Origin of the sequence: Micromonospora echinospora, assembly GCF_014203425.1 — a bacterium.
In the GTDB taxonomy this organism is placed as follows: Bacteria; Actinomycetota; Actinomycetes; order Mycobacteriales; family Micromonosporaceae; genus Micromonospora; species Micromonospora echinospora_A.
The window spans coordinates 6167093-6215000 of the sequence record NZ_JACHJC010000001.1; the positions used below are offsets into that span (position 1 = coordinate 6167093).

The 47908-nt window shown below is 72.3% G+C and carries 39 protein-coding genes and 2 rRNA genes (1 of these 41 only partly in view); 9 read left to right on the plus strand and 32 right to left on the minus strand.

All coding sequences use genetic code 11. The features are described 5' to 3' along the window. The 8 genes from FHU28_RS27690 to pepN all read right to left on the minus strand — a co-directional run. On the minus strand, nucleotides 1-1291 hold the 5' portion of the coding sequence (locus FHU28_RS27690; protein ID WP_184687513.1) for a ComEC/Rec2 family competence protein. The gene continues 1124 nt to the left of window position 1, outside the view; only the first 1291 of its 2415 coding nucleotides appear in the window; the start codon lies at nucleotides 1289-1291; its stop codon lies beyond the left edge, outside the window. Continuing rightward, nucleotides 1288-2082: a ComEA family DNA-binding protein gene (locus tag FHU28_RS27695; protein ID WP_184689980.1), complete on the minus strand. Its 795-nt coding sequence runs from the start codon at nucleotides 2080-2082 to the stop codon at nucleotides 1288-1290. Before FHU28_RS27695 ends, FHU28_RS27690 begins: the two co-directional genes overlap by 4 nt. Before the next feature lie 375 nt (nucleotides 2083-2457). Next, on the minus strand, nucleotides 2458-3234 hold the full coding sequence (locus tag FHU28_RS27700; RefSeq protein WP_184687515.1) for an SDR family NAD(P)-dependent oxidoreductase: 777 nt from the start codon (nucleotides 3232-3234) through the stop codon (nucleotides 2458-2460). 9 nt (nucleotides 3235-3243) lie between these two features. Beyond that, on the minus strand, nucleotides 3244-4098 hold the full coding sequence (locus FHU28_RS27705; protein ID WP_184687518.1) for a DegV family protein: 855 nt from the start codon (nucleotides 4096-4098) through the stop codon (nucleotides 3244-3246). A 48-nt stretch (nucleotides 4099-4146) separates the two neighbouring features. Beyond that, entirely contained in the window at nucleotides 4147-4776 is a 630-nt protein-coding gene (locus FHU28_RS27710) for a histidine phosphatase family protein (RefSeq protein ID WP_184687521.1), read from the minus strand. Further along, complete coding sequence (gene rsfS, locus FHU28_RS27715; protein ID WP_184687533.1) at nucleotides 4773-5177, minus strand: ribosome silencing factor; 405 nt, start codon at nucleotides 5175-5177, stop codon at nucleotides 4773-4775. Before rsfS ends, FHU28_RS27710 begins: the two co-directional genes overlap by 4 nt. A 110-nt stretch (nucleotides 5178-5287) precedes the next feature. Then, complete coding sequence (gene nadD / locus FHU28_RS27720) at nucleotides 5288-5884, minus strand: nicotinate-nucleotide adenylyltransferase (RefSeq protein ID WP_030503098.1); 597 nt, start codon at nucleotides 5882-5884, stop codon at nucleotides 5288-5290. An 89-nt stretch (nucleotides 5885-5973) separates the two neighbouring features. Next, nucleotides 5974-8490, minus strand: a complete 2517-nt coding sequence (pepN, locus tag FHU28_RS27725; protein WP_184687535.1) for an aminopeptidase N — start codon at nucleotides 8488-8490, stop codon at nucleotides 5974-5976. Between the two features lie 67 nt (nucleotides 8491-8557). Here pepN and FHU28_RS27730 point away from each other — a divergent pair, with 67 nt between their 5' ends. Further along, nucleotides 8558-8776, plus strand: coding sequence for a DUF397 domain-containing protein (locus tag FHU28_RS27730; protein WP_184687537.1), 219 nt, complete (start codon nucleotides 8558-8560; stop codon nucleotides 8774-8776). Nucleotides 8777-8783: 7 nt separating this feature from the next. Here the strand turns inward: FHU28_RS27730 and FHU28_RS27735 are convergent, their stop codons facing one another. Continuing rightward, nucleotides 8784-9170, minus strand: a complete 387-nt coding sequence (locus FHU28_RS27735) for a hypothetical protein (protein ID WP_116507990.1) — start codon at nucleotides 9168-9170, stop codon at nucleotides 8784-8786. A gap of 240 nt (nucleotides 9171-9410) precedes the next feature. Here FHU28_RS27735 and FHU28_RS27740 point away from each other — a divergent pair, with 240 nt between their 5' ends. Further along, a complete protein-coding gene (locus tag FHU28_RS27740) occupies nucleotides 9411-10694 on the plus strand; it encodes a cytochrome P450 (RefSeq protein ID WP_184687539.1) in 1284 nt (427 codons plus the stop codon). A 20-nt stretch (nucleotides 10695-10714) separates the two neighbouring features. Here FHU28_RS27740 and FHU28_RS27745 read toward each other — a convergent pair whose 3' ends face one another. Both FHU28_RS27745 and FHU28_RS27750 read right to left on the minus strand, forming a co-directional pair. Further along, a complete protein-coding gene (locus FHU28_RS27745) occupies nucleotides 10715-11893 on the minus strand; it encodes a zinc-dependent alcohol dehydrogenase (RefSeq protein WP_184687541.1) in 1179 nt (392 codons plus the stop codon). After that, complete coding sequence (locus FHU28_RS27750) at nucleotides 11890-12528, minus strand: SRPBCC family protein (protein WP_184687543.1); 639 nt, start codon at nucleotides 12526-12528, stop codon at nucleotides 11890-11892. Before FHU28_RS27750 ends, FHU28_RS27745 begins: the two co-directional genes overlap by 4 nt. Nucleotides 12529-12657: 129 nt before the next feature. Between FHU28_RS27750 and FHU28_RS27755 the strand changes: the two genes are divergently transcribed. Continuing rightward, nucleotides 12658-13779 carry a glycosyltransferase family 2 protein gene (locus FHU28_RS27755; RefSeq protein ID WP_260413150.1) on the plus strand — a complete coding sequence of 374 codons (1122 nt, stop codon included), beginning with the start codon at nucleotides 12658-12660 and terminating at the stop codon, nucleotides 13777-13779. Nucleotides 13780-13795: 16 nt separating this feature from the next. Here the strand turns inward: FHU28_RS27755 and FHU28_RS27760 are convergent, their stop codons facing one another. Genes FHU28_RS27760 through FHU28_RS27770 form a run of 3 tightly spaced genes read right to left on the minus strand, consistent with a single transcriptional unit; the run spans nucleotide 13796 to nucleotide 15700 of the window. Continuing rightward, nucleotides 13796-14434: a DUF3618 domain-containing protein gene (locus tag FHU28_RS27760; RefSeq protein WP_073831866.1), complete on the minus strand. Its 639-nt coding sequence runs from the start codon at nucleotides 14432-14434 to the stop codon at nucleotides 13796-13798. Continuing rightward, the gene (locus FHU28_RS27765) at nucleotides 14431-14883 is read right to left on the minus strand and encodes a phage holin family protein (RefSeq protein ID WP_073831867.1); all 453 of its coding nucleotides are present in this window, start codon (nucleotides 14881-14883) and stop codon (nucleotides 14431-14433) included. The genes FHU28_RS27760 and FHU28_RS27765 overlap by 4 nt, the downstream gene beginning before the upstream one ends. Nucleotides 14884-14914: 31 nt before the next feature. Then, on the minus strand, nucleotides 14915-15700 hold the full coding sequence (locus FHU28_RS27770; RefSeq protein WP_184687545.1) for a hypothetical protein: 786 nt from the start codon (nucleotides 15698-15700) through the stop codon (nucleotides 14915-14917). Nucleotides 15701-15908: 208 nt separating this feature from the next. Between FHU28_RS27770 and FHU28_RS27775 the strand changes: the two genes are divergently transcribed. Then, nucleotides 15909-16373 (plus strand): DUF4383 domain-containing protein, encoded by a 465-nt coding sequence (locus FHU28_RS27775; RefSeq protein WP_311773710.1) that lies wholly within the window; start codon nucleotides 15909-15911, stop codon nucleotides 16371-16373. 26 nt (nucleotides 16374-16399) lie between these two features. Further along, nucleotides 16400-16615 carry a DUF6766 family protein gene (locus FHU28_RS27780; protein ID WP_260413155.1) on the plus strand — a complete coding sequence of 72 codons (216 nt, stop codon included), beginning with the start codon at nucleotides 16400-16402 and terminating at the stop codon, nucleotides 16613-16615. A 3-nt stretch (nucleotides 16616-16618) separates the two neighbouring features. Here FHU28_RS27780 and FHU28_RS27785 read toward each other — a convergent pair whose 3' ends face one another. The 10 genes from FHU28_RS27785 to FHU28_RS27830 all read right to left on the minus strand — a co-directional run bounded on the left by FHU28_RS27785 (nucleotide 16619) and on the right by FHU28_RS27830 (nucleotide 29267). Beyond that, the gene (locus FHU28_RS27785; RefSeq protein WP_363926704.1) at nucleotides 16619-16822 is read right to left on the minus strand and encodes a GNAT family N-acetyltransferase; all 204 of its coding nucleotides are present in this window, start codon (nucleotides 16820-16822) and stop codon (nucleotides 16619-16621) included. 59 nt (nucleotides 16823-16881) lie between these two features. Continuing rightward, the gene (gene obgE, locus FHU28_RS27790; protein ID WP_184687549.1) at nucleotides 16882-18336 is read right to left on the minus strand and encodes a GTPase ObgE; all 1455 of its coding nucleotides are present in this window, start codon (nucleotides 18334-18336) and stop codon (nucleotides 16882-16884) included. Nucleotides 18337-18426: 90 nt separating this feature from the next. After that, nucleotides 18427-18681, minus strand: a complete 255-nt coding sequence (gene rpmA / locus FHU28_RS27795) for a 50S ribosomal protein L27 (protein ID WP_013288010.1) — start codon at nucleotides 18679-18681, stop codon at nucleotides 18427-18429. An 11-nt stretch (nucleotides 18682-18692) separates the two neighbouring features. Further along, nucleotides 18693-19007 (minus strand): 50S ribosomal protein L21, encoded by a 315-nt coding sequence (gene rplU, locus FHU28_RS27800; protein ID WP_018787289.1) that lies wholly within the window; start codon nucleotides 19005-19007, stop codon nucleotides 18693-18695. 293 nt (nucleotides 19008-19300) lie between these two features. Beyond that, nucleotides 19301-22594: a ribonuclease E/G gene (locus FHU28_RS27805; RefSeq protein ID WP_184687552.1), complete on the minus strand. Its 3294-nt coding sequence runs from the start codon at nucleotides 22592-22594 to the stop codon at nucleotides 19301-19303. A 130-nt stretch (nucleotides 22595-22724) separates the two neighbouring features. After that, nucleotides 22725-23444 carry a TIGR03936 family radical SAM-associated protein gene (locus tag FHU28_RS27810; protein ID WP_116511619.1) on the minus strand — a complete coding sequence of 240 codons (720 nt, stop codon included), beginning with the start codon at nucleotides 23442-23444 and terminating at the stop codon, nucleotides 22725-22727. 294 nt (nucleotides 23445-23738) lie between these two features. Next, on the minus strand, nucleotides 23739-25166 hold the full coding sequence (mycP, locus tag FHU28_RS27815) for a type VII secretion-associated serine protease mycosin (protein WP_184687554.1): 1428 nt from the start codon (nucleotides 25164-25166) through the stop codon (nucleotides 23739-23741). Nucleotides 25167-25176: 10 nt separating this feature from the next. Then, nucleotides 25177-26664 carry a hypothetical protein gene (locus tag FHU28_RS27820; RefSeq protein ID WP_184687556.1) on the minus strand — a complete coding sequence of 496 codons (1488 nt, stop codon included), beginning with the start codon at nucleotides 26662-26664 and terminating at the stop codon, nucleotides 25177-25179. A 13-nt stretch (nucleotides 26665-26677) separates the two neighbouring features. Beyond that, nucleotides 26678-27115, minus strand: coding sequence for a hypothetical protein (locus tag FHU28_RS27825; protein ID WP_184687558.1), 438 nt, complete (start codon nucleotides 27113-27115; stop codon nucleotides 26678-26680). Between the two features lie 166 nt (nucleotides 27116-27281). Next, nucleotides 27282-29267 carry a TIGR03960 family B12-binding radical SAM protein gene (locus tag FHU28_RS27830; RefSeq protein ID WP_184687560.1) on the minus strand — a complete coding sequence of 662 codons (1986 nt, stop codon included), beginning with the start codon at nucleotides 29265-29267 and terminating at the stop codon, nucleotides 27282-27284. Between the two features lie 205 nt (nucleotides 29268-29472). Between FHU28_RS27830 and FHU28_RS32325 the strand changes: the two genes are divergently transcribed. Further along, nucleotides 29473-31569: a hypothetical protein gene (locus tag FHU28_RS32325; protein ID WP_221453308.1), complete on the plus strand. Its 2097-nt coding sequence runs from the start codon at nucleotides 29473-29475 to the stop codon at nucleotides 31567-31569. A 4-nt stretch (nucleotides 31570-31573) separates the two neighbouring features. Here FHU28_RS32325 and FHU28_RS27840 read toward each other — a convergent pair whose 3' ends face one another. Continuing rightward, complete coding sequence (locus tag FHU28_RS27840) at nucleotides 31574-32266, minus strand: lysophospholipid acyltransferase family protein (RefSeq protein ID WP_073831944.1); 693 nt, start codon at nucleotides 32264-32266, stop codon at nucleotides 31574-31576. A gap of 143 nt (nucleotides 32267-32409) precedes the next feature. Beyond that, the gene (ileS, locus tag FHU28_RS27845; RefSeq protein ID WP_184687569.1) at nucleotides 32410-35556 is read right to left on the minus strand and encodes an isoleucine--tRNA ligase; all 3147 of its coding nucleotides are present in this window, start codon (nucleotides 35554-35556) and stop codon (nucleotides 32410-32412) included. Nucleotides 35557-35950: 394 nt separating this feature from the next. Between ileS and FHU28_RS27850 the strand changes: the two genes are divergently transcribed. Continuing rightward, complete coding sequence (locus FHU28_RS27850) at nucleotides 35951-36391, plus strand: carboxymuconolactone decarboxylase family protein (protein WP_184687572.1); 441 nt, start codon at nucleotides 35951-35953, stop codon at nucleotides 36389-36391. Between the two features lie 60 nt (nucleotides 36392-36451). Here FHU28_RS27850 and ndk read toward each other — a convergent pair whose 3' ends face one another. Beyond that, a complete protein-coding gene (ndk, locus tag FHU28_RS27855) occupies nucleotides 36452-36877 on the minus strand; it encodes a nucleoside-diphosphate kinase (protein ID WP_073831941.1) in 426 nt (141 codons plus the stop codon). A gap of 144 nt (nucleotides 36878-37021) precedes the next feature. Between ndk and FHU28_RS27860 the strand changes: the two genes are divergently transcribed. Next, nucleotides 37022-38350 (plus strand): VOC family protein, encoded by a 1329-nt coding sequence (locus tag FHU28_RS27860; protein ID WP_184687582.1) that lies wholly within the window; start codon nucleotides 37022-37024, stop codon nucleotides 38348-38350. 84 nt (nucleotides 38351-38434) lie between these two features. On the opposite strand, the gene FHU28_RS27865 is transcribed toward FHU28_RS27860, so the two are convergent. From FHU28_RS27865 to FHU28_RS27875, 3 genes are read right to left on the minus strand one after another with little or no spacing between them, the layout of a single operon-like run. Further along, nucleotides 38435-38839 (minus strand): DUF4233 domain-containing protein, encoded by a 405-nt coding sequence (locus FHU28_RS27865; RefSeq protein ID WP_184687585.1) that lies wholly within the window; start codon nucleotides 38837-38839, stop codon nucleotides 38435-38437. Then, complete coding sequence (locus tag FHU28_RS27870) at nucleotides 38836-40179, minus strand: bifunctional folylpolyglutamate synthase/dihydrofolate synthase (RefSeq protein ID WP_184687587.1); 1344 nt, start codon at nucleotides 40177-40179, stop codon at nucleotides 38836-38838. Before FHU28_RS27870 ends, FHU28_RS27865 begins: the two co-directional genes overlap by 4 nt. 58 nt (nucleotides 40180-40237) lie before the next feature. Continuing rightward, complete coding sequence (locus tag FHU28_RS27875; protein ID WP_184687597.1) at nucleotides 40238-42856, minus strand: valine--tRNA ligase; 2619 nt, start codon at nucleotides 42854-42856, stop codon at nucleotides 40238-40240. A 69-nt stretch (nucleotides 42857-42925) separates the two neighbouring features. Between FHU28_RS27875 and FHU28_RS27880 the strand changes: the two genes are divergently transcribed. Then, nucleotides 42926-43603, plus strand: coding sequence for a hypothetical protein (locus FHU28_RS27880; protein WP_184687599.1), 678 nt, complete (start codon nucleotides 42926-42928; stop codon nucleotides 43601-43603). Between the two features lie 812 nt (nucleotides 43604-44415). On the opposite strand, the gene rrf is transcribed toward FHU28_RS27880, so the two are convergent. After that, nucleotides 44416-44532: ribosomal RNA gene (gene rrf, locus FHU28_RS27885) — 5S ribosomal RNA — on the minus strand. 77 nt (nucleotides 44533-44609) lie between these two features. Next, nucleotides 44610-47719, minus strand: a 23S ribosomal RNA gene (locus FHU28_RS27890). Between the last annotated feature and the right edge of the window lie 189 nt (nucleotides 47720-47908).

The following is a 47908-nucleotide window of genomic DNA, read 5'->3' on the forward strand; positions in this document are numbered from 1 at the left end:
TCGCCGGCACCGCCACCAGGCTCACCGTCGCGGACAGTCCGGCGATCACCGGGCCGCAGGCGAGCTGCGCGGCGGCCGGCACGGCGAGCGCCTCGGCCAGCCCGGCCGGGACGCCCCGGCGGCGCAGCGCGTCCCGCCATCCCGGCGCGAGTAGCAGCAGTCCCCCGGTGGCACAGACCGACAACGCGAACCCCGGGTCGCCCGCGAGGTCCGGGTCGTACAGGATCAGCCCGGTGACCGCCGCGGCGAGCGCGGGCAGCGCCGACCGGGACCGCCCGGCGGCCAGCGCGGCGAGCCCGATCGCACCCATCGCGGCGGCGCGCACCACGCTCGGCGAGGGCCGTACCAGGATGACGAACCCGACCAGGGCGAGCACGCACAGCGTGGCGGCGGTACGCGGGCCGGCACGAGCCCAGCGGGCCAGCAGCAGCACGGCCCCGACGACGATCGCCACGTTGGAGCCGGACACCGCGTTGAGGTGCGTCATCCCGGTGGCCCGGAAGTCGTCCTCCACCTCGGGCAGCAGCCGGCTGATGTCCCCCACCACGAGTCCGGGCAGCAGCCCGCCCGGCGCGTCCGGCAGCGGCTCACAGGCGCGTTGGAGCCCTGATCGCAGCGCACCGGCTGCCCGCTGGGGCCAGGACGCGCTGCCGCGCAACGTGGGCGGGTCGGCCGCGGAGAGCACGGCGGCGGTCAGGTCACCGCCGCGCGGGGCGGACAGCCGCCCCTGGGTGGTGACCCGCTGACCCGGCAGCAGCGGCCGCCAGGCCGGGTCGGTGGCCAGCACCAGTGCGCGTACCGGGCCGGTGACCCGCGCGCCGTCGCCTCCGGTGAGGCGGACCAGGTCGACTCGGACCAGCAGCATCGGTGGCCGGCCGGGGGCGCCGCGTACCGGACGCGGATCGTCGCGCAACACCAGATCGGCGGTGACCACTGCACCTTCGGTCACAAGCGCGCGTACCGCTGTGGCGTCGCGGATCGCGAGCCGGGCGCCGGTGGCGGCCGCCCCGCAGACGACGCCGAGCAGCACGGCGACCGCGATCCAGCCGTAACGGCGGGCCGGTTCCCCCGGCCGACCGAGCACGCCGCAGCGGCGCAGGCCCGCCAGAAGGGCGAGCGCGGCGGCGACGGCGGCCATCCACACGGTCGCCCGGACGGTGAGGTGCAGCCCGGCCAGCGCGGCGAGCCACGCGGCCACCGCGGACCCGGCCAGCCGCAGATCGGGCGCGTCGCGGACGTGCGCAGGGCCACCGTCGAGGACGGGCGAGGCAGTGGCACTCCGGCCGCTCACACCGTCACCAGTTCCTTGAGCTGCTCGTACCTGGCGTCGCCGATGCCGTCGACCTGGCGCAGGTCGGACACGGACCGGAAGCCGCCGTGCTGGTCCCGGTGGTCGAGGATCCGCTGGGCGAGCACCGGGCCGACGCCCGGCAGCGCGTCGAGCTGGGCGAGCGTCGCGGTGTTCAGGTTGACCGGCCCGGCCGGCGCCGGCGGACCACCCGGCGCACCGCCGGCACCCGCCGCGGCGGGCCCGGCCGCCGGTCCCGGTGGGGCGGTCACGCCGACCAGGATCAGCTCGCCATCAGTGACCTTGCGGGCGGGGTTGAGCAGCGCCACGTCGACGCCGGGCAGCGCCCCGCCGGCCGCCTCGACGGCGTCGGCCAGCCGGGCCCCGGCCGGTAGCCGGACCAGGCCGGGGCGGCGGACCTTCCCGGCCACCGCGACGACCACCTGACCGGGTGAGCCGGCTGACGCGGGCACCCCGGTGGCCGCCTCGCTCGCGGCCCTCACCGGCGCCTCGGAGGACGCCGTCACCGGCTGGACGGGTTCGGTGCTCGGACGCGAGCGCCAGGCCCAGACGGCGGCCACCACGACCACCACTGCCGCCACCGCCGCGAGCGCACGCACACCCCGGCGGCCGGGGTCGAACGCCCCGGGCCCGGGCAGCCGGGACGCCAGGCCGCGCGCGACCACCGGGGCATCGTGGGGCGGGCCGTCGTCGGCGTCCGGCTCGGCGGACCAGTGGTTCGCGCCGAACGGATGCTCCCGCCCGCCGTCGCGCTCCGGGGAACCGGGACCCAGCCCGAGACCCGGCTCGGCCTCACCCGGCCCAGGCTCGAAAGCCGAACCGAGCCGGCCCGGCAAGACCGGCCTGGGCTCGTGGTCCGGCCCGGACAGGGAGCGCCCGGGCCGCCGCGAGGATCCCGCCGCCCGGTCGGGCTCGCCCGCGCGGTCGGCGGGGATCGGCGGGACGGCAGCGGCGTCCGCGGACCCGAACAGCCGCGCGAGCCGCCGCCGTACCGTCGTCTCCTCGTCGTCTGGCACGGCTCGGGACGCTACGGCGGCAGCTCGTCCCGCATCGGCCGGTTGGCGCTCACCTGTGGACAACAGGGGGACTGTGGGCAGACACCCGATCAAGTCGTGGCTGTGCTAGGTGGCCGAGAACGACCAGGCGGGTCAGCGCGCCTCCGGGTCCAGGCCGAGCGCGGCCCGTCCCCCGTCGACCGGCACCGTCGCGCCGTTGACGAACGAGGCGCGGTCGGAGAGCAGGAACGCGACCACCTCGGCCACCTCGTCGGTACGCCCGATCCGGCCGAGCGGGTGCAGCCGGGCCATCTCCGCGTCGACGTGCGCGACCTCAGCCGGGTCGAGTCCGGCCAGGTAGGCGGCGTGCCGTTCGGTGTGGACGGAGCCGAGCGCGACCGCGTTGGCACGGATCCCGTGCGGGCCGTAGTCGACGGCGAGCGCCCGGGTCAGCCCTTCCACCGCGGCCTTGGCGGTGGCGTACGGCAGCGCGCCCGGCACCGCCCGGCGGGCCTGGTGGGACGAGACGTTGACGATCGCCCCGCCGGTCCGGGCGGCCAGGAACCGGCGTACGGCGGTGCCGGACCCGGCCACGGCGGGCCGCAGGTTGAGCGCGATCAGGTCGACCACCTCGCTCGCGGGCACGCGGTGCAGGTCGGCGTCGCGGAAGACGGCGGCGTTGTTGACCCAGCCGGCCAGCGGCGCGTACGCCTCGGCGCGGTCGGCGGCCAGGCCGGTGACCGCCTCGTCGCCGGCATCCCCGGTCACGGCGTGCAGCCGGTCGGTGAGCGGATGCCCGGCCAGCCAGTCCAGCGCGCCCGGGTCCCGTTCGACCACGACCACCACGCCGCCGTCGGCGGCCAGCCGCTCGACGATCGCCCGTCCGACGCCCCGTCCCCCGCCGGTGACGACATACGACCGAACGCTCATCCGGCCACCCTAGGAGGTGCGGCGGTGGACCACCACGCATGCCAGCCCGGGTCCGGCGTGCGCGGCGACCACCGCTCCGGCCTCGGTGACGTACGTGTCGTGCAGGCGGTCGCCCAGCCGCTCGGTCAGCGCCGTCAGCAACTGCTCGGCCCGCTGCGGCGCGGCGAGGTGGTGCACCGCCACGTCCACCTGGGCATCCCCGGCTGTCTCGACGGCGAGGTCGACCAGACGTGCGACTCCCCGGCTGGCGGTACGGACCTTGTCCTTCACCACGATCGCGCCGTCCGGCATGTGCATGATGGGCTTCACCGAGAGGGCGGTGCCGAGCAGCGCCTCGGCCGCGTTGATCCGGCCGCCCCGGCGCAGGAACTCGAGCGTGTCGACGTAGAAGTAGATGGTGGTCCGGGCGACCGCGTCCAGCGCCGCGTCGCGTACCCCGGTCAGGTCGGCGCCCTGCGCGGCGGCCGCGGCGGCGGCGAGCGCCGGGAAGCCGAGGCCCATGCCGGTGGATCGGCTGTCCACGACGGTGACGCGGTCGTCGCCGACCTCGGCGGCGGCCAGCCGGGCGGCCTCGACAGTGCCGGACAGTTCGGCGGACAGGTGCACCGACACCACGCCGTCGGCGCCCTCGGCGAGCAGCGTGCGGTAGACCTGCGCGAACTGTTCCGGCGCGGGCCGGGACGTGCTCACCGAGACCCGCCGAGCGCTCAGCGCGCGGGTGGCGTCGGCGGGTGAGGTCTCGACGCCCTCCAGCCCTTCGGCGCCGTTGAGGACGACGGTCAGCGGGACGACTGTGAGCCCGCGTGCGCGGACCAGGTCGGAGGGCAGATAGGCGGTGGAGTCGGTGACGACCGCGACGGGCATGACCGGCACGCTAGCCGATGACGCGGTGACACGCCGGGGCCGGAGGTGTCAGACCGCGTCGGTGAGCGCCGCCTGGGTGACCAGACCGACGTTGTGCGCTCGCAGATGCCAGCCCCGGACGTCGTTGCGGCGCAGCTCGGTCCAGTGGCAGTTCGCCAGCGAGCCGAGGCTGCGCAGCACTGTGTGGTCCCAGCCGAGCAGGTGCCCGACGCCCTGCCGGGCGCCGCCGCCGTGCGTGGTCACCACGACAGTGCCGCCGGCGGCCAGGCCGGCGGCGTCCCGGAAGGCTGCGCCGAGCCGTTCGCCCAGGTCGTGCAGGCTCTCGATGTCGGCGCCGGGGTCGGGGGCGCCGGCCCGCCAGCGGGCGTACTCGTCGGGGAACCGCTCGGCCGCCTCGGTCAGGGTGAGGCCCTGCCACTGGCCGAAGTGCCGTTCCCGCAGCCGGGCGTCGGTGCGGACCGGCAGCCCGGTCAGCGCGGCGAGCGCGGCGGCGGTGTCGGCGGCCCGGCGCAGGTCGCTGGCGACGATCGCGTCCGGGCGCAGCGCGGCGAGCACCGGAGCTGCGGCGTGGGCCTGCTCCCGGCCGAGGTCGTTGAGTGGCACGTCGGTCTGGCCCTGGACGCGGCTCGCGGCGTTCCAGTCGGTGTTGCCGTGCCGCCAGATGATCAGGCGGGTCATTCGGCGGCGGCGGTGCCGGCGGCCGAGTCGGCCAGGTCGCGATCCACGAACGGGATCTGCGGGCAGTCCTTCCAGAGCCGGTCGAGCGCGTAGAACTCGCGCTCCTCGGTGTGCTGGACGTGGATCACGATGTCGACGTAGTCGAGCAGCACCCAGCGGCCACCCCGCTCGCCCTCGCGGCGCACCGGCTTGGCCTTCTCCGGCAGCTCCAGCAGGCGCTCCTCGATGGCGTCGACGATGGCGAGCACCTGACGCTCGTTCGGAGCGGCGGCCAGCAGGAACGCGTCGGTGATCGCGAGCTGGTCACCCACGTCGATGATGACGATGTCCTGTGCCTTCTTGTCGGCCGCGGCCTGGGCGGCGGCCACCGCCAGCTCGTGCGCGCGCTCGGAAACTGTCACCGTTCTCCTTCGATCAACCGTGCGACCCTCCAAGCCTCTCACACCCGGCGGGGCGGCGACTTGTCAGTTCTGGTCGATTTCAGGCATGAACGGGAACATAAAGGGCGGAATCACCGCTGATAGAGCCGCCGTTTCGCGATGTACTGCACCACACCGTCGGGCACCAGGTACCACACCGGTTCGCCCCGGGCGACCCGGGCGCGGCAGTCGGTCGAGGAGATCGCCATCGCGGGCACCTGCACCAGGCTGACCGAGTCGGCCGGCAGGTGCTTGTCGGTGAGTTCGAAGCCGGGCCGGGTCACGCCGATGAAGTGGGCCAGTTCGAGCGCCTCGTCCAGGTCCTTCCAGGAGAGGATGCGCTCCAGCGCGTCCGCGCCGGTGATGAAGAACAGCTGCGCCTTCGCGCCGTACTCGGCGTGCAGGTCGCGCAGCGTGTCGACGGTGTAGGTGGGGCCGCCGCGGTCGATGTCGACCCGGCTCACCTGGAAGCGCGGGTTGGAGGCGGTGGCGATCACCGTCATCAGATAACGGTCCTCGGCCGGGGTGACCGCTTCCTCCGCCTTCTGCCACGGCTGTCCGGTCGGCACGAAGACCACCTCGTCCAGACCGAACCGGTCGGCCACCTCGCTCGCCGCCACCAGGTGCCCGTGGTGGATCGGGTCGAACGTGCCGCCCATGATGCCGACCCGCCGGATGTCTTCCTCCACCCAGCGATCGTAGGCCGCCCGCCCGACAGCCCTGGGCGGGGTCCGCGGTCGAGCGCGCCGGGCGGGCCCTCACCCGGCGCGCTCCCTGCTCAGGCCGACGCGGCGGCCACCGCTGTCCGGGCCACCAGCGCCCGGCGCATGTCGTCGTCCAGGTCGGTCACCCACCGCCGCAGGCCGGGCGTCAGGTCGTCGCGGGCCAGCAGCGCCGCGGCCAGTTCCCGGGTGGGCTGCGCCACGGCGTAGCGGGGATACGCGGCCACCGTGACCGCGTCGGCCACCCACGGGGTACGCAGCCGCGCCGCCGCCGGTATGTCGGTGAAGTAGCGCTGCACGTACCCGGCGGTCAGCTCGGCCTGCTCGGGCTGCCAGAAGCCCTCGGCGGCCGCCTCGACCAGGCGGTTGGACAGCTCGGTGCTGCGGGTGACGATCTCCCAGGCGGCCCGCTTCGCGTCAGGGTCGGGCAGCGCGGCCCGGCACGCGGTTGCCTGCTCGGCGCCGGTGGCGCTGCGGTCGGCGTCGGCCTCGGCGTCGATCTGCGGTGTACCGGCCGCGCCGAGCACCACCAGCCGGCGCAGCACCGCCCAGCGCAGGTCGGTGTCCACGGCCAGCCCCGACGGCACCTCCTTGCCGGCCAGCCAGCCGGTGAGCATCGCGGTGTCGGTGGTGGCGGCGATCAGACCCCGCGCCGCGGCGAGCTGCAGCGAGCCGCCCGCGGGAGCCGAGTCGAGCAGCGCCGCGCAGGCGGTCGCCACCCGCAGCAGCGCCGCGTCCCGGGCGAGCGGGTCGAGATAGCGGTCGATCAGCCGGCGGCTGAGCAGCAGCACGTCCTCGACGATCGTCACCTCGGTCTCGGCGGGCAGCGCCGCCGCGATCAGCGCGGCCAGCGCGCCGGCCGGGCGTTCCCCGTCGGTGACCGCGTCCAGCGCCTCGCCCCAGAGCAGCGCCCGGGCCAGCGGGTCGGCGAGGCCGGGCAGCAGCGTCGGCACCGCGTCCGCCGAGGCCGGATCGAGCCGGATCTTGGCGAACGTCAGGTCACCGGCGTTCGGCAGCAGCAGCCCGGTGGCGGGCTGCCCGACCAGCTCGGGCAGCGGCGTACGGCCGCCGTCGGCGTCCGGGTCGAGGTCGACGGCGTACCGGCGGGCCGGGCCGTCGGCGGTGTGGTGGGCCACGCCGATGCGGTGCGGCCGCAGGACCGGGTGGCTGGCCGGGGCGGTCTGCACGATCGCCACGTCGGTCCACCGCCCGCCGGTGTCCACAGCGGTGTCGATCCGCAACGTGTTCACCTGCGCGCGGCGCAGCCAGCGCTCGGCCCAGCCGTCCAGGTCGCGGCCGCTCGCGGCGCCCAGGCTGGACAGCAGGTCAGCGAGCGTGGCGTTGCCGAACCGGTGCGCGGCGAAGTGCGCGTTCAGCCCGGCCAGGAACGCGTCGTCGCCGAGCCAGGCGACGAGCTGGCGCAGCACGCTGGCGCCCTTGGCGTACGAGATGCCGTCGAAGTTGAGCAGCGCCTGGGCGGTGTCGGCCACCTCCTCCGGCGCGACCGGGTGGGTGGAGGGGCGCTGGTCGGCGGTGTAGCCCCAGGCCTTGCGGCGGCTCGCGAACGTGGTCCACGCCCGGTCGAACCGGGTCGCCTCGGCGGTGACCCGGGTGCCGAGGTACTCCGCGAACGACTCGTTGAGCCAGAGGTCGTCCCACCAGCGCATGGTGACCAGGTCGCCGAACCACATGTGCGCCATCTCGTGGGCGATCGTGGTGGCGCGCAGCTCCCGCTGCGTGTCGGTGACCGCCGAGCGGAAGACGTAGTCGTCGCGGATCGTGACCAGGCCCGGGTTCTCCATCGCGCCGGCGTTGAACTCGGGAACGAACGCCTGGTCGTACTTGCCGAACGGGTAGCGCTCGGCGAACAACTGGTGGAAGCGGTCGAGGCACTGCCGGGTGACTGTGAAGATCTCGTCGGCGTCGGCGTCCAGGTGGGCGGCGAGCGAGCGCCGGCAGTAGAGGCCGAGCGGGATGCCGTCGTGCTCGGCGCGCAGTACGTGCCAGGGCCCGGCGATCAGCGTGACGAAGTAGGTGGCGAGCGGCTCGGTGGGGGCGAACTCCCAGCGCCCGGGCGCCGGCCGGTCGACGAGCGGCCCGTTGGCGGCAACAGTCCACTCCGCCGGTGCGGTGACGGTCAGCGTCACCGGCGCCTTCAGGTCGGGCTGGTCGAACGCGGCGAAGATGCGCGGCCCGTCGTCCAGGAAGGACATCGCATAGAGGTAGGTCTCGCCGTCGGCCGGGTCGACGAAGCGGTGCAGCCCTTCGCCGGTGTTGGAGTAGGCCATCTCGGCCTCGACGGCGAGCGTGTTGGTCGCGGCCAGGCTGGTCAGCGGCAGCCGATCGCCGGCGAGCAGGGCCGGATCGAGGTCGCGGTCGTTGAGGCGGGCGGTGAGGAGTCGGCGGGGCTTGACGTCGACGAAGGTCTCGGCGCCGGGGGTGGCCCGGAACCGGATGGTGACGGCGGAGCGGAACCGCTCGGCGTCGCCGGTCAGGTCGAGGTCCACGTGATAGGACTCGACATCGATCGACGCGCGGCGCGCGGTCGCCTCTGCACGGGTGAGGCTCGGCATCCGCTTATCCTGCCCGATGAGGTCCGCTCGGGACCTTCTCGTTACGCAAGGCGACGAAGGAGCAGCGATGGGTCAGCACCCCAAGGGTGATTTCGACAGTTCCCGGGCGGTCTGGCAGCGGGCGGAGGGGGACAACTCCGAGGGCGCGGTCGAGGTGGCCTTCGTGGACGACCTGATCGGCATGCGCAACTCCGCCGAGCCGAACGGGCCGGTGCTGGTCTTCACCCAGGCCGAGTGGGACGCCTTCGTGGCGGGCGCCCAGGACGGCGAGTTCGACCTGGACTGAGCGCGGCTCAGTCACCGTCGCCCCAGCCGAGCCCGCCCGGACCGGGCGCGTGGTGGAAGCCCGGATGGCCGGCCACGTCGGCGCAGCGCTCGCCGTCGGGCCCGACGGCGTCGCAGAACAGCCGCTCGGCCCGGTGCCAGGCGTCCGCCGGGGACAGGGCCGCCGCGCCGAGCGCCAGCTCCGGGCGGAGCAGGCCGAGCGCTTCCGCGTACGCCACCGCCTGCTCCCGCGCGACGGCGGGATCGGTGGCGGCGAAGCCCAGGTGCACCGTGAAGTACCGCGGTGGGCGGGCCCCGGCGCGCCGGGGCCCGCCGATGAGCGTGCCGTCGCGGCCGTCGCCGCGCAGCCCGGCCAACGCCTCGCGGTGCCGCCGCACCGCCCTGTCGTCACGCATCCGTGTCCTCCCCCGTCGCCGGTGACCACCGCCGGACACCACGCCGGCGGGGCGCCGGACCGGTCGCCGCCGGTCCGCGTACCCCGAGGGAACCAGCTTTTCCGCCCCCGGGGAGGGGCCAGCGTCCGCCCGCCCGGCTGGCCCCTCCCCCGTACGGCCTGAGCTGCTGAGATAGAGGGTTCGGCAGCGCCGCCCGGGGTAGGTAGGCAGCGCCGCCGAACCGCGTCAGGAGCAGTCGACATGAGCACCATGCCCAGCGACCGGAGCCCGGACAGCACACTCGCCTTCATCCGGGAGGGCTACCGCTTCGTCGGCTCCCGCTACGACCGCCTCGGCACCGACATCTTCCAGACCCGGCTGCTGCTGAGACCGACGATCTGCCTGCGCGGCCGGGACGCCGCCGAGCTGTTCTACGACGAGGAGCGGTTCGTACGGCACGGCGCCATGCCGATGCGCGGGCAGCGCACGCTCACCGGTGTCGGCGGCGTGCAGGGACTCGACGGCCAGGCGCACCGGGTCCGCAAGGCGATGTTCATGTCGATCATGACGCGGGCCGCGATCCGCCGCCTCGGGGAGATCTTCGACGAGCAGTGGCGGGCCCGGATCCCGGCCTGGTCCCGCACCGGACCGGTGGTGCTCTACGACGAGGTGGGCGAGATCCTGACCCGTACGGTCTGGGCCTGGGCCGGGGTGCCGCTTGCCGAGGACGACGTGCCGCGCCGCGCCGCCGAGATGCACGCGATGATCGAGGCCCCGGCCGCGCTGGGCCCCCGGCACTGGCGCGGACGGCTCGGCCGCCACCGCGCGCAACGCTGGGCCGGCAACCTGATCGAAGGTGTACGCGCGGGCACGGTGCCCGCCCCGGAGGGCAGCGCGCTGGCGGTCGTCGCCGAGCACCGGGACGAGCGGGGACGGCCGCTGCCCCGCCGGATCGCCGCTGTGGAACTGCTCAACGTGCTGCGCCCCACCGTCGCGGTGGACCGGTACGTGGTCTTCGCCGCGCTGGCGCTGCACGACCACCCGCACTGGCGGGACCGGCTGCCCGGCGACGACGCCGCGACCGAGCGGTTCGTGCAGGAGGTACGCCGCTACTACCCGTTCTTCCCGGTCACCGCGGCCCGGGTACGCCGCTCGTTCCAGTGGCGGGGACACACGTTCCCGCAGGGCCGGCGGGTGCTGCTCGACCTGTACGGCACCAACCACCACCCCGACCTCTGGCCGGAGCCGGAGCGGTTCCGGCCGGAGCGTTTCACCGGCTGGCGCGACGACCCGTTCGGCCTGATCCCGCAGGGCGGCGGCGACCACTTCACCGGCCACCGCTGCGCCGGCGAGTGGATCACCATCGAGCTGATGAAGCGGGCCGTGACGAACCTGACCGGCGCGATGGACTACCGGGTACCGCCGCAGGACCTGGCACTCGACCTCGGCGCCATGCCGGCGCTGCCGCCCAGCGGGCTGGTGCTCGACGGCGTACGCCCGGTCGACGGAGCACATCGGGCCGACGGGGTGCGCCCGCTGCGCTGAACGGGCGCACCCTTCGTCGGTCAGGCGGCCTGCGGGTGCAGCACGGTACGCAGGCAGCCGTCCTCCTTCTTCTCGAAGATCTCGTAACCCCGGGCGCCCTGCTCCAGGGACATCGGGTGGGTGGCCAGGTAGCCGGGGTCGATCTCGCCGGCCGCGACCCGGTCCAGCAGCATCGGGATGTAGCGCTGGGCGTGCATCTGCCCCATCCGCAGCACCAGGGCCTTGTTCATGGCCGCGCCGAGCGGGAACTTGTCCACCAGGCCGCCGTACACGCCGACGATGCTCACCGTGCCGCCCTTGCGGCACGCCATGATCGCCTGTCGGACCGAGGTGGGCCGGTCGGTCTGCGCCCGTACCGTCTGCTTGGCCTTGTCGTACGCGTACGCCGGGCCGACGTCGTGCGACTCCATGCCGACGGCCTCGATGCAGGCGTCCGGGCCGCGCCCGGCGGTCATCTCCCGCAGCGCCTCGAGCACGTCGGTCTCGGCGTAGTTGATCGTCTCCACGCCGAGCCGCTGCGCCGCGGTGGCGAGCCGTTCCGGCAGCCGGTCGATGACCACGACCCGCTCGGCGCCGAGGATCTGCGCGGACCGGGCCGCCATCTGGCCGACCCCACCGGCGCCCCAGACCGCCACCACCTCGCCGCCCTTGAGGTTGCAGAAGTCGGCCGCCATCCAGCCGGTCGGCATCGCGTCGGAGGCGAACACCACCGAGTCGTCCGGCACCCCGTCCGGCACGGTGAACGCGCCGACGTCGCCGAACGGCACCCGGATGTACTCGGCGTGGCTGCCCGAGTAGCCGCCGGCCGCGTGCGAGTAGCCGAGGATGCCCGCGGGCGAGTGACCCCACAGCTTCTCGGTGAAGACCGGCTGCGGGTTCGAGTTGTCGCAGAGCGAGAACTGCTCGGTACGGCAGTACCAGCACGAGCCGCAGGCCACCACCGACCCGACCACCACCCGGTCGCCGACGGAGATGCGCCGCACGTCCGGGCCGGTCTCGACCACCTCGCCCATGAACTCGTGGCCGAGGACGTCCCCCTCGCGCATCGCCGGCAGGTAGCCGTTGATCAGGTGCAGGTCGCTGCCGCACACGCTGCTCGCACGCACCTTGACGATGATGTCGCCGGCCGACCTGATGGCCGGCTCCGGCACGTCCCGCACGGCCAGCTTGCCGACGCCCTCCCAGCACAACGCCCTCACGGTCGTCCTCCCACCATCAGCTTCTCGCGTACCTTGTCCGTCGCCCGCTCCTGGCGCGGGCTGCGCCCGGACGGGTCGTGCCGGGTGTCCAGCACCTGCCCCGTCTCGATCAGCGACTTGATCCGGCGCAGCGTGGTGCGCAGCCCCAGGTCCGGGTCGGTTCCACCGACCAGCCCGACCGCGCGCCGGATCGGCCCGGAACGCCAGCGCAGCTCGGCCCGGATCTCGGTGCCCCGGTCCTGCGGCGCGGTCACCAGCTCGACCCGGCCGCGCTGGGCCACCGGTCCGTCGGTGACCCGCCAGCTCAACCGTCCCGGGCCGTCGACTGTGATCTCGGCCCGCCACTCGGCGCCGCCGCCGGCCGGGTCGGCCGCCACGCAGCGCCACCGGTTCGCGTCGAGCTGCTCCAGCGTCGCCCACTCGGCCAGGCCGCGGTCGAGCCGTTCCCGGTCGGTCCAGAACCCGATCACCGCGTCGACCGGCCGGTCCACTGTGATGCCGCGGCGCACCACGTACCAGCCGTCCTCACGGTCGGGTTGGTGCCGGTGCCGCCACCGGGCCACCGTGCGGGTGATCCCGAGCGCGGTCACCGTGGCGGCGCCGGCCAGCGCCCACCTGGTCGCGTTCCTGCTCATCACGTCTCCTCCGCCTCGAACGACTCGGACCGTCCGTATCCGGCTGCGCTACCCGACGCGGGACGTCCGAAACGGTTTCAGCAGCCGCATTCCGGGCAAGTCGCGTGACCCGACACGAGGGGAGGCGACGTGACCAGACCGACCGCTGCGCACGTGCGTGACGAGGCCGCCGCGTCCACGCCGGTCCGGCTCCCGATGGCGTACGTGCTGCCGCTGCGCGCCCACGACGACGACGGCCTGGACGAGCTGACCCGGTACCTGCGCGAGCTGAGCCGCTGGGTCGACGTGGTGGTGGTCGACGCCTCGCCGCCGGAACTGTTCGCCCGGCACGCCGACGCCTGGCGCGGGCTGGCCCGGCACGTGCCGCCGGACCCGGCGCTGCGCGGACGCAACGGCAAGGTGCTCGGGGTGCTCACCGGCGTCGCGCTGGCGCGGCACGAGCACGTGGTGATCGCCGACGACGACGTCCGGTACGACCTGCCGGCCCTGTGCGCGGTGCACCAGATGCTGGACGGGGTCGACCTGGTCCGGCCGCAGAACCACTTCGACCCGCTGCCCTGGCACGCCTGGTGGGACACCGGCCGGACGCTGCTCGCCCGCGCGCTCGGCGGGGACTGGCCGGGCACCCTCGGGGTGCGGCGGAGCACGTTCCTGGCGATGGGCGGCTACGACCCGGACGTGCTCTTCGAGAACCTGGAACTGGTCCGGACCGTGCGCGCGTACGGCGGCAGCACGGCCACCCCGGCGTGGCTGTACGTGCGGCGACTCCCGCCCACCGCCGCGCACTTCCTCGGGCAGCGCGTCCGCCAGGCGTACGACGAGACGGCCCGGCCGGCGTGGCTGCTGGCCGCGCTGGCGGTGCTGCCGGCGACGGCTGTCGCGCTCGCCACCCGTCGGCCCGGGCTGCTCCTGCGGGCCGGGCTGGCGACTGTGGCGGTGGCGGAGCTGGGCCGGCGACGGGCCGGCGGCGCGACGGTGTTCCCGGCGCACACCAGCCTGGCCGCGCCCGTGTGGGCGCTGGAGCGCGGGATGTGCGCGTGGCTGGCGGTGGGGCGGCGGCTGCGCGGCGGGGTGCCCTACGCGGGCGCCCGGCTGCGGGTGGCGGCCAATTCCACACGTGTGCTGCGCCGGCGGATGACCCGGCGCCGCCCCGACGATCTGGTGCTCTGGGTGGAGACCGGGGCGGCGCCCGCTGAGGTGGAAGGAAGGGCCCCTTCTTATCGCGAGGCGATAAGAAGGGGCCCTTCCTGACCGAGAGCGCGGACGCTCAGGACCGCACCTGCTCGGCGCTGTGCCGCACGTCCTGCGCGGCGGCGCGGCCGTCGTCCTTGACCGCGTGCGCGGCGTCCTGCGCGGTCGCCTTCACCGACTCGGCGGCGTGCTGCGCGGGCTCGCGCAGCTCCTCCTTCAGCTCACCGGCGACCTCGCCCAGCTTCTCCTTGACCACGCCACCGTGCTCGGCCGCCTTCTCCTTGACCTGCGCGGCGACCTGCTGCTCGCGGCGGGTGGCCGGGATCAGCGAGGAGACCAGCATGCCGACGCCGAAGGCGATCACGCCGGCGGCGATCGGGTTGCCCTCGGACTTGCGCCGCAGCACCTGCGGCGCGCGCTGGGCGGCGTCACCGACCGTCGAGGCGGCCGAGTGCGCCTTGTCGCCCACCGTCGAGGCCATCGAGGAGGCGTGGTCGCCCACCGAGTGGGCGGCGTGGCCGGTGCTGTGGCCGAGATCCGATGCGGTTCCCATCACCTTGTCCTTCACGTTGGTCAGCGCACTGCGTACGCGCTGCTTGCGGTCGTCGACGATGCGGCTCGGGCTGACCTTGTACGCCAGGGCGTCCACGTCCGAGCTGAGGTTGTTACGGGTGGCTTCGATCTCGCGGCGGATCTGCTCGGGGTCGGTGCTCATCGGGTGACTCCCTCCGGGTGCGGCTTGAGCGCGTCGGGGATGCGCTGCACGCTGTCGTTCGTCTGCTTCAGGCCGCGGATCCGCTCGGCGTTCTTCTTGCCCATCGAGTACAGGACCGCCGCGACCGCGGCCCAGATCACGGCCACGATCAGCGCGGCCAGCCCGGAGTCCATGACGTTGTCGAGGAACTGCCAGATCGCGATGGAGACGAAGAGCGCCACCATGTAGCCGCCGAAGCCGGCGCCACCGAACAGGCCGGCGGCCTTGCCCGCCTTCTTGCCCTCCTGGCGGATCTCGGCCTTGGCCAGCTCCACCTCCTGCCGCATCAGCGTGGACAGGTCGGTGGTCACCTGACGCATCAGGTCACCGAGCGAGCTGCCGCGCACCTCGTCGGCGTGGTGCGGCGCGCCGGCCGCCTGGTAGCCGGGGTCCTGCGTGGGTACGGTCATGCCGTCGCCTCCCTTCTGCCGGTGCGGCGGGTCACGGGCGGGGAGCGCCGGTGGACGGGACGCCCGGCAGCGGGTCGGTGCGCTCCGGCGGCGGCAGCGGCTGACCGGTGCCACCAGCCGGGTCGGCCCAGGTGTTCGTGGCGCCGCCACCCGGGTAGGTCGCGCCCGGCGCGGAGTAGCCCGGGTCCGGCTCGGCGTAGCTGCCCGGCGTCGGGTCGAGGTAACCGCCCGGCGGCACCTGGCCCGGCACCTCGCGCGCGGTCGGGATGACGGCGGTGCGGTCCGGGTCGTACGCCGGCCGCGCGCCGCTGTTGTCGTCGCCGAGCGCGGTGATGTTGCGGGTGAGCCGCCCGGCGACCACGCCGAGCAGCGCGGCGCCGACGAGGAACGTGCCGGGGTTGCGGCGGGCGTAGTTCTTCACCTCGTTGAGCAGGTCGCCCGGCTCACGCTGCTCCAGCCAGCCGGCCACGCCGTGCACCCGCTCGGCCGCCTGGTGGGCCAGCTCGGTGACCGGCCCGGAGCCGCCACCCTGCTGCGCCATGGTGCGCATCTCGTCGGCCAGCGACCGCAGGCCACTGGCGGCGCGCTGCTGCTGCTGACCGGCCTGGGCGGTGACCTGGCCACGGGTCTCGCTGTAGAGGTCGCGGGCCTGTCGCTTGGCCTCGCTCACCACCTCCTGGCCCTGTTCCTTGGCGGTCTGGGCGACCGCGCCACCGGCGCTCGCGGCGTCGGAGCCAACCTGGCGGGCCTGGTCACGCACGCCGCCGCCGTTCGTCGACTGGTAAGTGGCAGAAGCCGGGGAAAGATCCTGAGTCATGATGTCCCTTCCGCTCGTGTGTTTCCAGCGGGTGTTCTCGGGGGGTCACGCGGATTGTTTCCACGTGACAATCGCCCTACCCCCAGTCGGCCGGTCCATGCCTGATTCGTGATTTCTCTGCGGGAGCGGCCCGCTCCGGTCAGAGAATGGAATGCCTGCCCGCCCGGGCGGCGGCGAGTCCACGGGGGTGACAGGGATGGCACGTGACGTGCGCGAACACGCGCCCGCGCGGCCTACGGTGCAGAAGGTTGCCCTCGCGGCGGCAGCCGTCTTCGCGCTGATCGGCGTGCTCGGCTTCGTGCCCGGTATCACCACGCACTACGGCGAGATGACGTTCGCCGGGCACCACTCCGAGGCGAAGCTGCTCGGGGTGTTCCAGGTGTCGGTGCTGCACAACCTGGTGCACCTGCTGTTCGGCCTGGTCGGCCTGGTGCTGGCCCGGCGGCTGGCCGGGGCGCGGGTGTTCCTGGCCGGCGGCGGCGCGCTCTACCTGGTGCTGTGGCTGTACGGCTTCGCCATCGACCGGGACACCGCTGTCAACTTCGTGCCGGTGAACGACGCCGACAACTGGCTGCACCTGTTCCTCGGTTTCGGCATGCTCGCCGCCGGACTGCTGCTGAACAACAACCTGGGCACGGGCAGCCCGGTGGAGGCCCCGTTCGACCGCCCCTGACCAGGCGCTACACGCCGGACCGGCGTTTGTCCCGGGCCGTCACCGGGCAGGAGAGCGGCGCGGCCCCGATCAGCGCCTGGCAGTTCCTCGGCGCCAGTGACTTCTGGTTCCAGTCCATGCAGAACTGGCAGAGCGAGTTCCTCGCCGTCGGGGTGCTGATCCTGCTCAGCATCGTGCTGCGCCAGCACGCCAGCCCCGAGTCCAAGCCGGTCACCGCGCCGCACGCCCAGACCAGCGCCTGAGCGTCAAACCGCCACCGGCAGCCGCTTGGCGAAACAGACGCTGTACGGGTTGTCCACGTACTCGCCGTAGACCGGGATCGGCTCGTAACCGCTGGACCGGTAGAGCGAGATCGCGGCCGGCAGGTACGTGCCCGTCTCCAGGCACACCGTCCGGTGGCCCGCCCGGAACGCCAGTTCCTCCAGCGCCACGAGCAGCTGCCGGGCGATGCCCGTACGCTAGATCCGCCGGATTTCGCGCAGGTTTCCCGCCACCGTCCCGGAAACGGCTACTCGGCGTCCGCCTCCGCCGCCGCCGGCGCGGCCTCGACCTCGTCCTCCGGCCGGACCCGGCGGGCCTTGCGGGCCGCGAGCCGGTCGGACGCCGACGGGCGGTTCGACTTGTCCTCCAGCCGCACGTCGGTGCCCCGGTTGCCGGGCACGAAGTCGACACCGGCGTAGAGCGTCGGCTGCCAGTCGAACTCCCGGTCGCCGATGCGCACCAGGTCACCGGCCTGAGCGCCGGCCTTGGCGAGCTTCTCCTCGACGCCGAGGCGGGCCAGCCGGTCGGCCAGGTAGCCGATTGCCTCGTCGTTGTCGAAGTTGGTCTGCTTCACCCACCGCTCCGGCCGGCTGCCGCGCACCGTGTACGAGCCGTCCGGCTCGGCCTCGATGGTGAAGCCGGCGTCGTCGACCGCCTTCGGGCGGATCACGATCCGGGTCGGCTCGGCCGGCGGGGCCGCCCGGCGGCCCTGGTCGACCAACTCCGCCATCGCGTACGTCAGCTCGCGCAGGCCCTCGCGGGTGGCGGTCGAGACGTCGAAGACACGCAGGCCGCGGGCCTCCAGGTCGGGGCGGACGATGTCGGCGAGGTCCTTGCCGTCGGGCACGTCGACCTTGTTGAGCGCGACCAGCCGGGGCCGGTCGGTGAGCCCGCCGTACTGGGACAGCTCCGACTCGATGGCGTCGATGTCGGCGAGCGGGTCGCGGCCGGGCTCCAGCGTAGCGGTGTCGATCACGTGCACCAGCACGGCGCAGCGCTCGACGTGGCGGAGGAACTCCAGGCCCAGGCCCTTGCCGCTGGCCGCGCCCGGGATCAGGCCCGGCACGTCGGCGACGGTGAAGGTGTGGTTGTCCACGCGGACCACGCCCAGGTTGGGCACCAGCGTGGTGAACGGGTAGTCGGCGATCTTCGGCTTGGCCGCGGAGATCACCGAGATCAGCGAGGACTTGCCCGCCGACGGGAAGCCGACCAGGCCCACGTCGGCGACGCTCTTGAGCTCCAGCACCACGTCCAGCCGGTCGCCGGGCTCACCCAGCTCGGCGAAGCCGGGCGCCTTGCGACGGGCGTTCGCCAGCGAGGCGTTGCCGCGCCCGCCCCGGCCGCCCCGGGCCGCCTCGAACGTGGTGCCCTCGCCGACCAGGTCGGCCAGGACCTCGCCGTCGAGGCTCTGCACCACTGTGCCGTTCGGCACCTTGATGACCAGGTCGCGGCCGTTGGCGCCGTCCCGGTTCGAGCCGGCCCCGCCCTTGCCGTTGTCGGCCTTCAGGTGGGGCCTGAAGTGGAAGTCGAGCAGCGTGGTGACCTGCGCGTCGACCACCAGGGACACGCTGCCGCCGTGCCCGCCGTTGCCGCCGTCCGGCCCGCCGAACGGCTTGAACTTCTCCCGGTGGATCGAGACACAGCCGTGCCCGCCGTCGCCGGCCTGCATGTGCAGGACGACCCGGTCAACGAACGTCGTCACGACGCCAATCCTTCCAGCGGGGTTCGCCCCGCGCGTGAAAAGGCGAAGCGGGCCGGGACTCAGAGGTCCGCGGCCCGCTTCGCCAGAAAACTACTGCTGAGGCACGATGCTGACGGTCTTGCGACCGCGCTTGGTGCCGAACTGCACCGAGCCGGCGGCCAGCGCGAACAGCGTGTCGTCGCCGCCACGGCCGACCAGGTCACCGGGGTGGAACTTGGTGCCACGCTGACGGATGAGGATCTCACCCGCGCTGACGACCTGACCACCGAAGCGCTTCACGCCGAGTCGCTGGGCCGCGGAGTCACGGCCGTTACGCGAGCTGGACGCACCCTTTTTGTGAGCCATTGGAGGACGACCTACTTCCCGCTGGAGATGCCGGTCACCTTGACCTGGGTCAGCGGCTGGCGGTGACCCTGGCGCTTGTGGTAGCCGGTCTTGTTCTTGAACTTGTGGATCCGGATCTTCGGGCCCTTGGTGTGCGCGGCGATCTCGCCGGACACCGCGACCTTGGCGAGCTTCGCCGCGTCGGTCACCAGGTCGTCACCGTCGACGAGGAGCACCGCGGTGAGCTTCACCGCGTCGCCGGGGGCACCGGCGAGCTTCTCGACCTCGATCACGTCGCCCTCGGCGACCTTGTACTGCTTGCCGCCGGTCTTGACGATCGCGTACATCGGAGGCGGACTCCCTGTCGTTGAGGCTGCTGGCGTCTATTCCACCGCTGCCGGTTGTCACACCGGCGGCGGTCGTTCCCACGGCGTCTCGCCGGGAGCCGTGACACCGGCGGAGCGGGCACGCGGGAACTCAGCACACCAAAGTGCGCCGCAGGCAAGCGTACGCCATACCCGGCCCGCCCCCCAAACCGGGCTACCGGTAGGCGTCCTCCCGCGCTGCCCGGCAGGCACGACAGGGCCCCGGTTCCACACGCCAGGCGTGGAACGGGGCCCTGTTCGCGCAGTTCAGCGTCTTACGGCCGGGTACGCCGCCGGGCGCCGCCACGGCGCGCCCGCCGGCGCGGGGCACCGCCGTCCTCGTCGCTGTCGCCCTCACCGATCGCGTCCGGGTCGTCGGCTGCGGCCAGCCGGGCCGAGTCGCCTTCCTGGCTGTCCGCGACCGCCGGGGCAGCCGGCGTGTCCGTCTCGAACCGGGACAGGTCGTAGCCCTGGGTGTCGTAGTAGTCGTCGTCGGCCTCGACCACCTCGGCGACGGTCCGCTCCGGCGGCGCGACGGCCGCGGGCGGCTCGATGCCGGCAGGCGGCTGCGCGGCCGGCTGCTCCAGCGCGACCTCCGCGGCCAGCTTCTCGGCGGCGGCCTTACGGCCCCGGCGACGGCCCTTCTCCTCGGCCGGCGCGGCGACCGCCGAGGCGACCGCCTTGACCTTCTCCCCCGCGCCGCCGCTGCGCGGCTTCTCCGGCACCGGCTCGGTGTGAATGATCACACCCCGGCCCTTGCAGCACTCGCAGGTCTCGCTGAACGCCTCCAGCAGGCCCGCGCCGATGCGCTTACGGGTCATCTGCACCAGGCCGAGCGAGGTGATCTCGGTGACCTGGTGCTTGGTGCGGTCCCGGCCGAGACACTCGGTGAGCCGGCGCAGCACCAGGTCCCGGTTCGACTCCAGCACCATGTCGATGAAGTCGATCACCACGATGCCGCCGATGTCGCGCAGCCGCAGCTGGCGCACGATCTCCTCGGCCGCCTCCAGGTTGTTGCGGGTGACCGTCTCCTCCAGGTTGCCGCCGGAGCCGGTGTACTTGCCGGTGTTGACGTCGACGACCGTCATCGCCTCGGTGCGGTCGATCACCAGCGAGCCGCCGGAGGGGAGGAAGACCTTCCGGTCCAGCCCCTTGAGGATCTGCTCGTCGATCCGGTACTCGGCGAACACGTCCACCACCCCGGCGTGCCGGCGCAGCCGCTCCACCAGGTCCGGGGAGACGTGCGACAGGTACGACTCGACCATGCCGTACGCGGACTCGCCCTCGATGACCAGCTCGCGGAAGTCCTCGTTGAAGAGGTCCCGGACCACGCGGATGACCAGGTCCGGCTCCTCGTAGAGCAGCACCGGGGCGCCGCCCTCGGTCGCCTTGGCCTGGATGTCCTCCCACTGCGCCTGCAGCCGCTTCACGTCGCGCGCCAGTTCGTCCTCGCTGGCGCCCTCGGCCGCGGTCCGGACGATCACCCCGGCACCGTCCGGCACCAGCTTCTTCAGCGCGTCCCGCAGACGCTTGCGCTCGGTGTCAGGCAGCTTGCGGCTGATCCCGGAGGCGTTGCCGTTGGGCACGTAGACCAGGTGCCGGCCGGAGAGCGCGATGTGACTGGTCAGCCGCGCGCCCTTGTGCCCGATCGGATCCTTGGTCACCTGCACCAGCACCGAGTCACCGGAGCGCAGCGCCTGCTCGATCGAGCGTGCCCGGCCCTCCAGGCCGGTGGCGTCCCAGTTGACCTCGCCGGCGTACAGCACCGCGTTGCGCCCGCGCCCGATGTCGACGAAGGCGGCCTCCATGCTCGGCAGCACGTTCTGGACCTTGCCCAGGTAGACGTTGCCGGCCATGGTGGCGGACGAGTTGCGGGTCACGTAGTGCTCGACCAGCACGCCGTCCTCGAGCACCGCGATCTGGGTGCGGTCGCCGCGCTGGCGGACCACCATCACCCGGTCGACCGCCTCCCGGCGGGCCAGGAACTCCGACTCGCTCAGGATCGGCGGGCGTGTACGCCGCTGCTCACGGCCGTCCCGGCGGCGCTGCCGCTTGGCCTCCAGCCGGGTCGAGCCGGAGACACCCTGCACCTCGTCGACAGGCTTGCGCGGCTCACGGATCTTGACGACTGTGGGCACGCCGTCCTCGGCGGCGGTGTCCGCCTCCCCGGCGCCCCGGCGGCGACGACGGCGACGGCGGCGGGTCATCCCCTCGCCGTCGGACTCTTCGTCTTCGGCGGACTCCTCGTCCTCGGCGGACTCCTCGGCGGCCTCGGCAGTGCCGGACTCCTCGGCCTCCTCGTCGTCGGCCTCGTCGGCGCCACCCTTGCCCCGGCCCCGGCCCCGGCGACCCCGGCGACGACGACGCCGGGCGGCGGCCGTCTCGTCGTCCTCGTCGATCTCGGCGGACTCCTCGGCCTCGGCGGCCGGCTCCTCCTCGACGACCTCCGGCTCGACCTCGGCCTCGACCGGCTCGACCTCCCGGCGACCGCGACGGCGCCGCCGGACGGTCTCCACCGCTTCCTCGATCGGCTCCTCCGCGGCCGGGTACGTGACCTGGACGGCGGGCGCCTCGTCGGGCTGCGGGGCCATGAACAGGACGGTCGGCGCGGAGAGCGCGGCACGACGCCGGCGGGTGGTGGCGGGCGGCGTCTCGGCCGGCTCCTCGGCGACGCGCGGCACGGCGGCGCCCGTCGACACCACGCCCGTCGTGTCCGCCGGGCCGCCGCTGCGGGCCAGGTCGACCTCGTGGGTACGCGCACCCGCGGCGCTCGCGTCCTCGACGGTCCCGCCCTCGGCGTCCTCGTCCTCGACGTCCTCGCCGGTGGTCTGACCGATGCCGGCCGCGTCGCCGGTGCTCGCCTGGCCGCCGGTGGCGGCCCTGCCCCGACTGGTGGTGGCCTTGTCGCCGGTGGCGGCGCGGGCGGCGCGCCGGCCGGCGCGGGCCGGCGCGGCGGTCTCCGCGGTGACGGCCCCGCCCGGTGCGGTGGCCTCACCGCCGTCGATGTCGGCGCGTCCCTCGGCGATCAGGTCGCCCCCGGGCGCGGAGACCGGCCCGTCGATCACGGCGCTCTCGGACGCCTGCGCCGCGGCGGCGGTCTCGTCCGGCGCCACGGTCTCGGCGGCGGGCGGGGTGGCCTTGCGGCGACGGGTCCGGGTCACCTTCACCGGCGGCACGACCTCGTCCGAGGCGGCCTCCACCCCGGCCGCGACCACCGGCTCCTCGGCCGCCTTCGCCGGGGTCGCCTTACGGCGGCGCCGGGTGGTCTTGGGCGCGGCGTCCAACTCGCCCGCGATCGGGGCGAACACCTCGGCCTGCGGCGACTCGCCGCTGCCGGTCACGGTCGCGGACGCCTCCACCGGCGCGTCGGTCTGCTCCGGCTGGTTCAGCGGGGCGGCCTTGCGGCGGCTGGCCCGCTTACGGGCCGGCGGCTTGGTCTCGGCGACGCCCTCCGTGCTGCCGGAGGTGGCGACGTCGGCGCTGCCGGAGGCGATGGCGGCACTGTCGGCGGTCGTCCCGGCCGGCTCTGCGCCGGTCCGTTCGCCGCCCTCGGGCTCGTTCTCGAGCATGGACGTTCTCCAGTTCTGGCTGCCCCGGGCGCGGGTGAGCGCTGCCACGCAGGGTTGCCGCAAAGGTGTTTCCGCCGGGCACGCAAACGCGCGACCGCCGAAGTCTGCCTGCCAGAACGCTGACCGACGGTCAGCGTTCTCCGATGGTTGCCCCGTCGCGATCCGCGTCCAACGGATCGACGATCTCGCCCTGCGCGGTCAACGTGCCCTGCGCCAGCCGAATCACCTTGGGGGTGACCGGCGGCTCCAGGGCGGCCACCGCGCGGAGGCCGGACAGGACGTCATCGGGCCGAACGGACGGGGTGACCTGCCGCACGACCAGTTCGAGTATCGCACACGGTACGGCCGCCGCCTCGGAAGGCGTCTCAGACGGAGACATCACATCGATGGACACCACTGCCGCGCGAGCGTCGAACGTCCGCCGCCCCTGCTTGGTCATCCGCTCGACCTGGATCTCGTCGGCGGCGGTGAAGGCCGCCACGGCCTCCGCCAGCACCTTCGGATCCACCTCGGGCAGCTCGATCCGCCAGTACGACGCCTCGATCCGGTCGGCGAGGCTGCCGCCGGTGGCCTCCACCGCGTCGAGCACGTCGAGCCCGGGCGAGAGCGCGGCGTCGAGAGCCTCGCGCAGCCGCGCCGGGTCGACCGGCTCACGCAGCCCGATCTCCAGGTACTCCGCCTCGCTGGCCACACCGGTCGGCGCCGCCGAGGCGTACGAGATCTTGGGGTGGGGGGTGAAGCCCTGGGAGAACGCGATAGGTACGCCGGCCCGGCGCAGCGCGCGCTCGAAGGCCCGGGCGAAGTCGCGGTGCGAGGTGAAGCGCAGCGGCCCCCGCTTGGCGTACCGGATGCGGACCCGCTGGACGACGGGCGCCTGGCCGCCCTCGGGTTGAGGCTTTCTGGCGATCGTGAGCTCCTCGGCTGTGCCTGCGTATCCGCCCCATCCTGGCGCAGTGCCCGCCGCACCCCACACCCGGGGCTACCCCACCCACCCCAAAGTCACCCAAACCCCCGCCCGCTCCCCCACCCGGACACCCCGTCCCGCCGTGATCAAGGAGTTCACGTCCAGATCCCACCCACCCGAGGCCCCAACCCCTTGATCACCACACAGAGCCGACCCGGTCGGGCCAGCCGGGGCGGGTGATCAGGTGCGGTTGTCGTGGGGTGGGGTGGGCTGAGCGGAGGGCGGGTAGGCGCCCGGCTGGGGGTAGGCGCCCTGTGTGGGGTGTCCGCCCGGCTGGGAGGGGGCGCCAGGGTGCGGTGACGTGCTCGGTCGGGCGTAGGCGCCGGGTGGCGGCGGGCCACCGGGCGGGCCGTAGCCGGGAGGCGGGCCGGCGGGATGGCCGGCCGGGACCGGCGGGCCCTGGCCGTTCATCCGGTCCAGCGCCTCGTCCGGGATGTCGGCGGCCCGGGCCAGCTCGCGCCGGTGCCGGCGGCGGCTCCAGATCAGGAACACCACGAGCGCCAGCAGCACCACCAGCGCCACGGCGATGCCGATGCCGATCACCATGACCTGCTGGTCGGTGGGGCCGCCCCGGTCGCCGTAATCGGTCACGTCGAAGTCTTCGTCCTCGGCCGCGGCCGGCGGCGCGGACGCGCTGGCCGGAGCGGCGCCGAGCAGCGGGTTCGCCGACACCGACGGCACGTCGGCGGTGAGCGCCGCCACCGGATCGATCCGGCCGAAGCCGAACTGCGGGTCGCGGCCGGGCGGGCCGGCGTCCCGGGCGGTACGGATGATCCGGTTGATCACGTCGGGTGCGGAGAGCCGGGGGAACTTCGACCGGACCAGCGCCGCCACCCCGGCCACGATGGCTGTGGAGTCGGACGTGCCGTCGCCCCAGCCGTACCCCCGGTCGGGCCCGATGTTGTAGACCTCGTCCCCCGGCGCGGCGACCACCGCCTCCGGGCCCTGCGCAGAGCCGGGCCAGAAGCCGCCGCCCCGGGTCGTGCCGGTCACCGCGATCACGCCGGGGATCTTCGCGGGTGAGGCGATGTCCGGGCCGAGCTTGCGGACGTTTCCGGCGGCGGCCACCACGACCACGTCGCGTTCCAGCGCGTACCGGATCGCCGCCTCTTCGCCCTCGTCGACCGCGCCGGCGTGCCCGTAGGACAGGTTGAGCACCTTCGCGCCGCCGTCCACCGCCATCCGGATGCCGGTCGCGGAGTTGCCCGCGTCGGCGCCCTTGTCGCCCGACGGCGTGCGGATCGGCAGGATCCGGGCGTCCGGCGCGACGCCGACCACTCCGGTCCCGTTCGCCGCGATGATCCCGGCCATGTGGGTGCCGTGGCCGTCCGGGTCGCGCCGGCCGTCGCCGGAGTCGAACGTGCTGCGGCCGGCGAGGAGCCGGCCGCGCAGGTCCGGGTGGTTGGCGTCGGCGCCGCTGTCGACCACTCCGACCACGACGCCCCGCCCGGTGGAGATCTGGTGCGCCCGGTCGATCCGCAGCTCGTCGAGGTACCACTGCTCGGCCCGGCGGGGAGCGCCGACCGCGGGCTGTGCGGCCCCCAGCACCATCAGCCCGGCCAGCAGCGCGGCCGCCACCGGCCGGAGCGCGCCGACGTGCACCCTCATCCGTCCGTCCTCATCGCAGGATGCCCGGGGACGCACCGTCACCGGTGCCCCACGGATCGTCGTCCTCAGTCAACCACGACGAGTGGTCGCCACCGCCGCCGCCATGCCCGGCGCCGCCGTGGCCGCCCATCATCCCGCCACCCATCATTCCGCCGCCCGCCATGCCCGCGCCGGCCAGACCGCCACGCGCGCCGGCGCCGCCCGGCCCCGCGCCCGCCGCCGCACGGAGCGCGCCGGCCGCGCTGGTCAGCGGGGGCACCTTGCCGTTGCCGCCGCCGACCATGCCGGGCAGCGCGCCCATGCCCATGCCGCCGGCCGCGCCGAGGCCACCGCCGCCGATGCCGCCCGCCGAACCCAGCCCGGCGCCACCGCCACCGCCGCCGAATCCGGCGCCGCCGGTGCTCAGTCCGGCGCCGCCACTGCCGAAGGTGCTGCCCGGGCCGCCCGGGGTGATCGTGCCCGGCCCGCCCGCGCCGGCCAGGCCGGTGCCGTATTCGGGGCTGCCGGAACCCGGGGCGCCGGCGCCGGGCACGCCGATGCCGGGCGGGGTGTACGAGCCGCCGCCGGGACCGCCGCCCGTCCCGGGCACGCCGGTGGTCGGCGGGGGCGTGAACGAGCCGCCGCCGGGCACTCCGGCACCGCCGCCGCCGATGCCGGTGCTGCCCAGCGAGGGCATCCCGCCACCACCGCCGGCACCGCCACCACCGCCGCCGGGCAGCCCGCCACCGGGCACTCCGGACGGGGGTACGCGGGGATCCGCGCGGTAGCCGTCGTCGAGCCGGCCGTCGGGCTGGGGTACGACCAGCTTGGGGCGCTCGGCCTCGACCGCGGCGGGCAGCGGCGACATCGCCCGGTTGGCCGCCTGCTGGTTGTCGCGGTACCAGTTGTCCAGGTGGGACTTGGTGTCCCACCAGCCGCCGCGCTTCTGGTCGTTGGCGTTGCCGTCGACCTTCATGGTGGCTTCGAGGTCGTCGGCCTTGTCGCGGAACGCGCCGTCGGCGTAGAGCGCCTGGTTGGACTGGTAGTCGCTGCGCAGGGCGGCGAGGAAGCCGGACTGGCTCTCGCCGTCGCGGGCGTCGTCCAGTTCGGTGCCGCCGGGCAGGCTCCACTCGTTCCAGCCGAAGTTGTCCATCAGCGGGATCGGGATGCTCGCCACCGCCGTACGGATGTCGCCCTCGATCCGCGACAGCGCGCCACTGACGTTGCTGGCGTGCGTGATGAGCTCCTCGATCTCCTTGCCGATCTCGCCCAGGTGCTCGCGGTACGCGTCGCCGCCGCTGCCCTGCCAGCCGGCGAGCAGCCCGGGCAGACCGCCGGTGTGCGGGCGCTCCTGGCCGGCCGCGATCGGGCCGACGAACGACCGGCCGACCAGCGAGTCACGCAGATGGCCGAGCGCGGTGGACAGGTTGCGCCAGCCCGCGCCGACCGACCCCACGGTCTCCGGATCCGCCGAGAGCGTCACCTCACGGACGCAACGCTCCCAGGTGCCTCCTGCCATGACCGTCTCCCCCTCAGGCCGTGTACGGGTAGGTGGGCTGCTGCCCGGCGTCCGGCGGCGGGGCCGCGGACTCCAGCAGCCGCTCGATGTCCTTGCCGTTGGCCGCGTTGCGGGCCTCGGCGTCGCGGAACGCCTTGGCGATGTCCTGGGTGCCCTGCTTGAGGCCGGCCAGCTTCATGGAGATGGCCTTGAGGTGGGCCTCCATGCTGGCCGTGGACCTGGTCAGCGCCGCCCACTGCATCCGGGCGTCCTCGTACGCGCCGAACGGGGTGCCGTTGGACACCGTCTGCGCGTTGCCGCTGTCGCCCTTCATCCGCTCCTTGATGCGTTCCATCTCGTAGCCGATGGTGTCGTCGACGTACTGCTTGAGGCGCTCGACGTACTCCGCGGCGGCGTCCAGGTCCTCGACGCTGACGTGCAGATCGCCGGTGTCCGGCGGATTGATGCCCATGCTGCTGTCCTCCCCGTACCGACCCCGGCCGGTCCATTACGGACGCAGCGTATCGAGGATGCACCAGCCGGGGCACCCCCACCCCGCGCGCGCGGGCGGTCACCGCGAAAAGACGACGGAGCGCGGGAACCCGGTCGGGTTCCCGCGCTCCGGTACGGTCCGGGCCTCAGCCCTGGGCGGCGGCGGGCAGCTTCAGGCCATTGACCGGGGTCAACGGCAGCAGCTTGCGGCCGGTCGGGCCGATCTGGATCTCGGTGTCCATGGACGGGCACACGCCGCAGTCGAAACACGGCGTCCAGCGGCAGTCGTCCTGCTCGTACTGCGACAGCGAGTCCTGCCAGTCCTGCCAGAGCCAGTCCTTGTCCAGGCCGGAGTCGAGGTGGTCCCAGGGCAGGACCTCCAGCTCCTCACGCTCGCGGGTGGTGTACCAGTCGAGGTCCACCCCGTACGCCGGCAGCACCTCGGCGGCGGCGTCCACCCAGCGCTGGTACGAGAAGTGCTCGCTCCAGCCGTCGAACCGGCCGCCGTTCTCCCAGACCCGGCGGATCACCGCGCCGACGCGGCGGTCACCCCGGGACAGCAGGCCCTCGATCAGCGACGGCTCGCCGTCGTGGTAGCGGAAGCCGATCGCCCGGCCCAGCGACCGGTCGCTGTTGATGGCCTGCTTGAGCAGCTTGAGCCGGGAGTCGATGACCTCCGGCCGCTCCATCGAGGCCCACTGGAACGGGGTGTGCGGCTTGGGCACGAACCCGCCGATGGAGACGGTGCAGCGGATGTCCTTGGACCCGGTGGCCGCGCGGCCGGCCCGGATCACCTCGTGCGCCATGTCGGCGATCTCCAGGACGTCCTCGTCGGTCTCGGTGGGCAGGCCGCACATGAAGTAGAGCTTCACCTGCCGCCAGCCGTTGGAGTACGCGGTGACCACTGTGCGGATGAGGTCTTCCTTCGACACCATCTTGTTGATCACCTTGCGGATCCGCTCCGACCCGCCCTCCGGGGCGAACGTCAGACCGGTGCGCCGCCCGTTGCGGGACAGCTCCTGCGCCAGGTCGATGTTGAACGCGTCCACCCGGGTCGACGGCAGCGACAGCGAGACGTTCGTGCCCGCGTACTGCTCGGCCAGCCCGGAGCACATGTCACCGATCTCCGAGTGGTCGGCGGACGACAGCGACAGCAGGCCGACCTCGTGGAAGCCGGAGAACTCCAGCCCCTGCTGCACCATCTGGCCGACGGTGGTGATCGAGCGCTCCCGCACCGGGCGGGTGATCATGCCGGCCTGGCAGAAGCGGCAACCCCGGGTGCAGCCCCGGAAGATCTCCACCGCGTACCGCTCGTGCACCGTCTCGGCGAGCGGGACCAGGGGCTTCTTCGGGTACGGCCAGGCGTCCAGGTCCATCGTCGTGCGCTTGTGCACGCGGAACGGCACGTCCGGGCGGTTCGGCACGACCCGCTGGATCCGGCCGTCGGGCAGGTAGTCGACGTCGTAGAAGCGCGGCACGTAGACGCTCTCGGTGCGGGCCAGCCGCAGCAGCAGCTCGTCCCGGCCGCCCGGTGAGCCCTCGGCCTTCCACTCCCGCACGATGGCGGTGATCTCCAGCACCGCCTCCTCGCCGTCGCCGAGCACCGCGGCGTCGACGAAGTCGGCGATCGGCTCCGGGTTGAACGCGGCGTGCCCGCCGGCCACGATCACCGGGTCGGCGTCGGTGCGGTCGGCGGCGAGCAGCGGGATGCCGGCCAGGTCGATCGCGGTGAGCAAATTGGTGTAGCCCAGCTCGGTGGAGAACGAGACGCCGAACACGTCGAAGTCACGCACCGGACGGTGGGCGTCGACGGTGAACTGCGGCACGCCGTGGGCGCGCATCAGCTTCTCCAGGTCCGGCCAGACCGCGTACGTCCGCTCGGCCAGCACGTCGGGCAGCTCGTTGAGCACCTCGTACAGGATCTGCACGCCCTGGTTGGGCAGGCCCACCTCATACGCGTCCGGGTACATCAGCGCCCACCGGACGGTCGCGGCGTCCCAGTCCTTGACCACCGCGCCCAGCTCTCCACCCACGTACTGGATGGGCTTGGTCACCTGCGGCAGCAGCGGCTCCAGCCGGGGCCAGACCGAGTTGGCGGCGGCGGGACGTGGAGTAGTGGACGGGGCACTCATGATGCCCAAGCGTACGCGGTGCCCCCGCTCTCCCCCGCGCCCGCGCCCGTGTCCGCCGCGTTGATCAAGGAGTTTGCGGGCTGTCCCGCGCTCCCACCGGACACGAACTCCTTGATCACCGGAGTGGGGCGGTGAGCGGGCGGGATTAGTCCTGGGTGGCGGGGCGGTACTAACCTCGCAACGGGCGCGAGAGGAGATAGCCGCGATGCCGCAGCCGCAGCCGGGGGCGGGCCGGCCGGCCGACGGGGCCGAGGAGCCGACCGTCACCGAGCAGGCCACCGCCGTCGACACCGAGGACGCCACCGGCGCCTCCGCTCCGGCGTCGCCGCCCGCAGCGCCGGGAGCCGCCGCACCCGAAGGCCAGCCGTCCGCCACGCCGGACGCCGCCGCGGCGCCCGGGGACCAGCCGCCCGAAGCCTCACCGACAGGCGCTCCCGCCGATGCGCAGGCGCCCACCGAGCCCGCCGCCGCGCCTCCGCACGACGCGCTCCCGCAGCCGCGGACCACCGAGGCCGAGACGCCCACGAACGAGGTCGACGCCACCGCACCCGAGACGCCCACGGACAAGGTCGAGCCCACCGGCACCGAGAAGCCCACCGAGAAGGTCCAGCCCATCGAGACCGAGACGCCCACCGAAAAGGTCCAGCCCGCCGGAACCGAGACGCCCACCGACGAGGTCCGGTCCACCGCGACCGAAACGGCCACGGACAGGGCTGCGACCCCCGCTGCCGGCACCGCGCCGCCCGCCGACAGCGCTGACGCCCCGGCAACCGACGCCGAAACGCCGGCCGAGAACGCCGGAACAACTGCCGAGACCGCCGCGGCGCCGACCGAGAACGCCGCAGTGCCGACCGAGACGGCCGAAACGCCGGCCGAGACCACCGCGACAGCCGCCGGCGGGACCGACACCGTCCCGCAGGTGTCGGTCCCGCGGGCCCGGGGGTCGGCCCCGGTGCCGGGCCGGACCACACCCGTCCCCACCCCCCGGACCGCCCGCCAGCCGGACCCGACCCGGATCGACGCGGCCCCGCAGCCACCGGCGGCCACCACCACGCCGGACCCGACCCGGATCGACGCCGCACCGCAGCCACCCCCGGCCACGCCGGACCCCACCCGGGTGGACGACGCACCGAACCCGACCCGGGTGGAGAACGCCCCGAACGTCACCCGGGTCGAGGCGCCGCGCTGGAGCGGCTCCGCCGCCGTCCCGCCACCGACGCCGAGCCGGCCCCGCTGGGGCGCGTCCGCCGAGCCCACGCCGGTGCCGCCGCTGGACTCGCCCGAGCACGCCACGCCGGTCGACCCGTGGGAGGGGGTGGACACCACCGGCTGGGAGTTGCACGCGCCGGAGCTGCCGCCCCTGACGCCGACGCTGCCGTACACCGCGCCCTGGTCGACGCCGAACCCCCACCCGGCCCACCCGGCGCCGCCCCACCCACAGCCGCCCGCCGCCCGGCCGGTCTCCACTCCGCCGCACCACCCGGCGCACCCCGCCGCTCCGGTCGCCCGGCCGGTGTCGCCGCCGCCACATCAGCCGCCGTACCACCCGGCCGGGCCGGCCCGGCCGGTGTCGCCACCGCCGCACGCCCCGGCGTACCCCGCCGCGCCGGCCGCCCGTCCCCTGCCACCGGCGGCGCCTCCCGCCCCGCCCCGGCCGGCGAAGCCGGGGCGGCCGCCGAAGCAGCGCCGGGGCAAGGCCGGGCCGCCGGTCGCGCCGCCACCGGGCTGGCAGCAGCCGCCCAAGCGGACCCGCCGCCGGCGCCGCTGGCCCTGGGTGCTGCTGCTCAGCATCGCGTGCTGCTGCGGCCTGCCGCTCTGGTGGTTCCAGCCGATCTCCAACCAGTACCCGGCCCGCGCCAGCCTCCCGGACCAGATCGATTCGATGCGGCTACGCCAGGACGAGCGCAGCCAGGCCGCCGCCGAGGAGCTGAAGAGCCGGGTACGCGAGTCGAACCTGCTCGCCGAGGACACGTTCGCGGGCATCTACACGACGAGCGACGGCAAGCGGGTGACGTTGTTCGGCAGCACCGGCCTGCGGTTCAGTCCGGAGTCGGATGCCAAGGCGGAGATCGACCGCCTCGCCGGGGAGTACGCCCTGAAGGAGTCGGTGAACGTGGAGACCGGTGTCCGGGGCCGGTACGCGCGCTGCGCGGTCGGCCAGGCGGACGGCGACTCGGTGGTGGTCTGCACCTCGGCCGACCACGGCAGTCTGACCACAGGCGTGTTCACCCGGCTGTCGGTGGACGACAGCGGGCGGCTACTGAACGACCTGCGTCAGCGAGTGGTGTTGCCGAAGTCCTGACCGCTCAGGCGGTCTGCTCACCGGCGGCCTGGTCGGCGCGCTTCGGGGCGTAGCGCGGGACGTACTCCTGGCCGCTGAGCTTCTGGATCTCGGCCATCATCTCGTCGGTCATCGCGCGCAGCGACGTGCGGTCGTCGGGACGCCCGGTGAAGTCCAGCGGCTTGCCGAACTTCATCGTGATCTTGGCGCGCCCGGGTCGCGGCACCCGCGTACCGATCGGCTGGGCCTTGTCGGTGCCGGTCACGCCGACCGGGATGACCGGCACACCGGCGGCGATCGCGAGCCGGACGGTGCCGGTACGCCCACGGTAGAGCCGCCCGTCCGGCGAGCGGGTGCCCTCCGGGTAGACGGCGACCAGGTCACCGGCCTTGAGCACCGGGATCGCCGCGTCGAACGCGGTGAGTGCCGCCCGGCCGCCGGCCCGCTCGACCGGGATCGCGCCCAGCCCGGTGAGCACGAACTTGGAGAAGCCGCCCTTGAGCCCGGTGCCGTTGAAGTACTCCGACTTGGCCCAGAACGCCAGGTGGCGGGGCACCACGGTGCCGAGGAGCAACTCGTCGGCGACGGAGAGGTGGTTGCTGGCGAAGATCGCGCCGCCGGTCGCCGGGATGTGCTCCAACCCCTCCACGTGCGGACGGAAGGCCAACCGGAGCGCGGGCGCCACGGTGAGCTTGCCGATGGTGTAGAGCAGGGGCACGGGTCCTCCGGCGGTCGTACGTGAAACAGGCGCTGTCACGGTAGCCGACGCGGCCGTCCGCCACCGAGCGGGTGGCCCGCAGTCCACTCGCTGGGGCTGGGCCCTCCCCCACCCGCAGGGGTGGGGGAGGGCACCCGGTCCGCTCAGACCTTCCGGACCGTCACTGTGACCCGCTCGCCGTCGCCGGCTTCGCCGGCGAAGCCGTCGAGGCCCTCGGCGAAGTCGATGCTGTCGGCCAGCACCTCACGGGCCACGAACTCGGTGTACGCGGCGATCGCCGCGCGTACCTCCTCGGAGGCGGAGACGGCCACCGTGATCCGGTCCGAGACGTCCAGGTCGGCGTCACGGCGGGCCTGCTGCACCACCCGGACCACGTCCCGGGCCAGCCCTTCGGCGGCCAGTTCCGGCGTCACCTCGGTGTCCAGCACGACCACGCCCTCACCGCCGGGCAGCGGCGCGGAGTGCTCCGCGTCGGCGGCGACCAGGCGCAGCTCGTACTCGCCCTCGGCGAGGGTGACCCCGGCGGCGACCGGGGCGCCGTCGCGCAGCTCCCACTCCCCCGCCTTGACCGCCTTGATCACCTGCTGGACGGCCTTGCCGACGCGCGGGCCGAGCGCCCGCGGCACCACCGTGAGGACCTGCTGGCAGTACGCGGACACCTCGTCGCTGAGCACGACCTCCTTCACGTTGACCTCGTCGGCGACCAGGTCGGCGAAGGGCCGCAGCTGGGCCGCGACGGGCGAGGCCACTGTCAGCTTCGCCAGCGGCAGCCGTACCCGCAGGCCCTTGGCCTTGCGCAGGGACAGCGCCGCCGAGGCGACCGCCCGGACGTTGTCCATCGCGGAGACCAGCTCGTGGTCGGCCGGGAACTCGTCCGCCTGCGGCCAGTCGGTCAGGTGCACCGAACGCTCGCCGGTCAGCCCGCGCCAGATCTCCTCGGCGGTCAGCGGCACCAGCGGCGCCACCACCCGGCACAGCGTCTCCAGCACTGTCGAGAGCGTGTCGAACGCGTCCGCGTCCCCGGCCCAGAACCGGTCCCGGGACCGGCGCACGTACCAGTTGGTGAGCGCGTCCAGGTAGGACCGCACGGTGGCGCACGCGCCGGAGATGTCGTACGCGTCCATCTGCGCGCCGACGGTCGCCACCAGCTCGTTCGTCTTCGCCAGCACGTACCGGTCGAGCACGTGCGTGGAGTCGGTGCGGCGACGCGCGGTGTAGCCGTCGGCGTTGGCGTAGAGCGAGAAGAAGTACCAGACGTTCCACAGCGGCAGCAGCACCTGGCGAACCGCGTCCCGGATGCCCGACTCGGTGACCGCCATGTCGCCGCCGCGCAGCACCGGCGAGGACATCAGCATCCACCGCATCGCGTCCGACCCGTAGGAGTCGAACACGTGGTAGACGTCCGGGTAGTTGCGCAGGCTCTTGGACATCTTGCGTCCGTCCGAGCCGAGCAGGATGCCGTGGCTGAGGCAGTTGCGGAACGCCGGCCTGTCGAACAGCGCGGTGGCCAGCACGTGCATGGTGTAGAACCAGCCGCGGGTCTGCCCGATGTACTCGACGATGAAGTCACCCGGGTAGTGGTGCTCGAACCACTCGCGGTTCTCGAACGGGTAGTGCACCTGGGCGAACGGCATCGAGCCGGACTCGAACCAGCAGTCCAGCACCTCCGGCACCCGGCGCATCATCGACTTGCCCGTCGGGTCGTCCGGGTTGGGGCGGACCAGGTCGTCCACCGCCGGCCGGTGCAGGTCGGTCAGGCGTACGCCGAAGTCGCGCTCGATGTCGGCCAGCGAGCCGTACACGTCCACCCGCGGGTAGTTCGGGTCGTCGGAGCGCCACACCGGGATCGGCGAGCCCCAGAACCGGTTCCGGCTGATCGACCAGTCGCGGGCGTTCGCCAGCCACTTGCCGAACGAGCCGTCCTTGATGTGGCCGGGCGTCCAGTTGATCTGCTGGTTCAGCTCGACCATCCGGTCCTTGAACTTCGTCACCGCGACGAACCACGACGACACCGCCTTGTAGACCAGCGGGGTGTCGCAGCGCCAGCAGTGCGGGTACGAGTGGGTGTACGTGTCCTGCCGCAGCACCACCCCCCGCTCCTTCAGCTCCCGGATCACCGGCTTGTTCACGTCGAAGACCTGCTCGCCCTGGTACGGCGGCACCAGCGCGGTGAACCGGGTGTGGTCGTCCACCGTCACGATGGTCGGGATGCCCGCGGCGTTGCAGACGTTCTGGTCGTCCTCACCGAACGCCGGGGCGAGGTGGACGATCCCGGTGCCGTCCTCGGTGGTGACGAAGTCCGCGCCGAGCACCTGGTAGGCGTTCTCCCCGGCCGGCTCGACCAGGAAGTCGAACAGCGGCGTGTAGCGGCGTCCGGCCAGGTCGCGGCCGTACACGGTGCCGACCTGCTCGTACCCCTCCAGCTCCTTGGCGTACGCGCCGAGGCGCGCCGCGCCGACGACGTAGCGCTCGCCGTCGCGTTCCAGCACGGCGTACTCGATGTCGGGGCCGACGGCGAGCGCCAGGTTGGACGGCAGCGTCCACGGCGTGGTGGTCCAGACGCCCAGCTTGACGGGGCCGCGCAGCAGCTCCGGCGCGTTCTCGTCGGCGGTCAGCCCGAACCAGACGGTGAGCGTCGGGTCGTGCCGGTCCCGGTAGACGTCGTCCATCCGGGTCTCGGTGTTCGACAGCGGGGTCTCGCACCGCCAGCAGTACGCCAGCACGCGGAAGCCCTCGTAGACCAGGCCCTTGTCGTGCAGGGTCTTGAAGGCCCACATGACGCTTTCCATGTAGTCCAGGTCGAGCGTCTTGTAGTCGTTGGCGAAGTCGACCCAGCGGGCCTGCCGGGTGACGTACCGCTCCCAGTCGTGGGTGAACTCCAGCACCGACGTGCGGCAGGCCTCGTTGAACCGGGCCACGCCGAGGTCGAGGATCTCCGCCTTGCTGGTGATGCCGAGCTGCTTCTCGGCCACCACCTCGGCGGGCAGGCCGTGGCAGTCCCAGCCGAACCGGCGCTCGACGCGCCGGCCGCGCATGGTCTGGTAGCGCGGCACCACGTCCTTGACGTAGCCGGTGAACAGGTGGCCGTAGTGCGGCAGGCCGTTGGCGAACGGCGGGCCGTCGTAGAAGACGTACTCGTTCTCGCCGTCGCGGCCGGCGTCGCGGGCCTCGACTGACGCCTCGAAGGTCTTGTCGGCCGTCCAGTGCTCCAGCACCCGGCGCTCGACCGCGGGCAGGTCCGGGCTCGCCGGGACACCGGCGCCGGTCGGGTCGTGCAACGGATAGGCCATCGCCTGTCGCTCTCCCTCAGCAGCTCACTCGTCCGTGGTCTGCGAGGACGAGCCGAAGCCGGTACGCCGTGACCGGCGTCCGGGCGTGGCCCGCGGTACCACCCCGCTTGGCGGCCGAGGTGCGACCGCCCGCTCGTTGGCCGGCTGTGACGGGCCGTCCCGTCCGGTTCTACTGGGCCGGTCACCCGGCTGTTCTTCCGGAGGCTCACCGGTGATGGCCGGGTCGTCGCCTGTGCGCCCAAGCGTACTCGACCCCCCACCCCTCCCGCCTCCGACTATCTCCCCTTCCCCGTCTCACCCGGCGATCATGACCACCGTCACACCGCCGACGCGTCACACCGCGCCCGCCGTGCCCCGTCCTGTGCGCGTATCCGATTTTCTCAAGGAGGCGGCGATGAGCCGGATGGACATGGCGGCGGTGGCGCCCGAGGCGTACCAGGCCGTGCTGGGCCTGGAGAAGTACGTCCGGACGAACGTGGACCACACCGTGCTGGAACTGGTGAAGCTGCGGGCGTCGATGCTCAACGGCTGCGCGTTCTGCGTGGACATGCACAGCCGGGAGGCGCTGGGGGCCGGGGAGGACAGCCGCCGGCTGTTCGGGGTCTCGGCGTGGCGCGAGGCGCCGTTCTTCGACGAGCGGGAGCGGGCCGCGCTGGCCCTCACCGACGCGGTGACCCGGCTCGGCGAGCACGGCGTGCCGGACGACGTCTGGGACGCCGCGGCGAAGGTGTGGTCGGAGAAGGAACTGGCCGACCTGGTGGTGGCGATCGCCACCATCAACGTGTGGAACCGGGTCGCGGTGACCTGCCGGACGCAGCCGCCGACGCAGGTCTGATCGCCGACACACGAAGGCCCCGGTCCCGCCAGGAGCGGGCCGGGGCCGCCGGCGCGTCGGTCAGGCCAGCTCGGGGAACCAGAGCGCGATCTCGCGCTTGGCGCTGTCCGCCGAGTCGGAGGCGTGCACCAGGTTCTCCCGGTTCGACAGCGACAGGTCGCCCCGGATCGTGCCGGCGGCGGCCTTGCGGCCGTCGGTGCTGCCGATCATCGCGCGCACCACCTCGATCACCTGGTCGCCGGAGAGCACCAGCGCCACCAGCGGGCCACTGGTCATGAACGTCTTCAGCGGCGGGTAGAACGGCTTGTCGACGTGCTCGGCGTAGTGCTGGTCGGCGAAGTCGCCGTCCATGCTCCGGCTCACCATCGCGTCGATCCGCAGGCCCTTGCGCTCGAAACGGGACAGGATCTCGCCCACCAGACCGCGGCGCACCGCGTCGGGCTTGATCAGTACGAGCGTCCGCTCGTCCGGGCTGCTGCTGGACACGCTGGTTTCCTCCTGCGCACTCAAACGGGGTCGGCTGGGTACGGTCAGCGTAGCGACCCGGTCCCGGCGCCGGCGCGGCGGCTGCGTCTTCCCTGGCCCGCCGTGGCGGCCTAGCCTGGCCCTGGAACCCCTGGGAGGTCCACTGTGGCGAATGGCGGGAACCGCACTATCGCGCCGGTGCGCAAACTGATCGGCGCGGTGCTGGGCACCGTCGCCACCTTCGTGACGGTGTTCGGGCTGGGCATGACCAGCTGGGCCATCGTCGCGCTCGGCGTCGCGCTGCTGGTGCTGGCGATCGCGCTGGCCACGGTACGCGGCGGCGGCCGCACCTGGGTGATCGGGCTGGGCCACGTGCACAGCGCCTCCGAACCACCCACCCAGTACGCGTTCGGCCGCTGCGAGCTGCAACTGGTGATCGACGCGCCCGGACTGCCGCCCCGCTCCAAGAAGATCATCGAGCCGCGGGTGCCGGTCGCCAAGTGGCCCTCGCTGGGCCAGGCGCTGCCGGTCCGGGTGGCGCTGGACGACCAGCGCCACGTGCGCGTCCTCTGGGACGAGGTGCCCACCCACGCGGAGACCGCCGCCGCGGTGGCCGACCTGCCCCCCGAGTACGACGCCCCGGACCCGCTGGACGAGCCGCTGATCGCGCACGAGGCGCCGCCGTGGGCCGGGCGCGCGCCCGAGGACGACTTCCGCGACGACTACCCGCCCGCGCCGGACCCGTACCTGGACGACGTCCCGCCGCGGGCCGAGGAGCGCGAGCCGGTGGTGCTGCACCAGAGCCCCAGCGGCCGGATGGTGCTGGAGGGGCAACTTGTCGAACCGGCCGCCGCCGGTCCGCTCCCCCGCCGCGCCCCGGCGCCCCGCGCCCCCGCCGAGGAGCCGATCGGCGACCCGGAACCCGACAGCACGCGCGCCGGCGCCGCGGCGGCCGACACCGTGTCCGTCGAGACCGTGCCCGACCCGATCGACGTGCCGCTGGACGACCCCTCGGACGTGCCCCGGCGCTCCGACACGCCGCCCACCGCCGAGGAACTGGACGAGGCCATCTTCGGCCCGGCCGGCTCGGCAGGCACGGCCGAGCCGGACGAGCTGGGCAGCCCCATCAGCGGCGTCGGCATCACCCTGCTCGTCACCGACCTGGACCGGTCCCTCGACTTCTACCGCGAACTCGGCTTCGACGAACTGGACCGGGGCGAGGGCAACGCCGTGCTCTCCTCCGGGCCGACCCGGCTGGTGCTGCGCCGGGTCACCGGCGCCGCCCCGATCAGCCGCCGCCTGGTGCACGTCAACCTGGAGGTGGGCGACATCCAGGGCGCGTACGAGCGGCTGCGCGAATCAGGCGTCCGGTTCACGTACGCGCCGCGCGTGGTGAACCGGGGCACCAAGCTGGAGGTGTGGGCCGCGGCCTTCCGCGACCCCGACGGCCACGGCGTAGCCCTGACCCAGTGGCGCTCACTCGCCGACGCCTGAGGTGTAAGGAAGGGCCCCTTCTTAACGCCTCAGGTAGAGGAAGGGGCCCTTCTTAACACGCGGAACCGCGCCGCGGCGCGGCGTTCAGCCGAGGATGACCCGCCGCACGTGCAGCGCGTACGCCCACACCAGCGCGAACATCACCCCGAGCGCGAACAGCGACCAGTGCAGCAGCCCGGAGAGCAGCAGCAGACCCTGGAGTACGGTGCCGGCGTGCCACGCCCACGGGCGGCGCATCATGCCGGCCAGCACCACGCAGGCGACCGCCAGCGCCACGATCGCGCCGATCGCCGCGCCGCTCAGGTCACCGCCGACCACCCGGATCGGCTGGATGGCCAGCAACAGCACCAGCGCCTCCAGCGCCATCGTGCCGGCGCCCAGCCCGCGTACGGCCTTGTCCGGGTTCCGCAGGCCGGACCGGCGCTCGCCGCCCACCTGTTCCGGACCGGCCGACTGGTCCGCGTCCGGGCGCTGCTGCGGGCCGGTCATCGCTTGAGCAGCCGGCGGGCGTCGGCCACTGTCACCACCGATCCGGTGACCAGCACGCCCACCCCGGACAGCTCGCCCGGCACGTCCGACTCGGTCTCCGCCACCGCCGCCTCGATGGCGTCCGGCATCTCCCGGGTCGCCTGCACCCGCTCCGGCCCGAAGATCTCCCGCGCCAGCTCGGCCAGCTCGTCCACGGGCATCGCCCGGGGCGAGCTGTTCTCCGCCACCACGATCGAGTCGAGCACCGGTTCGAGCAGTTCGAGCAGGCTCGCCGCATCCTTGTCGCCGAGCACCGCCAGCACGCCGACGAGCTTGCTGAACGCGAACTCCTCCTGCACCGCGGCCACGGTCGCGGCCATGCCGTGCGGGTTGTGCGCGCCGTCGAGCAGCACCGTCGGGGCGGTACGCACCCGCTCCAGCCGACCCGGGGAGCTGGTCGCGGCGAAGCCCTCGCGGACCGCCTCGATGTCGAGCTGCCGCCGGGCCCCGGCACCGAGGAACGCCTCCACTGCCGCCAGCGCCACCGCCGCGTTCTGCGCCTGGTGCGCGCCGTGCAGCGGGATGAAGATCTCCTCGTACACCCCGCCCAGCCCCTGAATGGTCAGCACCTGGCCGCCGACCGCGACCGCGCGGCGCAGCACGCCGAACTCGGCGCCCTCGCGCGCGACTGTGGCGTTGACCTCGGCGCAGCGTTCCAGGATCGGGCGGGCCGCCTCCTCCTCCTGCGCCGCCGCGATCACCGTGGCGCCGGGGTGGATGATGCCCGCCTTGTGCAGCGCGATGTCCTCGATCGTGTCACCGAGCCACTCGGTGTGGTCCAGCCCGATCGGGGTGATCACGGCGACGCCGGCCTGGATCACGTTCGTCGCGTCCTCCGCGCCGCCGAGCCCGACCTCCACCACGGCCACGTCGACAGGGGCGTCGGCGAAGGTGGCGAACGCCAGCGCCGTGGTCATGTCGAAGTACGTCAGCGGCTCGGCGAACCGCTGGTCGACCAGCTCGGCCAGCGGCGCGATCTCGCGGTACGTGGCCACGAACCGCTCCTCGCCCACCGCCTCGCCGTCCAGGCTGATCCGCTCCCGCACGGTCTCCAGGTGCGGGCTGGTGTAGCGCCCGGTGTGCAGCCCGAACGCCCGCAGCAGCGAGTCGATCATCCGGGCCGTCGAGGTCTTGCCGTTGGTGCCGGTCAGGTGGATCGACGGGTACGCCCGTTGCGGGCTGCCGAGCAGGTCGAGCAGGGTCTCGATCTTCTCCAGCTCGAAGCGCATCCGGGTGAAGCCGCGCGCGTTGAGCGCGGCTTCCACCTCGGCGAACTCGGTGCGGTCAGTGCGTTCGCTCATGCGGAGCCATCTTTCGTTCGCGACTGCGGGGCTCGCAGGCCCGGCTCACTCCTCGCGCTCACGAGGGAAGCGCCTCCAGGGCGGCGTCGATCCGGACCAGGTCCGCCTCGGCCACCGCCAACCGTTCGCGGATCTTCGCCACCACCGGCTCGGGCGCCTTGCCGACGAACGCCGGGTTGTTCAGCTTCGCCCGCGCCTGGGTGGCCTCCTTCTCGGCCGCCGCCCGGTCCTTGGTGAGCCGGGCGCGCTCGGCGGCCACGTCGATCGAGCCACGGGTGTCCAGCGCGACGCTCACCGCGCCGGGCATGGCCAGCGTGGCGCTGGCCTGGAAGTCGTCGCCTGGCGCGTCGAGCCGGGCCAGCGAGCGGACCAGCGGCTCGTGCGCCGCGATGCCCGCGCCGGCCAGGCCGTCGAGCCGGGCGACGACCCGCTGGGTCGGCCGCAGCCCCTGGTCCGAGCGGAACCGCCGGACCTCGGTCACCACCCGCTGGAGGGTGGCGACCTCGCCCTCCGCGGCGTCGTCGATCAGGGTACGGGCGGCGACCGGCCAGGACGCCGTCAGCACGGTCTCGCCGCCGCTGAGCGCGGACCACAGCTCGTCGGTGACGAACGGGATGACCGGGTGCAGCAGCCGCAGGAGCTGGTCCAGCACGTGACCGATCACCCGGCGGGTGGCGTCGGCAGCCGGCCCGCCCTCGGCGAGCACCGGCTTGCTCAGCTCCACGTACCAGTCGCAGACGTCGTCCCAGGCGAAGTGGTAGAGCAGGTCACAGACCTTGGCGAACTCGTACGCCTCGAACTGCTCGTCCACCTCGGCGGTGACGTGCGCCAGCCGGGACAGGATCCACCTGTCGACGGTGGAGAGGTCGGCGGCGTCCGGCAGCGGACCACCGGTGTGCGCGCCGTTGAGCAGCGCGAACCGGGTGGCGTTCCAGAGCTTGTTGCAGAAGTTGCGGGAGCCCTGGCACCACTCCTCGCTGACCGGCACGTCCTGACCGGGGTTCGCGCCCCGGGCCAGCGTGAACCGGGTGGCGTCGGCGCCGAAGCGGTCGATCCAGTCCAGCGGGTCCACCACGTTGCCGAACGACTTCGACATCTTCTTGCCGTGCTCGTCGCGGACCATGCCGTGCAGCGCCACCACGTCGAACGGCTGCACGCCGTCCATCGCGTACAGGCCGAACATCATCATCCGGGCGACCCAGAAGAACAGGATGTCGTAGCCGGTGACCAGCACGCTGGTCGGGTAGAACCTCGCCAGGTCCGGAGTGCGCTCCGGCCAGCCGAGCGTGGAGAACGGCCACAGGCCGCTGGAGAACCAGGTGTCCAGCACGTCCTCGTCCTGCCGCCAGCCCTCGCCGGACGGCGGCTCCTCGTCCGGGCCGACGCAGACGATCTCGCCGTCCGGGCCGTACCAGACGGGGATGCGGTGGCCCCACCACAGTTGGCGGGAGATGCACCAGTCGTGCATGTTGTCGACCCAGGCGAAGTAGCGCTTGGCCAGCTCGGCCGGCTCGATCGTCACCCGGCCGTCGCGCACCGCGTCGCCGGCGGCCTTCGCAAGCGGCCCGGTGTTGACGAACCACTGCAGCGACAGCCGCGGCTCGACTGTCGTCTTGCAGCGCGAGCAGTGCCCCACCGCGTGCAGGTACGGCCGCTTCTCGGCCACGATCCGGCCCTGCTCGCGCAGCGCCGCGACGATCGCCGGGCGGGCCTCGTACCGGTCCAGGCCCTCGAACGGGCCGGGCGCGGTGATGATCCCGCGCTCGTCCATGATCGTCAGCGACGGCAGGTCGTGCCGCTGGCCGATCTCGAAGTCGTTCGGATCGTGCGCCGGGGTCACCTTGACCATGCCGGTGCCGAAGCTCGGGTCGACGTGCTCGTCGGCGACGATCGGGATCCGCCGGTCGGTGAGCGGCAGCTCCACCTCGGTGCCGATCAGGTGCCGGTACCGCTCGTCGTCCGGGTGCACGGCCACCGCGGTGTCACCGAGCATCGTCTCGGCGCGGGTGGTGGCCACCACCACCTCGTCGCCGTAGCGGATCGAGACCAGCTCGCCCTCGTCGTCGGTGTGCTCCACCTCGATGTCGGACAGCGCGGTGAGGCAGCGCGGGCACCAGTTGATGATCCGGTTGGCCCGGTAGATGAGCCCGTCGTCGAAGAGCTTCTTGAACATGGTCTGCACGGCCCGGGACAGGCCCTCGTCCATGGTGAAGCGCTCGCGGTCCCAGTCGACCGCGTCGCCCAGCCGGCGCATCTGGCCGAGGATCGCGCCGCCGGACTCGGCCTTCCACTGCCAGACCCGCTCGACGAACTTCTCCCGGCCGAGGTCGTGGCGGGACAGCCCTTCACCGGCGAGCTGCCGCTCGACCAGGTTCTGGGTGGCGATGCCGGCGTGGTCCATGCCCGGCAGCCAGAGCGCCTCGTACCCCTGCATCTTCTTGCGCCGGGTGAGCGCGTCCATGAGCGTGTGCTCGAACGCGTGCCCCATGTGCAGCGAGCCGGTGACGTTGGGCGGCGGGATGACGATGGTGAACGGCGGCTTGTCGCTGTCCGCCGATGCCCGGAAGTGTCCGCCGGCTACCCACTGCTCGTACCGTCGCTGCTCTACCTCGCCGGGCTGGTACTGGCCGGCGAGGGTCGGGGCGTCGGGGCGTCGGGCATCCAGTCTCTCGGTCACCCTGAAAGTCTACGGAGCGCTTTCGAGGACCTGACGTGCGCCACCTGTGATTCGCGTACGGTGGCGGTCATGTCCGACGCGCATCTCACCGAGCGCCCGGTCGACGGGGGTTCCGATCCGGTCGAGCTGACCGAAGAGCCGATCGAGCTGAGCCGCCGCGATCCCGCGCAGGAGCCCGAACGCCGTACCGTCTCGCGGCGCCGGAAGATCGTCCTGGCCGCGCTGCTCGTGGCCGGCCTCGCCGGCGCCGGCACGCTCGGGCTGGGCGGATGGCGCGTGCTCCAGCAGAAGGACACCACTCTCGGCCAGCCGGCCGAGGTGGCCGGGCTGGTGCGGGACGACAGCGAGCGGGCCCGCAGCACCGCCGACTACCTGCGCGACGGCCTTTCCGCCGACATCGATCTGGACCGCGGCTACGGCGCCGTCTACTCCGACCGCGGGGACGCCAAGCGTTCGGTGCTGCTCTTCGGCGGCACCACGCTGCTCTGGCAGCCCGAACGTGACCTCGACACCCTCTTCGGCCTGATGGCCGACGAGACCGGCCGGGTGGCGGGCCTGCGCGAGGTGGACGCGGGCCGCCTGGGTGGCGTGATGAAGTGCGGTACGACAAGCGGCGACGGCGGTGACTTCGCGGTGTGCGGGTGGGCCGACCACGGCAGCGTGGTGATGGGCATGTTCCCGGGCCGGACGGTCGACGCCGCCGCAGCTCTGTTCCGCGAGATCCGCGAGTCCGTACAGACCCGCTGATCCGCGACCTTGGCGGTCACCCGTCCGCGCCACTACGGCGACGGACCGCATCCGCCCCGCCCCGTCCCCGCCACGTCGCCGTAGTGGCGGCCCCAGCGCATTCCGCTGCCCTACTCCCGTGCGACCGTTTCCGGGGAATGGCGGCCCGGCCCGCCAGTTCGGGGAGACGGCTGGGTCCGGGCCAGTCTGTTACCCCCACTTCGGGGAACTGGCGAACGGCTCGCCAGTTCGGGGAGGTGGCGGGGTCCGGGCCAATCTGTTGCCGCCACTTTGGGGAAATGGTGACTGGCTCGCCAGTTCGGGGAGATGGCCGGCTTCTCCGTGCCTGGCCCCGCCACTTCAGCGTAGTGGTGGCCGCCCGTTTCGCCACCTCGGCGAAGTGGCGGGGACGGGGGTACCTCGTTGCCGCCACTTCGGGGACCTGGCGAACGGCTCGCCACTTCGGGGAGGTGGCTAGGTCCGGGGCAGTCTGTTACGCCCACTTCGGGAACTGGTGACCGGCTCGCCAGTTCGGGGAGGTGGCTGGGTCCAGGGCACTTCATTGCCGCCACCTCGGGGAACTGGCGGCCGGTTCGCCAGTTCGGAGAGGTGGCTGGGTCCGGGGCACTTCATTGCCCTCCACCCCAGCGGGTCGTCGGTCAGCGGCGGGAACGGGTCCTCACCGGTCGCTAGGTCGGGGTAGTGGCCGGATCCCGCGCCGGTGTGGTGGGCGGGCGATCGGCACCCATGCTTCGGTGTCGGCGGGTTGGCCGGCTGTGGGGGAATGCGTTTCAGGGCCACCCCGTGTGGGGTGGCCCTGAAATCAAATGTTTGTCCGGCGGTGTCCTACTCTCCCACACCCTCCCGAGTGCAGTACCATCGGCGCTGGAGGGCTTAGCTTCCGGGTTCGGAATGTTGCCGGGCGTTTCCCCTCCGCCATGACCGCCGTAACTCTATGAACATATCAAACAACCAACCTGCGGGTTGTTGTGTGTTCAGAGTTGCACAGTGGACGCGTAGCAGCTTAGTAGTCAAGTCCTCGGCCTATTAGTACCGGTCAACTGAACCCGTTACCGGGCTTACATTTCCGGCCTATCAACCCAGTCGTCTAGCTGGGGGCCTTACCCCACCAAGGTGGGTGGGATACCTCATCTTGAAGCGAGCTTCCCGCTTAGATGCTTTCAGCGGTTATCCCTTCCGAACGTAGCTAACCAGCCGTGCCCCTGGCGGGACAACTGGCACACCAGAGGTTCGTCCGTCCCGGTCCTCTCGTACTAGGGACAGCCCTTCTCAAGTATCCTACGCGCACGGCGGATAGGGACCGAACTGTCTCACGACGTTCTAAACCCAGCTCGCGTACCGCTTTAATGGGCGAACAGCCCAACCCTTGGGACCTGCTACAGCCCCAGGATGCGACGAGCCGACATCGAGGTGCCAAACCATCCCGTCGATATGGACTCTTGGGGAAGATCAGCCTGTTATCCCCGGGGTACCTTTTATCCGTTGAGCGACACCGCTTCCACATGCCAGTGCCGGATCACTAGTCCCGACTTTCGTCCCTGCTCGACCTGTCAGTCTCACAGTCAAGCTCCCTTGTGCACTTGCACTCAACACCTGATTGCCAACCAGGCTGAGGGAACCTTTGGGCGCCTCCGTTACCCTTTAGGAGGCAACCGCCCCAGTTAAACTACCCACCAGACACTGTCCCTGAACCGGATAACGGTCCGAAGTTAGATACCCAAATCAACCAGAGTGGTATTTCAAGATTGCCTCCACCCATACTGGCGTATGGACTTCACCGGCTCCCACCTATCCTACACAAGCTAATTCAGATACCAATGTCAAGCTATAGTAAAGGTCCCGGGGTCTTTCCGTCCTGCCGCGCGTAACGAGCATCTTTACTCGTAATGCAATTTCGCCGGGCCTGTGGTTGAGACAGTGGGGAAGTCGTTACGCCATTCGTGCAGGTCGGAACTTACCCGACAAGGAATTTCGCTACCTTAGGATGGTTATAGTTACCACCGCCGTTTACTGGCGCTTAAGTTCTCCGCTTCGCCCCGAAGAGCTAACAGGTCCCCTTAACGTTCCAGCACCGGGCAGGCGTCAGTCCATATACATCGAATTACTTCTTCGCATGGACCTGTGTTTTTAGTAAACAGTCGCTTCCCCCTGCTCTCTGCGGCCATACAACGCTCCACCCGCATGGGGCTTCACGTCTCCGGCCCCCCTTCTCCCTAAGTTACGGGGGCAATTTGCCGAGTTCCTTAACCACAGTTCGCCCGATCGCCTCGGTATTCTCTACCTGACCACCTGTGTCGGTTTGGGGTACGGGCCGCTAAGAACTCGCTAGAGGCTTTTCTCGGCAGCATAGGATCACTGACTTCACCTGAATCGGCTCGGCATCACGTCTCAGCCTATATGCGCCGCGGATTTGCCTACGGCACGGCCTACACGCTTACCCCGGCACAACCACCGGCCGGGATCAGCTACCTTCCTGCGTCACCCCATCGCTTGACTACTACCCGCCAGGTTCCCACGCTCCCCAACCTCAACCCGAAGGTCTTGGCTGGTTTGGGTGGTTAGCACAACGAGGTTCGTCAGGGTCGCTCTTTCGCGGGTACGGGAATATCAACCCGTTGTCCATCGACTACGCCTCTCGGCCTCGCCTTAGGTCCCGACTCACCCAGGGCGGATTAGCCTGGCCCTGGAACCCTTGGTCATCCGGCGGAAGGGTTTCTCACCCTTCTTTCGCTACTCATGCCTGCATTCTCACTCGTGCCGCGTCCACAACTGGGTCACCCCGCTGCTTCACCCCCGGCACGACGCTCCCCTACCCATCCACACACCTGCATACCCCATCAAGGAGGCACGAAGTTAAAATGTGAATGCCACAGCTTCGGCGGTGTGCTTGAGCCCCGCTACATTGTCGGCGCGGAACCACTTGACCAGTGAGCTATTACGCACTCTTTAAAGGGTGGCTGCTTCTAAGCCAACCTCCTGGTTGTCTATGCGACCCCACATCCTTTTCCACTTAGCACACGCTTAGGGGCCTTAGCTGGTGATCTGGGCTGTTTCCCTCTCGACTACGAAGCTTATCCCCCGCAGTCTCACTGCCGCGCTCTCACTTACCGGCATTCGGAGTTTGGCTGATTTCGGTAAGCTTGTGGGCCCCCTAGACCATCCAGTGCTCTACCTCCGGCAAGAAACACGCGACGCTGCACCTAAATGCATTTCGGGGAGAACCAGCTATCACGGAGTTTGATTGGCCTTTCACCCCTAACCACAGGTCATCCCCCAACTTTTCAACGTTGGTGGGTTCGGCCCTCCACGCGGTCTTACCCGCGCTTCAGCCTGCCCATGGCTAGATCACTCCGCTTCGGGTCTAGAGCATGCGACTGAAAACGCCCTATTCAGACTCGCTTTCGCTACGGCTCCCCCACACGGGTTAACCTCGCCACATGCCACTAACTCGCAGGCTCATTCTTCAAAAGGCACGCCGTCACCCCGCAAGGCTCCGACGGATTGTAGGCGAACGGTTTCAGGTACTATTTCACTCCCCTCCCGGGGTACTTTTCACCATTCCCTCACGGTACTTGTCCGCTATCGGTCACCAGGAAGTATTTAGGCTTACCAGGTGGTCCTGGCAGATTCACGGCAGATTTCAGGAGTCCGCCGCTACTCGGGAACACCCACAGAAGACCAGCAGCTTTCACCTACCGGACTATCACCGTCTACGGTCAGCCATTCCAGACTGTTCGACTAGCCACTGACTTTGTAACTCCTTGAACAAGTGTCAGCTCATTCAGCAGGGTCCCACAACCCCGACCACGCAACCCCTGACAGGTATCACACGCAGCCGGTTTAGCCTCAATCCGCTTTCGCTCGCCACTACTCACGGAATCACTATTTGTTTTCTCTTCCTACGGGTACTGAGATGTTTCACTTCCCCGCGTTCCCCCCACACACCCTATGTGTTCAGGTGCGGGTGACATCACATGACTGATGCCGGGTTTCCCCATTCGGACACCCTGGGATCACAGCTTGGTTGACAGCTCCCCCAGGCCTATCGCGGCCTCCCACGTCCTTCATCGGCTCCTGGTGCCAAGGCATCCACCGTTCGCCCTTGACAACTTGACCACAAAGATGCTCGCGTCCACTGTGCAATTCTCAACAAACAACCAACCCACAACCCACAAGCCCCACACCAAACCCGACAACCGCCGGCGGTATGCGAGACCAGGCCGCGCCTGGCGCCTTCCGCCCCCCGGAACACAGTCCACACAGGGGCATCTCAAGGCTCTGAAAGACAACCACACGGGTTGTTCC

Excerpts from the sequence above, each read along its gene's own strand:
- FHU28_RS27770 (WP_184687545.1), bottom strand. The coding sequence starts at position 15,700 with ATGACTCAGGATCTTTCCCCGGCTTCTGCCACTTACCAGTCGACGAAC.
- FHU28_RS27760 (WP_073831866.1), bottom strand. The coding sequence starts at position 14,434 with ATGAGCACCGACCCCGAGCAGATCCGCCGCGAGATCGAAGCCACCCGT.
- FHU28_RS27830 (WP_184687560.1), bottom strand. The coding sequence starts at position 29,267 with ATGAGTGCCCCGTCCACTACTCCACGTCCCGCCGCCGCCAACTCGGTC.
- rpmA (WP_013288010.1), bottom strand. The coding sequence starts at position 18,681 with ATGGCTCACAAAAAGGGTGCGTCCAGCTCGCGTAACGGCCGTGACTCC.
- ileS (WP_184687569.1), bottom strand. The coding sequence starts at position 35,556 with ATGGCCTATCCGTTGCACGACCCGACCGGCGCCGGTGTCCCGGCGAGC.
- FHU28_RS27735 (WP_116507990.1), bottom strand. The coding sequence starts at position 9,170 with ATGCGTGACGACAGGGCGGTGCGGCGGCACCGCGAGGCGTTGGCCGGG.
- FHU28_RS32325 (WP_221453308.1), top strand. The coding sequence starts at position 29,473 with ATGCCGCAGCCGCAGCCGGGGGCGGGCCGGCCGGCCGACGGGGCCGAG.
- FHU28_RS27740 (WP_184687539.1), top strand. The coding sequence starts at position 9,411 with ATGAGCACCATGCCCAGCGACCGGAGCCCGGACAGCACACTCGCCTTC.
- FHU28_RS27870 (WP_184687587.1), bottom strand. The coding sequence starts at position 40,179 with ATGAGCGAACGCACTGACCGCACCGAGTTCGCCGAGGTGGAAGCCGCG.
- FHU28_RS27880 (WP_184687599.1), top strand. The coding sequence starts at position 42,926 with ATGTCCGACGCGCATCTCACCGAGCGCCCGGTCGACGGGGGTTCCGAT.
- FHU28_RS27765 (WP_073831867.1), bottom strand. The coding sequence starts at position 14,883 with ATGACCGTACCCACGCAGGACCCCGGCTACCAGGCGGCCGGCGCGCCG.
- mycP (WP_184687554.1), bottom strand. The coding sequence starts at position 25,166 with ATGAGGGTGCACGTCGGCGCGCTCCGGCCGGTGGCGGCCGCGCTGCTG.
- FHU28_RS27730 (WP_184687537.1), top strand. The coding sequence starts at position 8,558 with ATGGGTCAGCACCCCAAGGGTGATTTCGACAGTTCCCGGGCGGTCTGG.
- FHU28_RS27820 (WP_184687556.1), bottom strand. The coding sequence starts at position 26,664 with ATGGCAGGAGGCACCTGGGAGCGTTGCGTCCGTGAGGTGACGCTCTCG.
- FHU28_RS27750 (WP_184687543.1), bottom strand. The coding sequence starts at position 12,528 with ATGAGCAGGAACGCGACCAGGTGGGCGCTGGCCGGCGCCGCCACGGTG.
- FHU28_RS27825 (WP_184687558.1), bottom strand. The coding sequence starts at position 27,115 with ATGGGCATCAATCCGCCGGACACCGGCGATCTGCACGTCAGCGTCGAG.
- FHU28_RS27700 (WP_184687515.1), bottom strand. The coding sequence starts at position 3,234 with ATGAGCGTTCGGTCGTATGTCGTCACCGGCGGGGGACGGGGCGTCGGA.
- FHU28_RS27850 (WP_184687572.1), top strand. The coding sequence starts at position 35,951 with ATGAGCCGGATGGACATGGCGGCGGTGGCGCCCGAGGCGTACCAGGCC.
- FHU28_RS27805 (WP_184687552.1), bottom strand. The coding sequence starts at position 22,594 with ATGCTCGAGAACGAGCCCGAGGGCGGCGAACGGACCGGCGCAGAGCCG.
- rplU (WP_018787289.1), bottom strand. The coding sequence starts at position 19,007 with ATGTACGCGATCGTCAAGACCGGCGGCAAGCAGTACAAGGTCGCCGAG.
- FHU28_RS27705 (WP_184687518.1), bottom strand. The coding sequence starts at position 4,098 with ATGCCCGTCGCGGTCGTCACCGACTCCACCGCCTATCTGCCCTCCGAC.
- pepN (WP_184687535.1), bottom strand. The coding sequence starts at position 8,490 with ATGCCGAGCCTCACCCGTGCAGAGGCGACCGCGCGCCGCGCGTCGATC.
- FHU28_RS27865 (WP_184687585.1), bottom strand. The coding sequence starts at position 38,839 with ATGACCGGCCCGCAGCAGCGCCCGGACGCGGACCAGTCGGCCGGTCCG.
- FHU28_RS27710 (WP_184687521.1), bottom strand. The coding sequence starts at position 4,776 with ATGACCCGCCTGATCATCTGGCGGCACGGCAACACCGACTGGAACGCC.